Below are 56,779 nucleotides of genomic sequence, written 5' to 3' on the forward strand. Positions count from 1 at the left end.
GGGCCCGTGCCCCCCAAACCGGGTGGGCCCGGGCTGGGGTTTTGGGGGCAGGGCCCGCTTTTGCGTTCCGGAATGGCGCGCCAGGAATGCGTACAGCCGTTGCCGCAGCTCTCCTGGCCGGTTCAGCTGCTGCCAATTGATCCGGAAGACTGCCCAACCCAGCTCCTGCAATGCGTTCTCCCGGCGCCGCTCCGCGAGCAGCACATCCGCCGCCGGCTTGTAGTCCGTGTACTTGGCGACGCCGTCGAACTCGATAATCGCCCGGGCGTCGGGGTCCGCGAAATCCGCCCGGAAAATGCCCTCGCGGGTGGTGATCCCAACCTGCGGTTCGAACATGCGCAGGCCAAGAGAATGCAGCATCAGCCTGGTCCGGGTCTCCCCCGGGGACTCGGACCGGGCATCCAGAACAGCCAGCAGGTCCCAGGCGCGCCTGCCGCCGCGGACCACTGGACTGTCGTTCAGCAGCTGCCGCATGGCCTCGATGGACGCACCCTTGCGCAGCGCGTGGTCACCGATCACAGCGGCCTTTTCCAAGGGCAGGATACGTGCGCAGTCCAGCACGGTCCGCTCGGCACTGGTGGTAAGGACTTCCCGCCCGTCGGGCGTCCACAGTGAAGCCTTCTCAGCTTCCGCGAGCGGCAGCCTGTGAGTCCGGACGTCCCTTCCTGCGCTGGCCTTCGAGTTGGCATACTGGGTTGTCACGTGCACGGCGGCACCGCCTTCCCAGACAAAAAGCCCCCGCAACAATGCCGCGCTCACGTGGCTGTACCGGGACCGGCCGTGGGTGGACTCGAAATGGGCCATCAGCCGGGCCTGGTCCCGGTCCCATTCTTTGAGCGCATGCCAGTTCCCGCTCCGGACGTAGGCTCCCCGCCGCAACCGAAGTACGGCACCGCTCTTCACGGCCGCAGTCAGCACACGGTCGTCCAGCCCGGCAGCCGACAATTGGTGGGTTGACGCAACCACCTGCCCGGGCCAGCGATGGTCGACGAGGGCCTGCAAATCATGGAACTTCATTGCTTAAGGGTCGACGGCGGACACCGGTATCGGAAGCACGCGACGCCGCTATGTGGAGGGACACCGGAGCGAGCGGCCCGTGCCCGCACAACCGTTGCTGCGCGCCACCGGTTATGCGGGGCTGGGCCGGTTATGTGGTGCTGGAAGCCGCTCAGGTGGCCAGGAACGTCGTGTAGCGCCGGCCGGCCTTGGCCAGGGCTGCCTGCGCCGCCGGGCCAAGCGGCCGGGCTTCGTCGAAGAGTTCGGGTACGACGGCGGCACCCGGCCCGGTGCCCTGCAGAGCCCACGTGCCAACTACCTTCCCCGCGGCAACCACCGTCTTCTTGAAGACACCGTTCCCGCCGGGCACGATCAGGTCGGAGTGCTCCGGCGCCAGGACGAGGCTGCGGTCCGTGTAGCCCAGGACAAACTCATCAAAACCCGGCAGCAGGTGGACAGACCGGCCGCCGGGCACGCCGGAGTCCAGGAGCTCCGCCACCTCCGGGGACAGCCAGTAGCTGGTCCCCTCGAACTCCAGCTCCACCAGCTCGCACCGGACGTGCTCAAACGCCGTGCGGACCTCGGTCAGCGGCAGCTGCGTCCACCAGGCGAAGTCGCGGAGGGTGGCCGGGCCGTGGCTCCGGAAGTACCGCAGCAGGAACTCGACCAGAGCCTCCTCCCGCTCCAGGCGCCGGGAGGAGGGGATCCACTCATCAAACGCCGCGATCAGCTGCTGGTTGCCGGCCAGTGGCCCCAGCACCAGCCAGCCGTGCCGGCACAACGAACCCAGGAGATGGATCCCCCGCTGGCCCTGGGTCGGCTGGCCTCCGTCGTCGAACACCTTGAACAGTGCGGCGCGGCTGACGGGACCCTCCGCCGAGATGTGTTCCAGCGCCAGGTCGCGGGCCTTCTCCACGTCCGCCCACGTAATCTCCAGCTGCCGGTGACGGCCCGCGATGCTCCTGCTAAGCCGTTCGGCCGTGAGGTCCAGCATCCAGCGCAGATCCTCCGGAGCCACGAGGTGCAACGTCCCCCGCATGGGCCAGGACCGGACAATAGCTCCGGAACTAATGGCGGCACGCACGTGGGAAAGCCCCGCGTTGGGCACCCGGACCCCGACCGCCCACAGTGCCGCCGGCAGGTCCTGCGCCTGCATGGCGGTCATCCACCGGACCAGCTCCGGCACAGAGGTACCCTCTATCCCGGCGAGCCGCTGGGACACCAGCCGGAGCCGGCCGACCATCCTGCCGTCGCGCAGGGCACCAAATGCAGCCATGCGCCCATCCTAGGCCGGGCGTGGCCCTGCGGGGACGGCTAGAGTTCGAGGCCGATGAGCAGCGGCTCCGGGTGCAGCGAAATGCCGAAGTGGCGTTCGACGCCGGCCCGCACCTCCCGCGCGACAGCCACCATATCGGCGGCGCTGGCGGAGCCACGGTTGGTGATGGCCAGGGTGTGCTTGGTGGACAGCGACGCCCGGCCTCCGGCCACGCCGTCGTCTTCCAGGCCGAAGCCCTTCCCGAAGCCGGCCTGGTCAATCAGCCATGCGGCAGAGAGCTTCACCATCCCGTCCTGCCCGGCCGGGTAGCGCGGAGCGTTTTCCGGCAGCTTGTCCGCGACGTCGGCCGCCACTATCGGGTTGGTGAAGAAGGACCCGGTGGAGTAGGTGTCCCGGTCAGCTGCGTCCCACACCATCCCCTTGGAGGCGCGCAGGCGGAGGACTTCCCGGCGGACGTCGTTCGCGTAGGCGCGCTGGCCCACTTCCACACCCAGGGCCCGGGCCAGCTCGGCATAACGGATGGGCGCGCTCATCCGCCCCAGCGGTAACTGGAACTCGACGGTGAGGACCACGTACCGCGGCGAGCCGTTGACCGTGGTCTGCTTGAGGATGGAGTCCCGGTAGCCGAACTTCAGCTCGGAGTTGGTGAAGGTCTGCACGGCGTTGCGCTCACGGTCCCAGGTGCGGACGGCCGCGATGGTCTGGGAAACATCTGCACCGTAGGCCCCCACGTTCTGGACAGGTGTGGCACCGGTTGACCCGGGGATACCGGACAGCGCCTCGGTTCCGGACCAGGCGTGGCGAACCGCGTGCTCCACCAGCTTGTCCCAGTTGTGGCCGGCCTGCACCACAACGGCCACTCCCCCGCAGGAGTCCTCGGCGTTGACCGTGAACCCCTCAGAGGCGATCCTGATGACGGTCCCCGGGAACCCGTCGTCGGACACGAGGAGGTTGGACCCGCCGCTGACGATCAGGACCTGTTCCCCGGCGGCATCCGCCGAGCGGACCGCGTCGATGATCTCAACCTCGGTACGGGCCTCGATGTACTTGCCGGCGGGGCCTCCGACGGCGGAGGTGGTCAGGGAGGAGAGGAGCGTGGAAGTCACCTGTCCACGTTACTTGAAGATAGTGTGCGGGCGCAGTGACGCGCAGTACCTTCAGGCCAGCTTCCGGGCCACCGGGGAGAGGACAAAGCTCACCGCGAGCATCACCATTACGGCCAGCAGCGAATGCAGGATGCCCACATGCTCGGCCAGCAGCCCCAGCAGCGGCGGCCCGCACAGGAACGCGGCATAGCCGATGGTGGACACCACGGACACCCGGGCGGCAGCCATCGCGGGATCGTCGGCTGCGGCGGACATGCCCACCGGGAAGCCCAGGGATGCTCCCAGGCCCCACAGTGCGAGCCCCACGTAGGCAAGCCACGGCACCGGCGCAAAGACGAAGACGCCCAGTCCCAGCACAGCCAGTGCAGCGCACCAGCGCATCACGGGAACCCTGCCGAATCTGTCCAGCAGTACCGTCCCGGCAAAACGCCCGATAGTCATGAACGTGACGAACAGCCCGTAGCCGGCGGCACCGGCAGCATCGCTTTGCCCGTGGCCGTCGGCCAGGGCGAGGGCCACCCAGTCCCCTGCCGCGCCTTCGGCCAGGGCGAGGCCCAGCACCAGGACACCCAGGAGCAGGGTCCGGCGGTCCCGCCACGCCTGGGCGATCTTCCGCTTGTTATCCAGCGGGGCGTCACCGGAGGCGGCTGCGGGAGCTATGACCGGGATTGGCCCCGTGCTGGGATCCTCGAAGGTGTCCGGGGAGTAACTGCGCTCCCCTGCCACCGGAGTGATGTCGGCCCGGAACCAGGACGCCGCCGTCGCCACCGAAACCGCCACCACGGCCCCGGCCGCCGCGAGGTGCCAGAACACGGGCAGGGACACCGCGGCGGCGAGGGCACCCAGCCCGGCGCCTGCCACCGTCCCCAGGCTGAAAGCGCCGTGGAGCCGCGGCATGATGTGCCTGCCCACCGCGCGCTCGACTGCGGCGCCTTCAACGTTGGATGCCGTGTTCCAGCTGCCGGTGCCCAGCCCGATGATGGCCAGGCCAATGGCGGTAGCCACGGGACTGGCCAGCACAGTTGTGCCAAAACCCGCGGTCAGCAGCCCTGCACCCACCATGATGCTGCCGGTCCGGATGGTCCGCTTGGAGCCCAACCGCAGCACGATCAGCCCGGAGGCAGACACGGAGGCAAAGGACCCCAGCGTCATGCACAGCAGGATGACGCCGATGTTGCCCGGGGTGAGGTCCAGCGTGTCCCGGATAGCGGGCAGCCGGGACACCCAGGAGGCAAAGGCAAGGCCACTGGCGCCGTAGGCCACCACGACGGCGTTTCGCCACGACGAGACCTGGGCGGCAGTCGCTGCGGTCCCTGCGGGAGTGGTCAAAAGGTGCAGCTCAAGACAACTTGACGACGGCCTGGGCCTTCATCAGGACCTTTTGCCCGGCGGAGACCACGGTGAGGTCGACGCGCGCGGTGCCGGCGTCGGCGTCGAGCTTTCCGACGGTTCCGCTGACCTCGATGGTGGCCCCGGGCTGGCCGGTTCCGGTGGTGTCGGTCACCAGGACCGGCTTGGTGAAGCGGGTCTGGAAATCGACGACGGCGGCCGGGTCGCCTGCCCAGTCCGTCACCAACTGGACGGCCGAGCCCATGGTGAACATGCCGTGCGCGATGACGCCGGGCAGTTCCACGCCGGTGGCGAAGGCCTCGTTCCAGTGGATGGGGTTGAAGTCCCCGGAGGCGCCGGCGTACTTGACCAGGTCGGTGCGCGTGACCTCGATGGTGCGGCTGCCGATTTCCTGGCCGGCGCTGAGTTCGTTGAAGCTGGGGCTCATGGTTACTGTCCCTCTCCGCGGACCAGGATGGATGACGTGGTGGTGGTGACGGGTTCCCGCGAATCACCGGAACCGAGGGCGAAGATCTCCGAACGCGTGGTGATCATGGCGCCGCCGCCCATGGCACGGACGCCGTCGACATGCAGTTCCGCGACGAGGCGGTCCCCGGCGACGATGGGCCGGTGGTGGGTGAAGCGCTGGTCTGCGTGGACCACGCGGGAGAAGTCGATGCCTGCGTCCGGGTCCTCGATGAGCTGGGCGTCGGCGCGCTGGGCGATGATGATGGCGAAGGTGGGCGGTGCCACCAGATCGGGGTGGCCCAGGGCCTTGGCTGCGTCCACGTCAAAGTGCGCGGGGTGGGTCGCCTTCACGGCGCGGGCGAACTCACGGATTTTCTCGCGGCCGACGTCATACACCTCTGCGGCAGGGTAGCTACGGCCCTGCAGGTCCGGATTGATAGTCATGGATTCCAGCCTATCGCTGCCCCGCCCCTCATAAGACGCCCCCTGCGGTGATATGATGATTTCATCAATTCATCAGGTCGCTGCGTCCGGTGTGCCGGGCAGCCATCGTGCACAGGAGCGCCACTTTTGATGCTGTCTTCCGCCCAAGCCCCGCTCTACGAGATCAAAGCGAACCTATTCAAAGGCCTGGCCCACCCGGCCAGGATACGCATCCTTGAGCTGCTGGCCGCGGCGCCGCAGGAGTCTGCCCCGGTGAGTTACCTTTTGGCAGAAACCGGACTGGAGGCCTCGCACCTCTCCCAGCACCTTGCCACCTTGCGGAAGCACAGGGTGGTGACCTCCGTACGCAGCGCCAATGCGGTGACGTACCAGCTTGCCCACCCAGGGGTCTCGCAGCTGCTTGCCATTGCCCGGACCTTCCTTGTGGACAGCCTGGCCGACTCCAATGAGCAGCTGCGGCTGGCACGGCAGCTGCCGGCGGAACACCTGGCCGGCGGGTCAGCCAAGTGACTGCGAACCCGGTCACGGCCCGTGGCACGGCCACGGAGAGCATCACCCGGTTCCTGCCCTCGCGGAAGGATTACGCCGGCCTTGCCGGCACCTGGCGCACCGACCTGCTGGCAGGGATCACCGTGGGCATTGTGGCGTTGCCGCTGGCCCTCGCGTTCGGCGTCAGCTCCGGGGTGGGCGCCGAAGCGGGCCTCATCACGGCGATCGTGGCCGGGCTGGTGGCGGCTGTCATGGGCGGGTCCCCGGTACAGGTATCTGGACCCACTGGCGCCATGGTGGTGGTACTGGCCCCCGTGGTGGCGGTCCATGGCATCGGCAGCGTCGCCCTTTTGTCCCTGATGGCGGGCCTGCTGGTCTGCGCCCTCGGCTTCAGTGGCCTGGGCCGGGCCGTGGCCTTCATCCCCTGGCCCGTCGTGGAAGGCTTCACGCTGGGCATTGCCGCCATCATCTTCCTGCAGCAGGTTCCGCTGGCCACCGGCACGTCCGGCACCCCCGGGCACAACACCCTCCTTGGCGCAGTGGAGGCGGCAGCAGGGGCCGCCGCCCCGACGGTGGTGCTGACGCTCGCGCTCGTGGCGGGAGTCGCCGTCGTGATGGTCCTGGTGCAGAAGTTGTTCCGCGCCCTGCCGGCCAGCCTGCTGGCGGTACTCCTGGCGACCGCCGCTGCCGAAATGCTGCAGCTCGACGTCCCGCGGATTGGTATACTCCCGCATTCCCTTCCGGCTCCGTCCTTCCCCGCCCTCGACCCTGCTTCCCTGGGCAACCTGGCGATGCCCGCCGTGGCTGTCGCCTTCCTGGCTGCCATCGAGTCACTGCTCTCGGCGCGCGTGGCCGCGGGGATGGCCGGGCCGAACGGCCGGCCCACCGGCCCCTACAGCCCCGACCGTGAGCTGATGGGACAGGGCCTGGCTTCCATCGCGGCCGGCCTGTTCGGCGGAATGCCGGCCACAGAAGCCATTGCACGGACCGCGGTCAACGTGCGGTCCGGCGCCAGGACCCGGCTGGCCGCAGCGGTGCACGCCATCGTGCTGCTGGGCATCACTTACCTGGCGTCAGGAATGGTCAGCCGCATCCCGCTGGCGGCACTGGGCGGAGTCCTGATGGTCACGGCAGTACGGATGGTCTCGCGGCGCACCATCACCGCCATCATGCGTTCCACCCGGGCAGACGCCGCGGTCTTCGTACTGACGGCCGTCATCACGGTGGCCTTCGACCTCATCATTGCCATCCAGATAGGGCTGGCCGCGGCGGCCCTCTTCGCGCTGCGGAAATTCGCTTCGCTGAGCGGGGTCCAGCGCGAGGGGATTCCCGGTCCGCCAGTGGAAGGAGACGAACACATCGCGGTCTTCCGGCTGGATGGAGCGATGTTCTTTGGTGCCGCCGAACGCATCCTCCAGGAGATCAGCCAAGTCAAGGACGTGCAGGTGGCCATCATCAGGTTGTCCCAGCTGCGGATGCTGGACGCGACCGGCGCCCACGCCCTGGTGGAGGTCATTTCCGCCCTGGAGCTGCGCGGCATCACCGTTTTACTCAAGGGTGTGCGACCGGACCACCTTGACCTGGTGACCAACGTGGGCGTGATCCGTTCCCTGCGGCACCACAAGCACCTGTTCGACCAGCTCCCGGATGCCGTGGAACATGCCCGCAGCCACGTGCTGCGGAACGCGGCAGCTAGCGCCTGAGGTTTTTGCGGATCGCCTGGCCCCGGACCACGATGCCCACGACGTGAAGGACCAGCCCCAGCCCGATGAGGGGCAGGGAAGCCATGGCCAGCGCCTGGTTGCCGCTGGTGTTGCCCACCAGGTTCAGGATGATGCCGAAGGCGATCAGTCCCATCGCGCTGAAGACCAGGACTTTGTAGCGGGTAGGCGCGGTGGCCCAGAATTCGTTCAGCACCGTCCAAGTCTACCGAGTCCCCGGCCACCCCGGCGGGCGGCCCGGGGCCCCGGGCTCAGAACAACGCTTCCTGCACTGCCGGCACCTCTGAGGCGTACTCCCCCAGCACGACGGTCCGGGCGGCCAGCTGGGACAGGTTCACCACGAACTCGGCGTCCGTGCCGTCCAGCCGGGCCAGCGCGTTGGCCCCGCCCAGGGCTGCGATGCTGAAACCGTGTTGCCCCTGGTCCAGGGCGTGCGGATAGGCGTGGCGGGACGCGCTTCCGTACAGGGCATCAGCATGCGCGGGACGCAGCCACTGCTCCTCCACGGCCTGAAAGCCGTCGACGGCGGTGCGCGCCAGCAGGGCCCGTACGTCACCGGCGGCGCGGGAATTGACTTCGTCCACCGCGCTGGGCGGCAGCGGCCGCAGCAGCGCCTCCGCCTTCGCGGCCGAGCGCACCTGCTGGGTCAGGCCGACACCGGCTGTCACCAGATCCTCGAGGACCCTTACCACGCGGCCATCCTCCGCCCTGGCAACATACCTCGCCACCGCGGCCCCCTGCTCCGCCAAACGGTTCCACTTCCGCGGGCCGGAGGCCGTTCCCACCTTGGTGGTGCCTCCCGCGAACGTGGCCACGTAGAGCCAGTGTTCCTGCATCAGGTAGTCCCGCAGGCCGGGGGTCACCCTGCCGCCGCGGTGGAAGTCGTGCATCAGGCGGGGCTCGTCCAGTACGAAGCACCGCTCGCATTGCTTGCCCCGGAGGGCCGGGGCGGCGGAGCCGCACAGGATGTGGCGGCGGGAGCCGGCCGACTGGACCTGGACGTGGCCCAGGCAGAACCGGCCGGGTTCCACCACCTTGAAGCCGAGCCGGCTGCCAGCCCTGAGGCTGAGCTCCAGGAAGTCCCCCTCGGGTGACTGCAGGCGCAGGACCGGGCCGCCGGCGTCGTCCGCTGGGGTTGAGGCAGGCGGACCATCCCAAAAGACCCCGTGGACCAGATAGCGGGTATCGGTCACGGGGTCTCCTGAAGTGATGGGTGGCGCTACAGCGCGGGCTGCACCCCAAAGGCTACCGCGAGCTTCATGATCTTCTCGGCGCGGCCCAGGCGGGGCAGGTCGGAGCCGTCACGGATCACGCGGCCGTTGGCTTCGAAGTCGTTCATGAAGTCGGTGGCCCAGGCGACGTCCGACGGCGTGGGGCTGATGACCTCGTTGATCACCGGGGTCTGGTCGATGGCCAGGCAGAGCTTGCCGGTCATGCCCATCATCACGGTGATGCCGGTCTGCTCGCGCAGGATGGGGTGGTTGGTGCCGACGGTGGGGCCGTCGATGGGGCCGGGCAGGTTGCCGACGCGGCTGGCGACGACGAGCTTGGCGCGCGGGTAGGCCATGGCCTCGGGGGTGGCGGCCATGCCCGTGTCGCGGCGGAAGTCACCGGAGCCGAAGGCCAGGCGGAACGCGCCCTGGGCCTTGGCGATGTGGTTGGCTTCCTCGATGCCGAGCGCGGATTCCACCAGCGGGATCACGGGCGTCTTACCGTCCATGCGGTGGTAGCTCTCGGTCACCTGGTCCGCGGATTCGGTCTTGGCGAGCATGACCCCCAGCAGGCCGGGCGTGCCGCGGAGACCTGCGAGGTCATCGGCCCAGAACGGGCTGGTGGCGTCGTTGATCCGGACCCAGGCCTTGCCACCGGCGGTCAGCCAGTCGATGACGTTGTTCCGGGCCTGGTCCTTCTGCGACGGGTCCACCGCGTCTTCAATATCCAGGATGATCGAATCGGCCCGGGACACGGCCGACTGGTCGAAGAGCTCCGGCTTCATGGCATTGACCAGCAACCAGGAACGGGCGATCTCTGCAGGGATATTGCGTTCCGGCCTAACGGTTTCGGCGGCGATGGTAGACGTCATGCTTTCTACAGTATCCGGCCTGCAAGCGGCACGGCGAAGAAAACGGCCGGCTTGTGAGGATCAATACGAACTAAACGCGTTGTGACTGCGCTTCAGCCAAAAATGAAGCAGCAGGTGCCGTTCCGGCGCTTCCGGAACGGCACCTGCTGCAGCAAGGCTGGGAGGGCTAGGGGATGTTGCTGCCCCGCGCGGTCACCCACAGCTTGTACCAGTCGGCACGGGTCAGCACCCCGGCCACGCGGGCGGCATCCCCGCAGGCCCGGATCCGGTCCGGATTGACCGTGCCAATGACCGGTGCGATCCCGGCCGGATGCTTCATCAGCCATCCCAGGAGGATGGCTTCGCCGGACGAGCCGTAATGGGCGGCAAGCTGCGCCACGAGTTCCGCGGTGGCTGCCTCCGCAGAGGTGGGGTTCTCCTGCTCGGCGCCGGTGTAGACGCCCTTGGCCAGGGAGCCGTACGCCTGCAGGGTGACGTTGTTGCGCGTGCAGTACTCCAGCGTGCCGTGCGGAAAACTGTAGTCCAGGTGCTCCGGGTGGTTAACCAGGACCTGGCTTTCCAGCCACGCCCGCTTGAGCAGGCTCATCTCCAGCTGGTTGGCCACCACAGAGGTCTCCAGCCGGTCCTGCAGCACTTCGATCTGCGCCGCGGACATGTTGGACACGCCCAGTTGGCGGACCTTTCCTTCGGCCATGAGCTGTCCGACGGCGGCTGCCACCTCCGCCGGGTCCGCCAGGGGGTCCGGGCGGTGCAGCAGGAGGATGTCCACGTAGTCGGCCTGCAACCGTTTGAGGCTCCCGTTGACCCGCTCCAGGATGGCCTCCCGGCTCAGGTCGTAGTGGGTCTGCAGGCCACGCTCGTTCAAACGGATGCCGCATTTGGTCTGCAGCCGGATGCGCTCCCGCAGGCCCGGGGCGGCGGCCAGCACCTCACCGAAAACAGCCTCGGACTTGCCGCTGCGGTAAATGTCGGCGTGGTCGAACAGGGTGATGCCCGCGTCCAGGGCGGCCTGCACGGCAGCAGCGGCCTGGTCCACATGGTCAGCGCCATGCGGCTCATCAGACCAGCTGCCGCCCAGTCCCATGCATCCGTAGATGACTTCCTGCATCAGGAAGCCCCGACCGGGCACGGCACGTGCATCAGCGCAGCCATGCGGTGGTGTTGGCCGGCAGCTTGCCGTCCTCCAGCGGGGAGCTGCTGACCAGGACCGCACCGGCGGGAAGGTCGACGGCGGTGTTCCCGAAGTTGGTCACGGACTGCCACCCGTTGGGGCGCTTGAAGTGCAGGACGTCCGGGTTGCCGTTCTCCACCCATTCAAGGTCCTCGTCGGTCAGCAGTTCGCGGCGCAGTTTCAGTGCCTTGCGGTAAAGCTCCAGCGTGGAGCCCTCGGTCCCGTCCTGGGCCTCGACGGCATACTTGCTGAACCAGTCCGGCTGCGGCAGGTGCGCTCCGCCATCGCCGAAGCCGAAGGAGGTGCCTTCCACCTTCCACGGCAGCGGCACGCGGCAGCCGTCGCGGCCGATTTCGACGCCCTTGTTGCGGAAGAAGGATGGGTCCTGGCGTTCTGACTCGGGAATCTCGGCCACTTCCTGCAGGCCCAGTTCCTCACCCTGGTACAGGTACGCGGATCCGGGGACAGCCAGCATCAGCAAGGTGGCGGCGCGGGCACGGCGTTCACCCAGTTCAACGTCCAGCTGGTCCTTGGGGCCGCCAGCGAGCAGCCAGTCCTTGCCGTCCTGGCCCTTGGCACCGGCCTTTGCCTTGGCCACCTGCGGCAGGCCGTAGCGGGTGGCGTGGCGCACCACGTCGTGGTTGGAGAACACCCAGGTGGAGGAGGCGCCGGTGGCCGCCGCCTCGGCAAGGTTCCGGGTGATGATTTCCTTGTACTCGGCGGCGTCGAAGTCAGCCTGAAGGAGGTCGAAGTTGAACGCCTGGCCCAGGCCCTGGGGGCTGGCGTAGCGGGCCCGGCGGGTGGCGTGGACCCATGCTTCAGCGACGGCGGTGCGCGGCGGGTTGTACTCGTTGAACACCTCGCGCCATTCGGCGTAGATTTCGTGGACTTCGTCGCGGTCCCAGAACGGGTGCGTTCCGTCGTCGAATCCGTCCACGCCGGTGTTGGCGGCGCTCAGTTCAAGCTTGGACAGCAGCGGCTCGGTGAGGTCTTTGGTGAGGGCGTGCGCCACGTCAACGCGGAAGCCGTCCACGCCCCGGTCCGACCAGAAGCGCAGCGTCTTGAGGAAGTCATCCCGGATTTCCCGGTTGGACCAGTTCAGGTCCGGCTGCTCCTTGGCGAAGATGTGCATGTACCACTGGCCGGGGGTGCCGTCGGGTTCGGTGATGCGCTCCCAGGCCGGTCCGCCGAACACGGAGTCCCAGTCCGACGGCGGGAACTCGCCGTTGGGGCCCTTGCCGTCGCGGAAGATGTAGCGGTCGCGGGCCGGGGAGCCCTTGGCTGATGCCAGCGCTTCCTGGAACCACTTGTGGCGGTCGGACGAATGGTTGGGAACGATGTCCGCGATCAGCTTGATCCCGGCGTCGTGCAGTGCCTTGGCCATCTCGTCGAAGTCAGCCAGCGTGCCCAGCTTGGGGTCGACGTCGCGGTAGTCATCGACGTCGTAGCCGCCGTCGGCGAGCGCGGACGGGTAGAACGGGCTGAGCCACACGGCGTCGATACCCAGCGTCTTCAGGTAGGGGACCTTGGCGGTGATGCCCTTCAGGTCGCCGATGCCGTCGCCGTTGGAGTCGGCGAAGCTGCGGGGGTAGATCTGGTAAACGGAGGCCTGGCGCCACCAGTTGGGGTCGGCCAGACGGTCAGAGTCGGACAGGGTTGCCAGAGTGGCGGTGGTGGACAAGGACTGACCCTTTTCTTCAGTGCGGCTATATTTATATTGAGTCTAAATTTACTTACCCAAGTATTATCTGGTGCTTTGGACAGGAAGGTCAACAGGATGCCTGAACCGGTTCCCGCTACTCCCCAACTGTTGCGGCGCGTCAGTGCCGGCGCGGTCCTGGAGTTCATGCGCGCCTCGGGGGCTGTCACCGTCACCGAAGTCATGGCGGCGACTGGCCTGACCCGCGCCACCACCATCGCCGTCTGCGAGGACCTGGTCCGGCGGGGCTGGCTCCTGGAACTGGAAAACCAGCGGGAGTTCGGCGGGTACCGGAAGGGCCGCCCGGCCCGGCGCTTCGAGCTCAATGAGCGGGCCGGCGTGGTGCTGGGCATGGATATTGGATATTCGAAGGTCACCGTGGTGGTCTCCGATCTCCGGGGCAGGACAATGGCCCGGTCCAGCCGCCCCTTCCAGGCCGGTGAGGTCGGTTCCCGGGAGCGGATCGCCTTCATCGACGGCGTCGCCATGGAGGCACTGCGCTCCGCCGCGGCGGACCCCGGACAGGTTCTGGCCGTGTGCGCCGGTGTGGCAGCACCCGTGGACCGGCGCGGGGAGGTGGTGGCCACGCAAAAGTTCTGGGGGCTGTTCGACCTGGGACTGCCGGCGGCACTCAAAGCAGCCCGCGGATGGACCGTCCTGCTGGAAAACGACGCCAACCTTGCTGCCCTGGGTGACCGGTGGCAGGGGGCCGCCGCCGGCATCGACGACGTCGTGGTGATTTTGGCCAGTGAACGGCTGGGCTCCGGCATCGTGGAGGGCGGCCGGCTGGTGCATGGAACCCGGGGCAGCGCCGGGGAGCTCGCCTACCTGAACCTGGTGGAAGGCGTCGGCGATACGTACGGCATCGCCCACCTGGCCCGCACGTGGGCCGCCGAAGCACTGGCCACCACCGCGCCGACTGCCCTCCGGGCCTTCCAGCCCGGGCGGGTGGAGGCAGAACAGGTCTTCGCCGCCGCAGCCCAAGGGGATGCCGTGGCGTTGGAGATCCTGGACCGGCTGGCGGACAGGATGGCGCGGGTGGTGGGCACCGTGGCCACCATGCTCAACCCGGAACTGGTGGTGATCGGCGGCGGTGTGGCGGACTCCGCCCACGTGCTCCTGGCCCCGATCAGCGAGCGCCTGGCCGGGTATACCGCCACCCCCGCCCGCGTGGCGGTATCCCCGCTGGGCGATTCCATCGTGACCGTAGGCGCGGTGCGCCGCGCCCTGGACTACGTAGAAGGGAACTCCCTGGACCTGGTGCTGGCTGCGGCCGCTACTCCGGCATGACCATGGTGCGCAGGTCCAGCTGACGGAGCACCCGGTCCGCCACCTCGGGGTCCATGTCCGGCTCGTTCCGCGCCGCTACCACTTCCTGCCGCGCCGCATCCAGCGCGATGGTCTGGACCGCGATGGCCAGTTCGCGTCCCCGCTGGCGCTTTTCCGCCAGAGGTTCGTTCCGCAGGCTGCCGTCCGTCAGTTCAGCGTGCAGGCGGCGCATCCGGTCCTTGACCAGCGTTACCTTCTCCGGCGGCAGGTCCGTCATCAGGTCGTGCTGCTTCAAGGCTGCGACGGCCGCGGCCTGGGCGCGTGCGGCGAGCAGCCGGACAGCGTCACGTTCCGCCGTTCCGTCCTCGGAGGCCTTGAGGACACGCATCAGCCACGGCAGCGTCAGGCCGGGAAGGACCAACGTGGCCAGCAGCACCGCGCAGGCAATGACCAGCAGATAGTCCCGCCCCGGGAACGGCGTGCCGTCCGCCAAGGTCAGCGGCAGCGCCAGGGCCAATGCCAGGGTTGCCAGACCGCGCATGCCGCACCAGGTCAGGATGAGGACTTCCTTCAGGGACGTGGGCTGCAGGACGTTCTTCCGTTTCCGGGCACCCAGTGCCAGGACGGCCAGCCACAGGAACCGGACCGCGAACACCAGGACGCAGACCACAGCGGCCACCCCGATCATGCCGAAGATCTCCGCCCCCTCGTCGCGGATGACATGCCTGATTTCCAGCCCCACCAGGCCGAACGCCAGCCCCGTAACCAGCAACTCCACCACATCCCAGAAGGCGTTCCGGGTGACACGCTCCGCCGCGTCCTGCGGGCGTGCATGGCGCTGCATTTCAAGGGCCGTGACCACCACGGCGATAACGCCGGAAGCGTGCACCTCCTCGGCGAGGATGTAGGCGGCGAAGGGCACCACCAGGGTCACTGCGCTCCGGGCCACCATGGACGTGACCAGCCGGGTGACCAGCGCGATCAGCCAGCCCATGGCAATGCCCACCAGGACGGCAAGTGCCGCACCCATCAGGAACTGCAGGACGACGTCGGGCCCCACCTTGGTGCCGCCCACGGCGGCTGCCACGGCTGCCTGGAAGATGACGATGGCCGCGGCGTCGTTGAACAACCCCTCGCTCTGGAGGACGGTGATGAGGCGGCGCGGCATGTGCACCCGGCCGGCCACGGATTCCACGGCCACAGGGTCCGGTGGCGCCACCATGGCACCGAGGGCGATGGCTGCGGGGACCCCGATGCCGGGAATCATCAGCCATGCCGCACCGGCCACCACCGCCGTGCTGATGACTACCAGCGCCACGGCGAGCAGGATCAGCGTCCGCCACCGGACACGGAACACCGCCCACGAGCTCCGCTGGGCGGTGGCGAACAGGAGCGGCGGAAGGAAGATGGGCAGGATCAGGGCCGGTTCAATCTCCAGGTCGGGGAAGCCGGGAATGAACGTCAGCGCCGCCGCCAGGAGGAGCATCAGGACCGGGTATGGCAGCCGGAGCCTGTCCCCCAGGCCCACGGCCACCACCGTGGCCAGCAGCAGTCCAATGATGAGTGCGAGCTGGTCCATAAGCCTCTTCGCCGCCGGCTACGCGCGGGGTTCCAGTGCCGCCGCCACGGGAAGGGTGCCGTCGCGGAACTCAATGGTCCGGCCGGCAGTCTGGGGAAGGTCCAGTACTGCCGCTGCCACGATGGCCGTATTGGCACGGGAGGTGTCCCGGTCCCCTTCCGGTGAGGGGTCGACGTCGATCAGCCCGGTTCCGGGCTTGTCCGTCAGCGCGCCGGGCCCAAGGATGGTCCACGCCAGGCCGGTGCCGCGCAGGTACTCGTCCGCTGCCGCCTTGGCTTCCGCGTAGGCAAAGAAACTGTTGTCCTCCGGCACCCCGTGGTCCTTGCCGGCACCGAAGTAGGAGACCATGATGTACCGGTCCACGCCGGCCTGGGCCGCGGCATCCATGGAGCGGATGGCGGCGTCCCGGTCCACCGCGTAGGTGCGTTCGGGGTCGCCGCCGCCGGCCCCCGCCGACCAGACCACGGCGTCATGCCCGGCAAGGGCATCGGCAATGGCGGCCGTCGTCGAATTTTCCACGTCCAGGACCAACGGCGTGGCCCCGGTGCCGGCGACGTCGTCGGCGTGGTCCGGATTCCGGATGAACGAGGTGACGGAGTGGCCCTCGCCGGTGAGAAGGGCGGACAGGAGGAGGGCCACTTTGCCGTGGCCGCCGATGATGGCGATGCGTGTCATGCACCCATTCTGCCTGCACGCCGCCTTCATGCAGAGCCATTTGGCCTTGAACAGGGCCTTTATGCCCTGTTGGGGGTTTCCGGCACCCACCTAGCTTGGGGGCATGGCTGCCGGACCCCATGCGGGGTTGGATGGACCCGCATCAGAAGCAATGTTAAAGCTGGGCCGTTTCTTCACGAGGTGGGACCAGACAGAGGACGGCCGGGCGGTGTTCCGGGAAGGCGGCCGCAAGGGCGACATCTTCTACCGCGACCGCTGGAGCCACGACAAGGTGGTCCGCTCCACGCACGGGGTGAACTGCACCGGCTCCTGTTCATGGAAGGTGTACGTCAAGGACGGCATCATCACCTGGGAATCGCAGCAGACGGACTACCCGTCCGTGGGGGCCGACCGGCCGGAATACGAACCCAGAGGCTGTCCCCGCGGGGCGGCCTTTTCCTGGTACACCTACTCCCCCACCCGGGTGCGCTTTCCGTATGCGCGGGGCGTCCTGGTGGAGATGTACCGGGAGGCCAAAGACCGGCTGGGCGATCCCGTACTGGCCTTTGCGGAGATCGCTGCGGACCCGGCAAAGCGGCGCCGCTACCAACAGGCCCGCGGCAAGGGCGGCCTGGTGCGCGTGTCCTGGCAGGAAGCCATCGAGATTGCCGCCGCAGCCCACGTGAACACCATCAAAACGTACGGCCCGGACCGCTGCGCGGGCTTTTCACCCATCCCGGCCATGTCCATGGTGTCCCATGCGGTGGGTACGCGCTTCATCCAGCTGATCGGCGGGGTGATGACGTCCTTCTACGACTGGTACGCCGATCTTCCCGTCGCCAGCCCGCAGGTCTTTGGGGATCAGACCGATGTTCCCGAATCCGGAGACTGGTGGGACGCCCGCTACCTCATGATGTGGGGCTCCAACGTTCCGGTGACGCGCACGCCGGATGCGCACTGGATGACCGAGGTCCGGTACCGCGGCACCAAGGTGGTCACGGTAAGCCCGGACTATGCGGACAACACAAAATTCGCCGACGAATGGCTTCCGGCGCAGGCCGGAACGGACGCCGCCCTGGCCATGGCCATGGGCCACGTCATGCTCAAGGAATTCTTCGTGGACCGGCAGGTGCCGTTCTTCACCGACTACGTGAAGCAGTACACGGACCTTCCCTTCCTGGTCAGGCTGGAGAAAACCGACGACGGCGCCCTCACGCCGTCGAAGTTCCTCACCGCCCTTGACGTCCCCGGGGAGTCCACGGCCGAGGACGCTGCGTTCCGCACCGTCCTGTTCGACAGGGCCGCGGGGCGGGCGGCGGTGCCCAACGGATCCATGGGGTTCCGGTACTCGGGCAGCGGGGAAGGCAAGTGGAACCTGGACCTTGAGGGGATCGAACCGGCGTTGTCCCTCCGCGAGGTGTCCGGGGAGAGCGCCGAAATCCTGCTCCCCTGCTTCGAGGACGCCGGCGGCGAAGGCAGCATCCTGCGCAGGGGTGTCCCGGTCATGGAGGTGGGCGGCCACCTGGTGACCACCGTGTTCGACCTCATGCTGGCCCAGTACGGCGTGGGCAGGGAAGGCCTGCCCGGCGAGTGGGCGGCCGGCTACGACGACGCCGCCACCCCGTACACCCCGGCGTGGCAGGAGGAGATCACCAGCGTCCCGGCCCAGGCCTGCATCCGGGTGGCACGCGAGTTCGCCCGCAATGCCGAGGAGTCACAAGGCCGCTCCATGATCATCATGGGGGCAGGCATCTGCCAGTGGTTCCACGGCGACACCACGTACCGGGCGGTGCTGGCCCTGGTGATGCTCACCGGCTGTATGGGCCGCAACGGCGGGGGCTGGGCCCATTACGTGGGCCAGGAAAAGACCCGGCCCATCACCGGCTGGGTGTCCCTGGCCAACGCCCTGGACTGGTCTCGGCCGCCGCGGACCATGACCGGCACCAGCTACTGGTACATGCACACGGACCAGTGGCGGCAGGATGGGTACTCCGCCGACGCCCTCAAGTCTCCCCTCTCCACCGGCAAGCTGGACGGCATGCACACGGCGGACGCGATCGCCCAGTCCGCACGGCTCGGCTGGATGCCGTTCTACCCCCAGTTCGACCGCAACCCCCTGGACATAGCTGACGAGGCGGAGGCCGCCGTGGCCGCCGGGAACGCCGCGGACACACCCTCCTACATTGCCGAATCGCTGAAGAACCGCTCCCTCAACCCGGCAATCGAGGATGTGGATGCCCCGGCCAACTGGCCGCGGACCCTGGTGCTGTGGCGGTCCAACCTGTTCGGCTCCTCGGCCAAGGGCAACGAGTATTTCCTCCGCAACCTGCTGGGAACCCACAACAACGTCCTGGGCGGGGACAGTGCAGAGGAACTCAAGCCCCGCGACGTGGCCTGGCACCAGGAAGCGCCGGAGGGAAAGCTGGACCTCCTGGTCTCCGCCGACTTCCGGATGACGTCCACCACGCTGCTGTCCGACGTCGTGTTTCCCGCCGCCACCTGGTACGAAAAACATGACCTTTCCTCCACGGACATGCACCCGTTCGTGCACGCGTTCAGCCCCGCCATCGACCCGCCCTGGGAAACCAAGACGGACTTTGACACCTTCCACCTGCTGGCCCGGGAATTCTCCCGGCTTGCCAGGACCCACCTCGGCGTCCGCCGCGACCTCGTCAGCGTCCCGCTGCAGCACGACACCCCGGGCCAGCTCGCCCAGCCCGGCGGCCGGGTCCGCGACTGGCGGGACCCGGACATCCCTGCGGTGCCGGGGCAGAACATGCCCGTCTTTTCGGTCGTGGAACGGGACTACACGGCCATCGCGGACAAGCTCGCCGCCGTCGGACCCCTGGCCGACAAACTCGGCTTCACCGTCAAGAACGTCACCTACAAAATGGCCGAACCGTTGGCCCGGCTCAGCCACGCCAACGGCGTGATGCTGGGCGGGGCGGCGGACGGCCGGCCAGCCATGGACACCGACGCGAAGATGGCCGAAGCAATCCTGGCGTTCTCCGGCACCACCAACGGCCTGCTGTCCGTCCAGGGCTTCAAGGATCTGGAGGTCCGCACCGGCAGGAAACTGGCCGACCTGGCGGAGGGCTCCGAGGAAAAGTTCATCACCTTCGCCCAGACCCAGGCAGGTCCGGTCCCGGTGATCACATCCCCGGAGTGGTCCGGCTCGGAGACCGGCGGCCGGCGGTACGCCCCGTTCACCATCAACATCGAACGGCTCAAACCCTTCCATACCCTCACCGGCAGGATGCATTTCTTCCTGGACCACGACTGGATGACCGACATCGGCGAGGCCCTGCCCATCTACCGGCCGCCGCTGGACATGCACCGGCTGTTCGGCGAACCACGGCTCGGCTCCGACGGCGCCATGGAGGTGACGGTCAGGTACCTGACCCCCCACTCCAAGTGGTCCATCCACTCCGAATACCAGGACAACCTGCTGATGCTGTCCTTGTCCCGCGGCGGGCCGACGGTCTGGATGAGCCCAGCCGACGCGGATGCCATCAAGGTCCGGGACAACGACTGGGTGGAGTGCACCAACGTCAACGGGGTACTGGTGGCACGGGCGATTGTCAGCCACCGCATGCCGGCCGGGGTGGTCTACGTCCACCACGCCCAGGAGCGCACCATCGACGTACCGAAATCGGAAGCGACCGGCCGGCGCGGCGGCATCCACAATTCCGTGACCCGGCTGCTGGTGAAACCCTCGCACCTGGCCGGCGGCTACGCGCAGCTGGCCTACGCGTTCAACTACCTCGGCCCCACCGGAAACCAGCGCGACATGGTGGCCACCGTGCGCCGCCGCTCCCAGGAGGTGCAGTACTGATGCGTGTAATGGCCCAAATGGGCATGGTGATGAACCTGGACAAGTGCATCGGGTGCCACACGTGCTCCGTGACCTGCAAGCAGGCCTGGACCAACCGTGCCGGCACCGAATACGTTTGGTTCAACAACGTGGAAACCCGGCCCGGGCAGGGTTACCCCCGCCGCTACGAGGACCAGGACCGCTGGTACGGCGGCTGGTCCCTGAACCGGCGCGGCAGGCTGGTCCTCAAAGCCGGCGGCAGGGTGAAGAAGCTGTTCGGCATCTTCGCCAGCCCAGTCCAGCCCGAGCTCAAGGACTACTACGAGCCGTGGACCTACGACTACAAGACCCTGGTGGACGCACCCCTGGGCGACGACTTCCCCGTTGCCCGGCCCAAGTCGCTCATTACCGGGGAGGACACCAAGATCACCTGGTCCGCCAACTGGGACGACAACCTGGGCGGCTCGCAGGACCACGGGCACCTGGACCCGATCGTGGAAAAGGTCCGGCGGGAGTCCGAGGACAAGATCAAGTTCGCCTACGAGCAGACCTTCATGTTCTACCTGCCCCGGATCTGCGAGCACTGCCTGAATCCGTCCTGCATGGCGTCCTGCCCGTCCGGCGCGATCTACAAGCGGGTGGAGGACGGGATCGTGCTGGTGGACCAGGACCGGTGCCGCGGCTGGCGGCAGTGCGTCACCGGCTGCCCCTACAAGAAGATCTACTTCAACCACAAGACCGGCAAAGCCGAGAAGTGCACGTTCTGCTACCCCCGGGTGGAGGTTGGCCTGCCGACCGTCTGCTCCGAGACGTGCGTGGGCCGGCTGCGCTACCTGGGATTGTTTTTGTACGACGCCGATGCCGTCACCGCGGCAGCGTCCGTCACCGACCCGCAGGACCTCTACGACGCCCAGATGGACGTGCTGCTGGACCCCCACGATCGCCGCGTCCAGGCCGACGCCCGCGCGCAGGGCATCCCGGAGGACTGGCTTGACGCGGCACGCCGCTCCCCCGTCTACGCCCTGGCCAAGGTCTACAAAGTGGCCCTGCCGCTGCACCCGGAGTACCGCACGATGCCGATGGTCTGGTACGTGCCGCCGCTTTCCCCCGTGGTGGACCTGCTGCGCGACCAGGGCCACGACGGCGAGGACACGGGCAACCTGTTCGGCGCCATCGATGCCCTGCGGATTCCCGTGGAGTACCTCGCCGAGCTCTTCACCGCCGGGGACACGGAACGGGTCACCGCCGTCCTGCGGAAGCTCGCGGCCATGCGCTCCTTCATGCGCGGCATCAGCATGGGCGGGGATCCGGACGAGTCCATCCCGGAGTCCGTGGGCATGGACGGGCAAAGCATGTACGACATGTACCGGCTGATGGCCATCGCCAAATACAGCGAACGATATGTCATCCCCACAGCCCACCTGGAGCAGGCGCACGACCTGGAGGAGCTGGGCTGTTCGCTGGACTTCGACGGCGGACCGGGCATGCAGGATTCGGCACCGTTTGGCGAGGCGAGCGGCAGGCCCGTTCCGGTGGCCGTGGATACGTTCAACGCCCTGCGGGACCGGCAGAGCTCGGACACCATCGCGGCCGGAACAGACCTGCGCGGGAGGGTGAACCTGCTGAACTGGGATGGCCGCGGCGCCCCGCCCGGACTGTTCCCGGACAAGCCCTACCCGGACAGGGGCCCGGAGCCGGACACCCTGGCTGCCGCCGAGGATGGGTCATGAAGCGGCCAGCCTTGGACCGGCCAACCGTGAACCGCCGCGACCAGGTGGTCTACCTTGCCGCGGCCTGGTGCCTGTCCTATCCGGATGGGGAACTGGTGGAGCGGGTCCCTTTGGTCCGGGCGGCGCTGTCCGAATTTCCCGGCGCCCTGCCGGAGTTCGCGCCGGTGCTGGACCTCCTGGAAGCCACCCCGCCCATGGAACTGCAGGCCCAGTACGTCCGCGAATTCGACCTGGGCAGGCGGCACGCCCTGCACTTGAGCTACTGGACGGACGGGGACACCCGCCGCCGCGGCGAGGTGCTGGGATTCTTCAAGGAGGCCTACCGGCGCAGCGGCGCGCTGGTGGACCTGGACGGGGAACTGCCCGATTACTTGCCCATGGTGCTGGAATTCGCCGCCCGGGTCGATGGGGACGCCGGGCGGGAACTGCTGCAACGCTACCGGGCCAGCCTCGAAATGCTCAGGCTCGGGCTGTTGCGTGACAACCTGCCGCACGGCCGGATCCTGGCGGCCATCTGCGCCACGCTGCCGGGAAAGTCACCCCAGGACGAGCAGGAAGTGATGCGCATGGCCGGATACGGACCACCCACCGAAAGCGTGGGGCTCGATCCCTATGACCCGCGGCTGCTGCCCGTCAGGAGGGGCTGACCATGCGGGCACTCGGGGCGGCGCTGGAGACGGGGCCGGGGGCCGCCGTCGTGGTTAACAGCTGGGACACCGTCCTGTGGGGCGTCCTGCCGTACGTTATGGCGGTGGTGCTGGTAGGCGGCCTGGTGTGGCGCTACCGGTACGACCAGTTCGGCTGGACCACCAGGTCCTCCCAGCTGTATGAATCCCGGCTTCTGCGGATCGCGTCCCCGCTGTTCCACTTCGGGCTGCTGGCCGTCATCGCCGGGCACTTCTTCGGCCTGGTGATTCCCATGGCCTGGACCCAGGCGGTGGGCATGAGCCAGGAGTTCTACCACTTCAATGCCCTGCTGGTGGGCGGTATTGCCGGGGTCGCGACGCTGGGCGGGATCGCCCTCCTGATCTACCGCCGGCGCACCACCGGGCCCGTCTTCATGGCCACCACCAAAAATGACAAGACCATGTACGTGGTGCTGACCGCTGCCATCGTGTTCGGCCTGTGGACCACGCTGGCCAGCGTTTTCGAGGGCGAACACGGGCACAACTACCGGGAAACCGTGGCGCCGTGGTTCCGGTCGCTGTTTATCTTCCAGCCGGACATCGCGGCGATGGCGGCCGCGCCGTTCTCTTTCCACCTGCACACCCTGGTGGGGATGGCGCTCTTCGTCATCTGGCCGTTCACGCGGCTGGTGCATGCCTTTACCGCGCCCCTGCACTACCTGTTCCGCCCCTACATCGTCTACCGGTCGCGGGACAGGGAGACCAAGGGCAGGGGCTGGTCCGCCGTGGGCACGCCGGACAGGGACACCCGCAACCGCTGACCGGCGGTGCGTTTGAATGACGTGGTGAGGAGCGAGCAGTGGCCGGAACAACCTCAACGCCAGTCACCGGCAGGGCACTGAACCTGGCGCTGGCCACGGCGGCGTCCGTGGCAGGGTTCTGGGCGTGGAACTCGGTGGCCACGCTGGGCGCCTTCTACACCCAGGACCTGTCCCTGACGCCCGCAACCACCGGGATCCTGGTGGCCATGCCGGTGTTCGTCGGATCGCTGGGACGGATCGTGGTGGGCACGCTCACGGACAAGTACGGCGGCAGGCCGATGTTCACCTTTGTCCTGCTGGCCGCCATCCCTCCCATCCTCCTGGTCTCCGTGGGAGGCCTCATCAGTTCCTTTGCCCTGGTGCTGGGGGCCGGGCTGCTGCTCGGCGTGGCCGGGACGGTGTTCGCCGTCGGGATCCCGTTCGTCAGCGCCTGGTACGAACCCGCACGGAGGGGCTTCGCCACCGGTGTCTTTGGCGCAGGCATGGGCGGGACGGCGCTGGCGGCTTTCCTGAATCCCCGGCTGGTGGCCGGGATCGGATACTTCCCCACGCACCTGCTGATCTCCGGGGTCCTGGCCGTGATGGCGGGGCTGGTCTGGTTCCTCATGAAGGAATCACCGGGCTGGGCCCCCAACCATGCGCCGGTGCTGCCCAAGCTCCTGGACGCGGCCAGGACGGCCGTGACGTGGAAGATGTGCTTCCTGTACGCGGTGGTCTTCGGCGGCTTCGTCTCGTTCGCCACCTACCTGCCCACCTATCTGCGGGACGTGTACAGCTTCGACCCCGCCGGCGCCGGGGCCCGGACGGCCGGGTTTGCCCTGGCCGCCGTCCTTGCACGGCCCGTGGGCGGGGTGCTGGCGGACAAGCTTGGTCCCAAGCCCGTGGTGCTCGTGGCCCTTGGCGCCGTCGCCGTCCTGGGCTGGGTGGTGAACCTGCGGCCCGACGGCGAGGTTCCCGCGGGTGCCACGTTCGTTGCCATGGCTGCCGCGCTGGGGCTGGGAACGGGCGGGGTGTTCGCGTGGGTGGGTGTGCTGTCCCCGGCAGGAAAGGTGGGCAGCATCAGCGGCATCGTCAGTGCCGCGGGCGGCCTGGGCGGCTACTTTCCCCCGCTGGTGATGGGCGCCACTTACGACGCCGTGACGCGCAGCTATTCGATCGGGCTGCTCCTGCTGGTGGGCACGGCCCTGGTGGCCCTGGTGTTCACCCTCTTCGCGGTCCAGCCACGGGCCGGGACGGCAGCGGTTCAGCGGGCACGGTAGCGCAGGTACACCACCCCGTTGCCGAACCGGCGCTCTTCGAGCAACTCCAGCCGTGCCTGCAGCCCGTCCGGCAGGAAGCGCAGGCCGCCGCCAACGGCCACCGGGTTGACGAACAGCCGGCACTCGTCCACCAGCCCGGCTTTGAGGGCGTGCGCCGCGAGGGTGGGGCCGCCGATGCTGATGTCCCGGCCGCTGTCCTCTTTCAGGTCCCGCACGGTTTCCGGGAGGAACTGCCGCTCGAGGCGGGTCTTCGAGGTACTGGGGGTGTCCAGCGTAGTGGAGTAGACCACCTTGTCCGCCCCCTGCCAGATGCGCGCGTAGTCCTGGATGACCGGCGGCTCATCCTGGGTATCCATGGTTTCCCAGACCGACATCACCTCATAGATCCGGCGGCCCAGGAGGTACGTGCCGACGTCCCGTTCCATGTCATTGATGAAGGCGTGGACTTCCTCATCCGGTGCGGACCAGTTGAAGTTGCCGTCCTTGTCTGCCGTGTAACCGTCAATGGACATGATTGCGGAGTAGATCAGCTGCGCCATGGGCCCATTCTGCCGGTCGAATCCTGCGCGGAACAGGCCCCGCCGGAGGTTTGCGGCCAGTAGGCGCCCGGGCCGGGTCAGAGCAGGTTCGCTGCCAGGGTCCTGGCGATGAACGTGCCGTAGCGTTCGGCGGACCATCCCCGCTTGACCACCAGGGTCTCGTAGAGTTCGGCGGCGGTGGAGGTGAACATGACGTCGGCAGCCTCGGCCGTGGTGAGTCCGGGCTTGAGGAGTCCCCTGCCCACCAGCTGCCGGGCATTGTGCAGCATCCGGCGGTAGCGGGCATCGTCCACGTCACGCAGCAGTGCCGCCATGGAAGCGTCCCCGCTGGCCGCCGCGTCCCTGATGAGGAGGTAGACCGGGGCGCCGATGGGACTGATCTCCGTGGCGAACCGGCCGAACCGCTCCATTAGCCGTACCGGATCCGTTTCCGTCGTCTGGGCCAGATCAGACCTCTGCTCCGCCGGCGGACCGCCGGCACCGAGGAGGCTCTCCTCGTAGATGGCGCGGACCAGCCCCGCCTTGCTGCCGAAGTTCTTGTAGACCGACTCTCCCGAGACTCCGGCAGCCCGCGCAATCTCCGCAATGGTCGTCGCGCCAAATCCCTGTGCAAGGAACAGCTCCCTGGCGTGCGAACGGACGCTGTGCAGCGACTCCGCGGCGAGCTGCCGGCGCCGCCGCGCGTCATAACTGCGCTGTGCGGGGCGTTTGCCGGAGGCATTGACTGGGCTCTGCATGCGGTCTTAAACTCCAATCAATACAGTTCACTGTATTGAATTCAATCTAACAGGTCACAGCCTCGCGGGGCGAGGCACCAAGGAGTCTTTCAATGGGCACGCCAAACGGCGTGGACCGCCTCCCCGACGGCCCTGTTCGCCGAATGTTTTCCGCGGCACAGCGGCGCGACCTCGATGCCATGGTGGCTGAGTTCGCCGACGACTACGTCAATATCACCCCCAACCACCCCGCCCGCAGCTTCACCGGAAGCGCGCAGGTGCGGAAGAACTGGTCCGCACTGTTCGCAGGGATCCCGGACATGACCGTGACAGTGCTGGACTCGGCAACCGGCACCGGCGGGAACGTATGGGTCGAATGGGGATCGCAGGGCACCCGCCTGGACGGCGGCACTGTCGAGCAGGCCGGCGTCGCCATCTTCAGCCTCCGCAACGACCGGATCGCGGCCGTGAGGTTCTACCTGGAGCCCGTCGAAAGGGACCCGGCGGACGTGAATGCCGCGGTCCAGGCCGTCACCGGAGCAGGAATGGAAGGAACACGGCCATGATCCTCCTGGTCGGCGCCACGGGTGACCTGGGCGGCCGGGTGGCCCGGCTGCTGCGTGGATCAGGGCAGGATGTCCGCTGCCTGGTCCGGCGCACCACCGACGATTCACAGCTCCGTGCGATCGGCGCGGAAGTTGTGCGCGGAGACCTCACTGAACCTGCCACGCTGCCTCCCGCGTGCCAGGGCGTCGAAACGGTGATTGCCACGGCGACGGCGATAAGCCGACGGTTGCAGGGCAGCAGCCAGGCCAGTCTGCGCGACGTTGACGAGGTGGGCATGGGCCACCTCATCGACGCTGCGGAGGCCGCCGGCGTCCGCCGCTTCGTCTATCTGTCCTTCACGGGCATCGAAACCGCTGTCGAGACACCACTGCGGCACGCCAAGCACGCAATGGAAAGGCGCCTGTCGGTTTCTGCCATGCAAACGGTCATCGTGCGGTCCGACGCCTTCCAGGAAATCCACTTCTCCCCCATCAGCCGCTTCGACATGGCGGCCGGCAAAGTGTCGGTTATAGGGCACGGCAACACCAAGGCGCGGTGGGTGGCGACGGATGACGTGGCGGCGCTCCTGTGCGCTCTGGCGGTGGAGCCGGATCCGCCCCGGTTGGTCGAGTTTGGCGGCCCCGAACCTGTGTCGAAGAACGAGGCCGCTGCCCTCGCCGGGAAACTGATGCACCACAAGATGAAAGTGCAGCACATGCCGCGCCCCGTCGCCCGGCTCGCGGTGAAGGCGCTCTCGCATCGCAGGGATGGCCTGGCCTCCGCGCTGGGAGCGGGCCTGACCTCCGACCTGAACGTGGCCACCTGGGATGACGCGCCCCTCCGCCAGCGTGGGATCAAGCCGAAGTCCGTCAGCGACTTCCTCAAGGAGCAGGCGCAGGCATTGTCCGGCCGCTGACCCCTCGCTCACGGCCGGCGCGACACCAGGGATTGCTGGCCCAGCGTCCAAAGGTTGGAGACCGTCCAGTAAACCAGGACGCCGATGGGGAAAAAGATCCCGCCCACGCCAAAGATCAACGGCAGGACATACAGGAGGATCCGCTGCTGGCGCATCAGCGGGCTGTCAGGGTCCTGCCCGGCCATGGTCCGTGCCGCCACAAGTTTCTGGGTAAGGAACTGGCAGGCAATCATCACCAGGATCATGGCGACGGCGGGCACCGCCACCGCAGTGGGGTCACCACCACCGTGCAGCAGCGAGGCGGACAGCGGAGCTCCAAAAATGCTGGAGGAATCGAACTGGACCACCTGCTCGCTGCCCAGCGCGCCAATGCCCTGGTCCTGCCGCACGGCGCTGGAGATTCCGGACAGCACCTGGAAGAGGGCCAGGAAGAACGGCGCCTGGATCAGCAGCGGCAGGCATGCCGAGAACGGGTTGGTGCCATGCTTCCTGTACAGGGCCATCTGTTCCTGGGCCATGGCCTGCCGCGACGCCTGGTCCGTCCTGCCCTTGTACCTGTCCTGGAGCTCCTTCAGGTCCGGCTGCAGGAGCCGCATCCGGCGCTGGGCCCGGACCTGGGCCAGGAATACTGGAACCAGCGCGGCGCGGATCACCAGCACCAGCCCGATGATGGACAGCGTCCATGTCCAGCCGTCCCCCGGCGGCATTCCCGCCGCGCTGAGGCCGTCGTGGAAAGCCACCATGATGACGGACACGAGCCATCGGAACGGCTCCATCACCGCCGCCGGAAAGTCCACCGAATCCCCCATCCGCAGTTGCTGCCAAGCTACTGCGGATCCTGGAAACAGGAAAGCCCCCGGGATCTTTCGATCCAGGGGGCTTAGCCTGTAGCGGTGGGGAGGCTCGATCTCCCGACCTCACGATTATGAGTCGTGCGCTCTAACCAACTGAGCTACACCGCCACGAATGAGAAAAACCTGCGTCAAGCCGGTCAAACCGCCTTGACGCAGGCCCTCATTCAGAGCCCCCCACCGGAATCGATCCGGTGACCTCGTTCTTACCAAGAACGCGCTCTACCACTGAGCTAGGGGGGCAACGAGTAAATACTCTACCGGAAGATTTACGCACCAACAAATCGGCGTCCAGCCCCTCCCCGGACTGGGAATTGCACCCGCCGCCGGCACCGCGCACGCCGCATTTTCCGCGGAATTCCGCGGCTGAACGGGCATGGACAGCGGAGCGGCCGACGCCGGGAAGCGCCTTTTTAAGGCACGTTACTTACATGCCGGGGCTGGAATGTGTCCAGCCCCACATTCGACTTCCGCTTAAATGCCGATGGGCCGGCTCGAAAGCCGGCCCATCGCCGTCGTCAATCTCTCAACGCGCGGGAGTGTTTACCACTTGCCCTTGCGGTTGAAGTCGCGGTGGCCGCTGTCGCCGCCGCTGCGGGGCTTGCGGGAGCCGTCGCCGTGGCTGGCGAAGCGGGAGTCACCGCGGTCGCTGAAGGAACGCTCCGAACGGTCGCTGTACGAACGGCCGCCACGGTCAGCGGAGGTCCGCTCGCCGTCGTTTTTGCGGAATTCCTTCTTGAACCCACCGTTGCCCTTGAAGTTGCCACCGCGGTCACCGCCGCGGTTTCCCTGGTAGGCGCCGCGGTCGCCGGAGGGCTTGCGGCCGTTGTCCAGCTCGAGGTGGATCAGCTCGCCGCCGATCCGGGTGCGGGACAGGGCGCGCAGCTGGTCCTGGCTCAGGTCCGCTGGCAGTTCCACCAGGGAGTGGTCCGAGCGGATGTCGATGCCGCCGATCTGCGAAGAGGAGATGCCGCCCTCATTGGCGATGGCGCCCACGATCGAGCCGGGCATGACCCGCTGGCGGCGTCCCACGGCGATGCGGTAGGTGGCGTTGCCTTCGGTCAGCGTCCGGGTCGGGCCACGGGAGCCGAAGCCGTCCTTGGACCGCTCACGCTTCTGGAACTCGGGAGCGGCAGGCAGTTCCTTCACCAGGAGCGGCTGGCCGCCCTGCGCCATGACCGCCAGGGCTGCGGCAATCTCGGCAGCGGGAACGTTGTGCTCTTCTTCGTAGGAAGCGATGAGGTCACGGAAGGCGGCAACATCCTCGGACGCAAGGGTCTCCGTGATGCGCTCGGCGAACTTGCCCAGGCGCAGCGTGTTGACGGTCTCGGCGGTGGGCAGGTGCATCTGCTCCACCGGCTGGCGCGTGGCCTTCTCGATGGAACGCAGCAGGTACTTCTCGCGCGGCGTCATGAAAAGGATGGCTTCACCGGAACGGCCGGCACGGCCCGTACGGCCGATGCGGTGCACGTACGACTCAGTGTCGTGCGGGATGTCGTAGTTGATGACGTGGCTGATGCGCTCCACGTCGAGCCCGCGGGCTGCGACGTCGGTGGCCACCAGGATGTCGATCCGGCCTTCCTTCAGCGCGTCGACGGTGCGCTCGCGCTGCTGCTGCGGGATGTCGCCGTTGATGGCGGCAGCCTGGAAGCCGCGGGCGCGCAGCTTGTCAGCCAGGTCCTCGGTGGCCATCTTGGTGCGGACGAAGGCGATGACGCCGTCGAACTCTTCCACCTCGAGGATGCGGGTCATGGCGTCCAGCTTGTGCGGGCCCATGACCTGCAGGTAGCGCTGGCGGGTGTTGGCGCCGGTGGTGGTCTTGGACTTGACCTGCACCTCGGCCGGGTTGTTCAGGTACTGCTTGGACATGCGGCGGATCTGGCCGGGCATGGTGGCGGAGAACAGGGCAACCTGGCGGCCCTCGGGGGTCTGCTGGAAGATCTGTTCCACGTCATCGGCGAAGCCCATGCGCAGCATCTCGTCAGCCTCGTCCAGCACCAGGTACTGGAGTTCGGACAGGTCAAGGGAACCCTTGGCGATGTGGTCGATCACGCGGCCGGGGGTACCGACGACCACCTGGGCGCCGCGGCGCAGGCCGGCGAGCTGGGGGCCGTAGGCGGAGCCGCCGTAGACGGGCAGGACGGTGAAGTCGTCGATGTGCTTGGCGTAGGAGGTGAAGGCCTCGGCAACCTGGAGGGCCAGCTCGCGGGTGGGGGCCAGGACCAGCGCCTGGGTCTTGCGGGAGGGGCCGTTGAGGTCGTGGAGTTCGGCCAGGCGGGACAGTGCCGGCACTGCGAATGCTGCCGTCTTGCCGGTACCGGTCTGCGCCAGGCCCACCACGTCGCGGCCTTCAAGCAGCAGCGGGATGGTGGCCGCCTGGATGGGGGACGGCTTTTCGTACCCGACATCCTGCAGGGCGGCAAGGACGCGGGCGTCGATGCCGAGGTCAACGAACTTGACGGTGTTTTCGTCATCATCCGCGGCCTTGGCAGCGGGAGCAACGTCGGCCGTTGCGGCAGCTTCGGTGGCAGCGGGCTCGGCTGCGGGCGCAGCGGCCTCAGTGAATTCGACGGTAGCGGTTTCAGCGGTTGCCGCTGCGGTGGTTTCGTTCTGATTTTCGGGCATAGAGAGATATTCCTCATCCATAGGGGGCCAGGCGGCACTACCCGAGGTGAGCGGAGCCGCAGTACACGTGCCGATGATGCCGGGCAAACGTTGACCGGCCGGTCACAGAAGTCCGGCGCTTTCGCAATCCCGTGGCAGGACTTCGCGCTGCATCTCTTGGCTGCTATCCCAGCAGTCTGTACAGCGTTTTCTTTAGCCGGCTCTCCCTATGAAAATGCCCGCATCGCTTGCGCGGGCCCCAACACTTGCCAGTCCTGCCTCAAGAATTGGGCAGGAAAAAGGGATTTCCGGAGTGGGGGATGTTTCAAGTGTAGGGCACGGATGCCGGAGACCGGAAATTGAACGGCCGACGACGGCGGTGAGCTTGCGCACACCGCCCCGCGCCCCGCAGCCGTGCGGCGGGGCGGTCCTACCGTCCCAGCCGCCGCAGCAGTACCTCGAACTTGGTGTGGTACTCATCCTGGAGCCGGATCTCGCCGTCGGCCTCTGCTCCGCGGAGGGCCGCAATGATCCCCGCATCCGGCTCACTGAACCACTGGCCTATGGTGACGCCGTGGCTCGGGACGAACGTCCGTTCAATGGTGTCCCCGGCCTGGATGCTGCCGGTGCGGACCACCCGCAGGTAAGTCCCCACCCGCCCCTCGTCGGTGAACCGCTTCACCCACTGGGTTTCCTTCATCCGCCGCTGGAACGTGGCGCAGGGGGTGCGCGGCGACGTGACTTCGAGTTCGACGCCGGAGCCCACCGTCCAGCGCTCCCCGATCACCGCGTGGGTGGCCTCGATTCCGGAAACCCGCAGGTTCTCACCGAAGATGCCCGGCGGCAGCTCCCGCCCCAAAGCGCCGGACCAGAAGTCTGCGTCGGCCTGGGAATAGGCGTAGACGGCCTGGTCCTCCCCGCCGTGGTGTGCCCTGTTGGCCTGGATGTCCCCGCGCAGGCCCAGCTTGTGCACTTTGACCGGACCATCGGCCGGGCGCTTGTCGATGGCCGTGACACCCACGCTGCCCTGGTCTCCCAGGAGCTTGTGGACGCGGCAGACGGCAAGCACTGAACCTGGTTCCATGGCATCAGTCTAGGGTTTCCGCGGGACGCGCCTGCAAGTCCCCGCAATGGGCACTTCTCCCCGTTGCCGCAGTGCGTTCCTGCTGTCAGGCGGCACCGGCAGGGACTACGCTGATTCGAGACTTGCATTGGGGGTGCAGTGCTGTGCCCACATCTCGCGTGACGAATTTGAGGGGGACGCCGTGGACTCGAACCAGAAAGACCCAAAAGAGGATCCGGAGACCGGGCCGGCACCCGACGGCAGCACTGGCGCCGGCAGCACCGCCAAGCCACCGCCCTGGCAGGTCCCCAAGCCGGACCTGCGTCCCGAGCTCCTCAATGAACCGGTCACCTCCGTCGATCCGTTTGCACGCGAGCGGGAGAAGCAGCTCAACCAGGCCGCGGCCCGCAAGAAGCGCTCCCAGCGACGCACCGTGGTGGTGGGCCTCGGCGTGACCGCGCTCCTGGCCGGCACCATCACGGCGGTGGTGGCCAGCAATGAGGATGACCCTGAGTACGCACAGGTCTGTTTCAACGACGAAACCGGCGAGCGCGTGGCGGACAGCAGCTGTGACAGTTCCGCCGGGCGGAGCGGCGGCATCTACGCCTGGTACTTCTATTCCCGCGGGGCGAGCGTTCCGCCCATCGGCCAGAACAGGTCCACCGCGCCAAACTACACGCGCAGCGTCCCCACTGGCGCCAAGGCGTCCGCGGGTTACAGCAGCAAGGGCGGCACGGTCAGCCGCGGCGGGTTCGGTTCAAGCGCCAAGAGCGGTTCAAGCGGCGGCGGCGGCAAGGTCTCGGGAGGCTGACGGATGAAACGGTTGTTGTCTGAGCCCCGGCCGGGCTGGAAGCAGAAGATCGAAGAGCAGGGCCTCGTCTTTTCCACCACCACCATGGATGACGGGCGCAGGATCGAGTACTGGAACGAATCGGCGTACTACGAGTTCACCATGGACGAGGTGGAAACCCTCGAGCTCGCCGCCGAGGACATGCACCGGGTGTGCCTGGAAGCGGCGAAGTTCCTGGCCACGGGCGCCATGGGCAGCATCGGCATCGGACCCCAGGCCCTGGAGCTCGCCGCGGAATCCCTGCAGGCCGCCGACGTGGACGTGTATGGCCGGTTCGACTTTATCTATGACGGCCAGGGCGGCCCCGCCAAGATGCTCGAATACAACGCGGACACCCCCACCGGGCTCATCGAGGCCGCTGTGGCCCAATGGTTCTGGCTGCAGGACGTCCACCCGGAAAAGGACCAGTGGAACGGCATTCACGAGGCCCTGATCCGGCAGTGGAAGAAGTTCCAGTACCGCACGGGCATGAGCACGTTGCACGTTGCCCATTCGGAGGTTGAGGAATCCGGGGAGGACTGGATGACCGCCGCCTACATGCGTGACGTCGCCAGCCAGGCCGGATGGACCACCATCGGCATCAACATGTCCGATATCGGGTGGGATCCCAACCTGAACCGCTTCGTGGACCTGGACAACTTCATGATCAGCACCATCTTCAAGCTCTACCCCTGGGAGCTGATGATGAAGGAGGAGTTCGGCCCCCGCCTCCTGGAGCGGGCCCACAACCCGCGCTGGGTGGAACCGGCCTGGAAAATGCTGCTCTCCAACAAGGCACTGCTCGCCGCACTGTGGCACCTCTACCCCGACCACCCCAACCTGCTGCCGGCGTACCTCACGGACCCGGGTCCGTTGAAGGAATGGGTGGCCAAGCCCCTGCATGGCCGCGAAGGCGACAACATCCGCATCCACGCGGACGGCCTCAAGCTGGAGCAGCCAGGCGGGTACGGCCGGGAGGGCTGGTGCTACCAGCAGTACCACCCGCTCCCGGACTTCGACGGCAACCGTCCGGTCCTGGGCCTGTGGGTGGTGGACGGCGAGTCCGTGGGCTGCGGCATCCGCGAATCGGACGGGCCGGTCACGGACTATTTCTGCCGCTTTGTGCCCAACACCATTGACGCGCCGGCCCCGCTTTCGGCGGTGGCCGGCTCCACCAAGGCAGGAATCACCTTATGAGCACGGACACTTCGACGGCGGGAAGCCAGGGCGGCGGGGCCGGCACCCCGGTGCCGGCCAAGGGTCTGCGGGCCGGGATCCTGGACCTGGGCGACTCCGTGATGCTGGGGCTCGCATCCACCGCCCCGGTGTACTCGCTGGCTGCCACCCTGGGCCTGATTGTTGCCGTCAACGGCAACTACACTCCCCTGATCCTGCTGCTGGGCTTCATCCCGGTCCTCTTCATCGCCTACGCCTTCCGCGAGCTCAACAGCGCCATTCCTGACTGCGGAACCACGTTCACCTGGTCCCGGCAGGCCTTCGGTCCGTGGGCCGGCTGGCTGGGCGGCTGGGGTGTGGCGCTGGCCGGGATCGTGGTCCTGGCCAACCTGGCGCAGGTGGCGGGCCAGTACCTCTGGCTGCTGGTGGGTGACGGGTCACTGGCACAAAACAAGCTGCTGGTCACCGGAACCGGCCTGCTGTTCATCGTGCTGATGACCCTGGTGAACTACCGCGGGATCCGGCTGGGCGAGCACGTCCAGCGCGTCCTCACGTATGTCCAGTACATTGCGCTGGGCATCTTTGCGCTGGCCATCGTCATGCGGATCGTGGGCGGGGCGCCCGAGGGCCAGGCTTTCGACTTCGACTGGTTCAACCCGGTGGGTGCTTTTGCCGACCCCGGCGCCGTGGTGCACGGCGCCCTCCTTGCCCTGTTCATCTACTGGGGCTGGGACACCTGCCTGGCGGTCAACGAGGAAACCGAGGACCCGTCCACGACGCCCGGCCGGGGCGCGGTCATCTCCGCTTTCGTGCTGGTGGCCATCTATGTTTCGGTGGCGCTGCTGGTGATGATGTACGCCACCGTGGGGTCCGAGGGCATCGGCCTGGGCAACGAGGCAAACCAGGACGACGTGTTCCTGGCCATGAAGGATGTGGTGCTGGGGCCGTGGGGCTGGCTGATCGTCGTCGCGGTCCTCGCCTCCGTCCTGTCCTCCACGCAGACCACCATCCTCCCGACCGCCCGCGGCACCCTGTCCATGGGCGTCCACGGCGCCCTGCCGGCGAAGTTCGGCGAGGTGCACCCGCGCAACCAGACCCCGGGTTTCTCCACCAAGGTGATGGGTGCCGCCGCGGCCGCCTATTACGTGGCCATGAGCTTCCTCAGTGAAAACCTGCTGGCGGACTCCATCAGCGCCATCAGCCTGTTCATCGCGTTCTACTACGCCCTGACCGGCTTCGCCTGCTTCTGGTACTTCCGCGGAACGCTCCGGGACTCGGCCCGCAACCTCTGGTTCCGCGGCATCCTCCCGCTCACGGGCGCGCTGCTGCTGACCGCGGCGTTCTTCATCTCGGCCGTCCAGATGTGGGACCCGGCCTACGGCGACACCCAGATCTTCGGCATCGGCGGTGCCTTCGTGAGCGGTGTGGTGCTGCTGGCGCTCGGCGTGGTGCTCGCCGCCCTCTGCCGGTTCCTGCCCGCCACCCGCGGCTACTTCCTGGTAAAGAAATGACAGGTAAAAAATGACTGCTGAAGAGATGCGCGGTGAAGAGCGTGAAGCCGTGCCCGCGGGCCCCTCCGACGTCCTGGACCTCGACTCCCTGCTGTCCGCGGAGGAACTGGAGCTCCGGCAGAAGGTCCGCGACTTCACCCACCAGCGGATCAAACCGGACATCGCCCGCTGGTACGAGGACGCCGTCTTTCCCCTTGAACTGGCGACGGAACTGGGTGAGCTGGGCGTCCTCGGGATGCACCTGGAGGGCTACGGCTGCCCGGGGCGGTCCGCCGTCGAGTACGGCCTCGCGGCGATGGAACTGGAAGCCGGGGATTCAGGCATCCGCACCTTCGTGTCCGTCCAGGGTTCGCTGGCCATGACCGCCATCCACACCTGGGGCTCCGAGGAGCAGAAGCAGGAGTGGCTGCCCCGGATGGCCGCCGGCGAGGTCATCGGGTGCTTCGCCCTGACCGAGCCCACGGCCGGATCAGACCCCGCCTCCATGGCCACCTCCGCGGTCCGGGACGGCAGCGGGGACGACGCCGGCTGGGTGCTCAACGGCACCAAGCGCTGGATCGGGCTGGCCTCCGTGGCCGGCGTCATGGTGGTGTGGGCCATGACGGACGACGGCGTGCACGGTTTCCTGGTGCCGGCCGGCACCCCCGGCGTGACGGCCACGCCCATCCGGCAGAAGCTGTCCATGCGCGCCTCCATCCAGTGCGACGTGGTGTTCGACGACGTCCGGCTGGGTCCCGAGGCCCTGCTCCCGGCAGCGCGGGGGCTCCGCGGCCCGTTCACCTGCCTGAACGAGGCCCGGTATGGCATCGCGTGGGGTGCCATGGGTGCGGCCCGGGACTCCTATGAGGCTGCGCTGGCGTACTCGCAGGAGCGGCTGCAATTCGGCAAACCGCTGGCCGGCTACCAGCTCACGCAGGAAAAGCTGGTGAACATGCTGGTGGAGATCCAGAAGGGCACCCTGCTGGCCCTGCACCTGGGCCGGCTCAAGGACGCGGGGACTATCCGGCCCGAACAGATCTCGCTGGGCAAGCTGAACAACGTGCGCGAGGCCATCAGGATCGCCCGCGAGGCCCGGACCATCCTGGGCGGCAACGGCATTACCACCGACTACTCACCGCTGCGGCACGCCGCAAACCTGGAATCAGTGCGGACCTACGAGGGTACCGACGAGGTGCACACCCTGGTCCTGGGCCGGCACATCACGGGGCTTGGTGCCTTCCACTGAGCGCGGGTTGGCGGCGGGTTGCGGCGCAGCGCTCAGGCGGAGAAGCCGCCGTCGGACTTGATCAGCTGACCGGAGACCCATCGTCCGGCCGGTGAGAGCAGGAAGGCCACGGTCCCGGCAACGTCCGCCGGGGTGCCCAGGCGGCCACCCGGCTGCTGCGCCGTGAGCTCTTCGCGCACCTCCGGGGTCATCCAGCCCGTGTCCACCGGGCCCGGGTTGAGGACGTTCGCGGAGATGCCCTGTGGTCCCAGCTCGCGCGCGGCGGCAATCACGATTCTGTCCAGGGCACCCTTGGAGGCGCCGTAGGGAAGGTTGAACGCTGTGTGGTCACTGGTCAGCGCAACGATCGCGCCGCCGTCGTCTGTGGCCTGGCGGGCGAAGGCGGCTATCAGCTGCCAGCTGGCGCGGGTGTTGACGGCAAAGTGCCGGTCGAAGGATTCAATGGTGGTGTCCAGCACGCCGGAATCCACCGACTCGGCATGGCTGAGCACCAGGCCCTGGAGAGGACCGGCAAGCTGCACGGCTTCGGCGACCAGCCGGTCCGGGACTCCGGGATCCTGCAGGTCGGCCGGGAGGGCGTGGACCCTGGCGCCGATGGCCTCCAGCTCCGCGGTGAGGCGGACCAGGCCGTCAGGCTCGCTCCCCCATGGCATGTGGGCGTCGTAGTCGGCCCAGTAGGACAGGACCAGGTCCCAGCCGTCGGCGGCAAGCTGGCGGGCGATGCCTGCGCCGATGCCGGCCATCCGTCCCACGCCGGTGACCAGGGCAACAGGACGGGAAGGGGCGGGTGTGAGGGGTTCCATCCGACCAGCCTAGCGGCGCCGCGTTTCAGGCTGCTGCGGGCTCCGCTTCCCGCCGGCTGTGGTGCCGGCGGATGGTTGCGCTGATGACCGCGGCGATGGTGCACATCGCGGCAGCACCGAACCAGGCGTAGGTGTAGTGCCCGGTGGCGTCACGGAGGGCCCCGGCGGCGATGGCGGCTCCGGCGGCGCCCAGCTGGTGCGCTGCAAAGACCCATCCGAAGACCACGCTGCCGTCAGCTCCGAACGTTTCGCGGCAGATGGCTGCCGTGGGTGGAACGGTGGCCACCCAGTCCAGGCCGTAGATCACCACGAACACGATCATGCTGGGCTGCACTTCGGCGTTCAGCAGCAGCGGAAGCACCAGCAGGCCGATCCCGCGGAACTGGTAGTAGACGGCCAGCAGGATGCGGGGGTTGAACCGGTCCGTCAGCCAGCCCGAGGCGATGGTCCCGATGATGTCGAAGATCCCGACGACGGCCAGCAGTCCCGCGGCGGTGGTTTCAGGCATGCCGTGGTCGTGCGCGGAGGGGATGAAGTGGGTGCCGATCAGCCCGTTGGTGGTGGCGCCGCAGATGGCGAACCCCGCCGCGAGGGCCCAGAAGGTCCTGACCTTGCTGGCCCGGCGGAGGACCTGGAGGGCGCGCACAGCGGCATTGGCGCGCGGCGCCTCCTCCGTTGCAGGCGCCCTGCCGGGTGCCGGACTTGCTTCCGGCTCGGCGCCGTAGGGCAGCACCCCGACGTCGGCCGGCGAGTTCTTGAGGAACTTCAGCACCAGCGGGACCACGGCGAGGGCGCCCGCCGCAATGAGGAGGGAGGCCTGGCGCCAGCCGGGAGCCTGCGCGAGCATGGCGATAAAGGGAAGGAAGACCAGCTGGCCGGCAGCGCTGCCGGCCGTGAGGATGCCGATCACCAGTCCGCGGCTCTTCGTGAACCAGGTGTTGGCGATGGTCGCCGCGAACACCAGCGCCATGGAGCCCGTCCCCAGCCCGATCAGCAGCCCCCACGTCAGCAGGATCTGCCAGGACTGGTTCACCAGCACCGTCAGCGCGCTCCCCATTCCGATCAGGACCAGAGCCGTTGCCGTCACGGCCCGGATGCCGAACCGTTCCATCAGGGCTGCGGCGAACGGGGCGGTCAGGCCGAAGAGGACCAGGTTGATGCTGACTGCCGCCGACAGGACCGTGGTGGACCAGCCGAACTCCTGCTTGAGCGGGACCATGAGGACGCCGGGGGCAGCCCGGAAACCGGCGGCCCCCACCAGCGCCAGGAAGGCGACGGCGGCGACGACCCAGGCGGGGTGGAAGCGGCGCCCCCGTCCGCGCGGGGTCTGCAGCGTCGACGTGTCCGCCGTTTCCCCGGGCAGGGCGCTCACGCGGCCGTTCCTTTCCCGGAGGCGGTGGACAGCCGGATGGGCTCCTCGGAACGGGCGCGGCTGTGCCAGCTGGTGTTCGCCGCGGTCAGCCGCTCCCCGCATTCGGTGCAGGTGTCCGCCGAACTGGTGGCTTTTCCGCAGCCGGAATGGATGACGTGGAGATGCGCCTGATCCGACGGTGCCGGCAAATGCTTCTCCGCCCAGATGGTCACCGCGTTCAGGACGGGCAGTACGTCTTCACCTTTGGGTGTGAGGACGTACTCCTGGCGGGTGCGCCCTCCGTCGTCGTACGCCTTTTTCTCCAGCAGTCCGGACTCAACCAGGCCTGCCAGCCGCTTGGTGAGGACCGAGTCCGCCACCTCCAGCCGGCTCTTCATGGCGTCGAAGCGCCCGTTGCCGAAGAAGACCTCCCGCAGGACCAGGATGGACCAGGGGTCACCCAGGATGTCCAGGCCGCGGGCCATGCTGCAGTTGCGTTGGGACCAGTCGGATCGAAGAGGCATACCGGAACACTAGTTAACTTTCTTCAAGAAAGCCAGAGGTTCGCCTCCCGTTACGGGATATTCGAGAAGGCCTGGTCCAGGTCCGCGATCAGGTCTTCCTTGTCCTCGATGCCGCAGGACAGGCGCAGCAGGTTTACCGGGACGGCCAGCTCCGTGCCCTTGACGGACGCGTGCGTCATCTCCGACGGGTAGTTCATGAGCGATTCGATCCCGCCCAGGGACTCCGCCAGCGTGAACACGGACGTTGACTCGGCCACCTTGCGGGCAGCGGCTTCACCGCCCTTGAACTGCACGGACACCATGCCGCCGAACTTCCGCATCTGGGATTTGGCCAGCTCATGGCCGGGGTGGCCTGGCAGGCCCGGGTAGAGGACGGCCTCCACCTCCGGGCGCTCCAGCAGCCACTCGGCCACGGCCTGGCCGTTCTCGCTGTGCCGGTCCATCCGGACGCCGAGCGTCTTGAGTCCGCGGGTGGTCAGGAAGGCGTCCATGGGGCCGGACACGGCTCCCACCGCGAACTGGACGAAGCCGATCTTCTCGGCCAGTTCCTCGTCCTTGACCACGACGGCGCCACCCACCACGTCGGAGTGGCCGCCAATGTACTTCGTGGTGGAATGGACCACCACGTCGGCACCCAGGGCGAGCGGGTTCTGCAGGTAGGGCGACGCGAAGGTGTTGTCGACCACCAGGAGGGCCCCGGCGTCGTGCGCTATGTCGGCGAGCGCCACGATGTCGGTGATCTTCATCAGCGGGTTGGACGGCGTCTCCACCCATACGAACCGGGTCTTGTGCGCAGCCACCGCACGGCGGACCCTGTCCAGGTTGGCCATGTCCACCGGGGTGTTGCCGATCCCCCAGTCGCCCAGGACACGGCTGATGAGCCGGTAGGTGCCGCCGTAGGCGTCGTTGCCCAACACAATGTGGTCCCCGGGGCGGGTCAGCGCGCGGATCAGGGCGTCCTCCGCGGCGAGCCCGGAGCTGAAACTGTAGGCGTGCGTGCCCAGCTCCAGTGCCGCGAGCTGTTCCTGGAGCGCGTCCCGTGTCGGGTTGCCGCCGCGCCCGTACTCATAGCCGCTGCGCAGGCCGCCGATGCCGTCCTGCGCGTAGGTGGAGCTGAAGTGCAGCGGCGGGACCACTGCTCCCGTGCGGGGCTCGAAGGCCTGGCCGGCGTGGACGGCGCGGGTGTTGAAACCCTGGTTTTCAGAGGCAGTCATGATGCTCCTTTTGGGTGACGCAGATCAGTTGCTGAGGTAGGCCAGCAGGTCGTGCCGGGTGAGGATGCCCACCGGCGCGCCCACGAACGTGACCATCAGGGTGTCCGTGTCAGAGAGCAGTTCCCTGGCAGCGGAGATGGTTTCCAGTGAGCCGATCACGGGCAGCTTGGGGCCCATGTGTTCGGAGATCTTGTCCGTCAGCTTCGCTTCGCCGCGGAACAGTTTGGCGGTCAGGGTGCGCTCGTCCACGGCGCCCAGCACCTCGCCCATGACCACCGGCGGTTCCTGTGAGAGGACCGGGATGTGGCTGACGCCGAACTCGTTCATGATGTTGATGACGTCGCGGACCGACTCGTTGGGGTGGATGTGAACCAGGTCGGGCAGCTCGCCGTTCTTGGATTTGATGACCTCCCCCACGGAGGTTTCCTCGCCGCCGGAGAGGAATCCGTAGGAGCGCATCCACTGGTCGTTGAAGATTTTGGCCAGGTAGCCGCGGCCGGAGTCGGGCAGGATGACCACGACGACGGCGCTCTCCGGCAGGTCCCTGGCCGCCTTGAGCGCGGCTGCTACGGCCATGCCGGAGGAACCGCCCACCAGCAGGCCCTCCTCCCGCGCCAGGCGCCGGGTCATGGCAAAGGAGTCAGCATCGGAGACGGCAATGACGTCGTCCGGGATGGTCTTGTCATAGTTGGCCGGCCACATGTCCTCCCCGACGCCCTCCACGAAGTACGGGCGCCCGGTGCCGCCTGAGTAGACCGAACCTTCGGGGTCCGCGCCGATGATCCGGACCACACCGCCGTCGGACTCCGGCCTGTCAGCCGAAACCTCCTTGAGGTACCGGCCGGTGCCGGTGATGGTGCCGCCCGTGCCGGCGCCGATGACGCAGTGGGTGACCTTGCCGTCGGTGTCCCGCCAGATCTCCGGCCCAGTGGTCTTGTAGTGGCTGCCGGGCGCGGCAGGGTTGGAGAACTGGTCCGGCTTGAAGGCGCCCGGGGTCTCGCGGGTAATCCGGTCCGAGACCCCGTAGTAGCTCTGGGGGCTGTCCGGCGGAACGGAGGTGGGCGTGACCACCACTTCCGCACCGTAGGCCTGGAGCACGGCACGCTTGTCCTCGCCCACCTTGTCCGGGACCACGAAGACGCACTTGTAGCCCTTCTGCTGCGCCACCAGGGCAAGGCCCACCCCGGTGTTCCCTGAGGTCGGCTCCACGATGGTGCCGCCGGGCTTCAGTTTGCCCTCGCGTTCGGCGTCCTCGATCATCTGCGCCGCGATCCGGTCCTTGATGGACCCCCCGGGGTTCAGGTACTCCAGTTTGACCAGGACGGTGGCCTTGATGCCCTCAGTCACGTGGTTGAGTTTGATGAGCGGGGTATTGCCGATGAGGTCCAGGATGGACTGGGCGTACTTCATAGGTACAAAGCTACCGCTTCCTGCGAGCCGATCCCTGCCGCGGGTGCGAGGATAGGCCGGTGAAGCAGTTCGCATGGCTGAGAGCCACCCGCAGCTACCTGCTGCCCGGCGCAACCCTGGCAGCAGGCGTGGCCACCCTGGCATCCGGTGTGCTGCCCTTTCCCGCGCTCGGGGACCTGGCGTCCCGGACCATTCCCATCCTGGCCTTCGTGCTGGCCATGTCCCTGGTCACCGAGCTCGTGGACGAAGCAGGGCTGTTCCGGGTGGTGACGGACCGCTTGGCCGCACTGGGCCGGGGCCGCGTATTCCTCCTGTGGCTCCTGGTGGTGGCAGTGGCAACGGTGTCCACGGTGTTCCTGTCCCTGGATACGACGGCGGTGCTGGTGACACCGGTGGTGGTCCTGTTGGCCGTCCATGCCCGGATCCCGCCGTTGCCTTTCGCGCTGACCAGCATCTGGCTGGCCAATACCGCGTCCCTGCTGCTGCCGGTGTCCAACCTGACCAACCTCCTGGCGCAGGACCGGCTGGGCCTGAGCCCCTTGCGCTTCGCCGGGCTGGTTTGGGCTCCGGCCCTGGTTGGCCTGCTGGTCCCCCTTGGCCTGCTGTGGCTGGCGTTCCGGCGGGACCTGCGCGGAACGTACGGACCGCAACCGGCCCATCCCATCCGCGACCGGACCCTGCTTAAAGCCGCAGGGATCACGCTGGTGGTCCTGTTGCCTGCACTGGTGTCCGGACTTCCGGTCCAGTACCCGGCGCTCGCCGCCGCCGCCGTCCTGGTGGCGGTCTTCCTCCGGCGCCGGCCCTCCGCCCTGCGGTGGTCCATGGTCCCGTGGCGGCCGCTGATGCTGACGGTGGGGCTGTTCATGCTGCTGGAAGCCCTGCACGCGCACGGCCTCACGTCCCTGCTGGCGGGTGTGGCCGGAACCGGGGAGAGCCTGCCCGCACTCCTGCAGCTGGCCGGGCTGGGCGCCGGTGCGGCCAACGCTGCCAACAACCTCCCCGCCTACCTGGCGCTGGAACCGGTGGCGGGTTCACCCGCCCGGCTCGCAGCGCTCCTGATCGGCGTGAACCTTGGCCCGTTGGTGACTCCCTGGGCCTCGCTGGCCACGTTGCTCTGGCACGAGCGGCTGCGGGTGCTGAACGTTCCCATCCGGTGGGGCGGGTTCGCAGCGGCGGGACTGCTGGCGGTGGCGCTGACCGTGCCGCTTGCCGTGCTGGCACTGTGGGCCGTGTCCGGAATGCCCTGAGCCGGCACCACGTCAGCTGCCCGGGTCAGCTGTCGCGGGTCAGCTGCCTGGAGCCTGGCCGCTCTCCGCGGCGGGGAGGTTCTCCCAGAGGCCCATCACATTGCCCTCAGGATCCTTGAAGTAGGCCGTGTAGCCCATCCCGGGAATCTCATTTTTGGGCATGACCACGGAGCCGCCCAGCTCCTCCACGCTCTTGAGCGTGGCGTTGATATCCGGAACGTCCACGGTGATGACCGGACCGGTGATCTGCCCCTCCCTGGCCATCATTCCCCCGTTGATGGCGCCCGCAGCCGCCGGCTGGCCGTCGTCGTCCATGTCCGTGGTGATGACCATGCTGTAGTCCATCCCCGGCACCGGTTCGATCCGCCAGCCCAACGCCTCCTGGTAGAACTTCCTGGCCCGCTTCTGGTCGTCCGCGGGGATCTCGAAATGCACTACTCCGCCCATGGTTGCCCTCCGTGTTCCTGTGCTTATCTGTTGGTTGGGTGCCTTGCGCCGGTGTCCGGGCGCCACACGCGGTGATCCTAATCCGGGGCCGCAATGCGCAGAAGGGCCGATGGTCCCGCCGCTGTCAGTGGTCCGTGGGACGATTGAAGGCATGACGATCGCAGAGGCACCTCCCCGGCTGGCAGCCGCGGCGGACGTGTCGCTGCGCTGGTATCCGGAGGCCCCCTACAGCCTTTCCCGGACCCTTGGCCCGCTCCTGCGCGGCAACAGCGATCCTTCCTTCTGCGTGCACGGGGACGTTGTCTGGAATGCTTTTACGACGCCGGACGGTCCGGCCACCATGCGGCTCGCCCCCGCGGGTGGCGGCGATGTGGGTGCGCCGTTGGTGGATATCCAGGCGTGGGGGCCCGGCGCCGCAGCCGCCGTGCAGGCGGCGCCCCGCCTGTTGGGGGCCGACGACGACTGGCAGGGTTTCGATGAACCGGCTTTCCATGCCACGCTGCCGCGCATGGTGCGGGAGGCGCGGCGCCGCAGCCTGGCGGTCCGGCTGCCTTCAAGCGGCCGCATGGTGGACCAGCTGGTGCCGATCATCCTGGAGCAGAAGGTGACGGTGATCGAGGCGCGGCGCGCCTACCGCTACCTGGTGCAGCGTTACGGGACTCCGGCGCCCCCGGCCGGGACGTCCACCCCGCGCGGTTTGCTCGTGGCACCGACGGCAACCCAGTGGCTGCAGGTTCCCAGCTGGGAGTGGCACAAGGCCGGGGTGGGACCCCAGCGCTCCGCCACCGTCATGCGCGCCCTGCGCTCCGCCGCCGCGCTTGAACGCCTCGCGGCGCTGCCGGCGCTGGAGGCAGCGGAGAAGATGCAGGCCATCCCGGGGATTGGGGTGTGGACCGCGGCCGAGGTGGTGCAGCGCACCCACGGCTGCCCGGACTCGATCTCGGTGGGCGACTACCACCTCGCGGCCTACGTGGGGGCCGCATTGACCGGACGGCGGACCGACGACGCCGGGATGCTCCGCCTTTTGGAGCCCTGGCGGGGGCACCGCCAGCGCGTGGTCCGGATGATCCAGGCCACCGGCTTCCGCAAGCCCACCTTTGGCCCGCGGATGACCATCCAGGACCACCGGGGGCACTGACCTGCACGGCACTTCCGGCCGCCTGGAAACGCTTGATCTCCGTGCCAGAGGGTACGGAGCCGGTATAGGGCGCTCCGCAGGGTGCCACACCCGTCCGGTTGGACGGCACCAGGCTGGCAGGCAACGTCGACCGAAAGGATCCCATGAGCTCCGAAACAGGCAGCACCAACCCAAACTCCGAGGCTGTGCCCGGAACGTCCCAGGATCCCGCCGTCCTGGATCCGGACGCCCAGGATCCGGACGCAGAGGAGAAGCTTAGGCTGCAGCTGGCCATCTTCGACGTGTCGCGCGACGCCGGAGGCAGGGGCTTGGAGGAGATCCGGGACATGCTGCTGTCAGCCTTTGCCGCCCGGGGCGTTGCGGCACCGCCTGCAACTTGGGTGGAGTCCGTGGCGTCCTCGGCGTTTTACGGTGAGCCCTACATCATCGACTACCCCACGGCCATCGCAGCCGACGATCTGGAACCGGCCCCGAACCCGGAGGTCCGCGAGCGGCTCGCCGCCCGGCGCGAGCTGCGCGAAGTGCAGCTCCCACCCGGAATCTTTCCCTCCCAAGAGGAGTGGAATATCCCTGCCAACGAGGTCACCACCGCGGACCAGGGACGCGGCGGGCGAGGTGCCTTCCAAGCCCTGACGGCACCTGGAGGCCCCTCCCGGCAGCTCCTGGCGGCGGTAGGGCTGGCAGGAGTCGTCCTGGCTGCCCTTGCGATTATCCAGTTATCACGCCGCACCTCCCGGGTCTCCCGGGAGGGCTAGGGGCAGTTCTCCCCATCCCGCCTTTGTCCGCCGCCGCATAAGCTGTTGGAGGCTGGGACTGATTTGGGGGAACAATGGCAGGCATTTATGGGGCGGACGTCGCCCAACTTCGCGCCCTGGGAAAGGCCCTGGCCTCTTCCTCAGCCCGCTTGGCATCCACCAGAACGGCGCTGTCGAGAGACGTGCGCGACCCGGGCCGGTGGAAAGGGGCCGACGCCGAAAGGTTCCGGAACGAGTGGGACGGCACCCACAGCCTCCTGCTGGGCAAAGTCGTCGAGGCGCTTGCGGAGGCCGGGAAAGCGGCCGGACGGCACGCGGATGAGCAGGAACTCGCCAGCGGCGCCGGTGGCACGGCAAGCCGGACCAGCGCTGCTGGACGCCCCGTTGGCAAGGGCGGCGGGGATTCGACAGCCGAGTATCTGACCGGCGGGGAGCATTCTGTTGCGCGCCACCCCGACCGCGGCGAAGCGAACCTGGCCGCGCCGGAACTGGACAGGCTCCGGGGCCTGGTCAGGGACGCTGCGTCGGGTAGCAACTTTTTCGTAGGCAACGACACAGACGTAAACGAACTCCGTGACGCCTTGGCCGGGCTCAAACCCGCCCAGCTGAACCAGTTGCTGGAGTCGTTAACCGACGATGAGATCCGCAGCCTCGGCAGCGGCGCCGCAACGGACGGCAAGGGCCTGTTCAACGGCGAGGGGACCACCCCCTTCGAACGGCAGCAACTACTGGACCAGCTCTTGTCCAAGGCGTCAGCGAAGCAAGTGGACCGGCTGGTGGACCCGATCCCGTGGGCCCAGCCGGATGGGACAGCAATGGGAGACGCTGCCAGGCCTGGCGGTCCAGACCCCAGCGGCCCCGACCAGTGGGTGGAGCCCAAGTGGCCAGTAATCGGGCAACGCCCGAGCACTGACGACATCAAACAGGGCCAGTACGGGGACTGCGTGGTTCTGGCAGCCGCCGGGGCCATGATCAATGCGGATCCCGGCTGGGCCCGCGAGCACGTGACAGACAACGGCAACGGAACCGTTTCTGTCCTGCTGTTCGACAAGAACGGGCAAGAGCAGTGGGTGACCGTCACCTCCGACCTGCCGGCGAACAGCAAGGGCACACAGATGGGCGCCAAGGCGGGTTTCGGCGGCAACTGGCCGGCCTACGTGGAGAAAGCACTGGCACAGGTGTACACCGAAGACGACAACAATGATGGCACTAAGGAAGGCACGCCCCCGGATCAGGCATACCCGCCGGGTAACTACCGCGCCATCGAAGGCAACTGGGGACCGGATGCATTCCAGTACCTGGCGGGACCAAACATAGCGCGCACATCTGCTGCCGATGAGGTGTGGGAGGCGGTCAGACAGGGGCGCCCCGCTTTGGTGACCACCCTCGCCGATCTGCCCCAAGGTGCCCCAGAGGGCTATCACACCAGCCACGCCTACTTCGTTACCGGTTTGGATGCGGAAGGAAATATTCTCCTGCGGAACCCCTGGGGTTCGCAGTACCCGGTCCTGACCGTGACGCCACAGGACTTCAAAGACAAGTACCAAGACGCATCGGTGGTGCGCTGATGGGACTTCTGCACCGGTTTCACCGTCTGGGAGCTGTCGCCCTCCTGACTCTGGGCACAGGAGCGTGCTCGCCCAGTCCATCCACAGATCCCACGCCCGTTTCCACTGAGGAGCCCACAATGACTGACAGCTGCACTGGATCAGGCGCCTACCGTATCGTCCCTTCAATTCCCGGGTCATGGCCGCTGCTTCCCGATTCCAGCAAGGGCGGCAAGTTCACGCCGACTGTGGGGCTGGTTGGCACGAAGGCCTCTGCCTCCCCTGCAACGGCCGACATCTCACTGGCTGCCGACGCCCCGGATCCCACTCCGGTCTACTTCCATGACCTCAAGCTCGGCTCCGAAGCAGTGATGAACGGCTACACGATCAGGATCACCTCGATCTGCGACGGCGAAGTCCGCTTCGACCTGGTGCAGCAGCCCGATGGACAATCCTGAGGCCGGTCGGCTCATGGCGCGAACTTCGGAGGCGTGGGGCTGGCTCCTTGTCCTGGCAGCCCTGTCCTCGGCCCTGACCCTCGCTGGCTGTGCCCAGCCCGAAACAACGGTTGATTCGAAGCCGCAGGCAGTAGCCACGAAAGGCCAAGGGCGCGCTTCCAGCCCAAGCTGCACCAGCACTGGAAACTACAAGGTGGTCCCATCAGCAAACGGCTCATTCCCGCTGCTTCCAGCAACCTCCGCAGCGGAGCCACCCCTGGTCCGGCTTTCCAGCACGCACCTCAAGAGTGACCCGGTGACCGCGGACTTGTCGGTTGCCCTCTTTTCCGGTGGCAGCCCCGCGTCAAAAGAGTTCCGCGGGCTCGCTATCGGCCAGCAGGCATCCTTTGACGGCTACACGGTCCGGGTCACATCCATCTGCGAGGGCGAAGTGCTGTTCGACCTCGTGCAGCAGCCCGGATAGTCAGAGGCCCAGCCGGGCCACGGCCTCCTCGCGCATCTGGACCTTGCGGATCTTCCCCGAGACCGTCATGGGGAAGCTCTCCCGAACTTCCACATAGCGGGGAATCTTGTAGTGGGCCAGCCGCCCGCGGCAGAACTCTGCCAGGGAGTCGGCATCGAGCGGCCCGGCACCCGGCTTGAGGATGATGCAGGCCATGAGTTCCTCGCCGTACCGCTGGTCCGGGACCCCGATGACCTGGACATCCTGGATGGCGGGATGCGTGTAGAGGAATTCCTCGATTTCGCGGGGGTAGATGTTTTCGCCGCCACGGATCACCATGTCCTTGATGCGGCCTTCCACCACCACGTAGCCGTCCTCGTCCATGAGGGCCAGGTCGCCGGTGTGCATCCACCCGTCGGCGTCGATCGCCTCGGCCGTCTTGTCCGGCTGGTTCCAGTACCCGGCCATCACGGCATAGCCGCGGGTGCAGAGTTCGCCGATCTGTCCGCGTTCCAGTTCCTCCCCGGTGGCCGGGTCCACAATCCGGCTTTCCAGCTGGGGCATGGTCCGGCCCACGGTCTCGGTGCGCTGCTGCAGGGTGTCGCCCTTGCGGGTCATGGTGGACACCGGCGAGGTTTCAGTCATGCCGTAGCAGATAGCCACATCCACCATGTTCATTTCCGAAATGACCCGGTTCATCACCTCGATGGGGCACAGCGAACCTGCCATGACACCGGTGCGGAGCGTGGACAGATCGTAGGAACCGAAGTCGGGCAGCGCCAGCTCGGCGATGAACATGGTGGGCACCCCGTACAGGGACGTCCCCTCAAAGTCCTGGGCGGCCTCAAGTGCGGCGGCGGGCGAGAAGCCCCGGCCCGGGATGATGGTGGCGGCGCCGTGGCTGAGGGCGTTGAGGTTGCCGATCACCATGCCGAAGCAGTGGTAGAAGGGCACCGGGATGACCACGCGGTCGTGCTCCGTGTAGCCCAGCAGCTCGCCGATCGCAAAACCGTTGTTCAGGATGTTGTGGTGCGTCAGCGTGGCGCCCTTGGGGAACCCCGTGGTGCCGGAGGTGTACTGGAGATTGATGGGATCGTACGGGCTGAGTTCAGCCATGCGCGCCACCAGGTGCGAGTGCGCGACGGCGTCGGCGCGCTTGAGCAGCTCGGCGTACGTAAGTTCGGCGTCGCTTTGGGGGCTGCCGGCGTTCAGCGCGTCCAGGCCATGGTCCGGCAGGAAGACGAGTTCCCGCAGGTCCGGGCAGGTAAGGAGGGCCTGGCGTCCCATGGCGACGTAGTCGCTGTTGGCGTCCGACGGCGCCGTGACCAGCATGCGCATGCCGTTCTGCTTGACCACGAACTCCAGTTCGTGGCTGCGGTACGCGGGGTTGACGTTGACCAGGATGGCACCCATCTTGGCGGTGGCATACTGCAGCAGCGTCCACTCGGCGCAATTGGGGCTCCAGATGCCCACCCTCTCCCCCTTGGCGACGCCCAGGGCGAGGAGCGCGCGGGCCAGCCGGTCGACGTCGTCGTTCATCTTGGTGTAGCTCCAGCGGCGGGCGTCAGCGCCCGCCACGGGTGCGGCCTCGATGAGGGCGTCGTGGAGTGGAAACTGCGCGGCGACGCGCTCAAAGTTCGCGCCGATGGTTTCCTCCAGGAGCGGGACGTCAGTGTCCCCGGCTGTATAAGCACGCATGATGGCACGCTACCAACAGGATCCCGGCAGGAGAAGAACGACAGGCTGGGAAACAGGGGCAACAGAACCGGACGGCCCGGTGGCGCCCGGTATTGTGAAATCCATGAGCGCACCCATTGACCTGATAGCAACGTTCATCCCCAACGACGGCGAGTTCCACCGCGTGAAGCTGGCCCTGGAAATCGCCATCGACGAGGTGGTGAAGGAGCCAGGCTGCATCCAGTACGAACTGACCGAAGCCACCGAGGAGAAGCTGGTCCTGACCGAGCAGTGGGCGTCCGAGGAGGACCTGGACAGGCACTCCAAGGGCATCGCCGTGCAGGACCTGAACGAATCGCTGAGCGCGCTGCTGGCCGAACCGGTCAAGGTCGAACGCGTCTAGCGCACCCGTTAACCGCAGAATGCGGGACCTCCCACCGGAGGTCCCGCATTCTGTATTTAACGAGTCTTAGAAGTCGGGGATCTGCGTGCCGTCCTGGGGACCGGTCTGGCCGGCAGGCTTGCCGGCCGCGGCTGCTGCTTCTTCCCGCTGCTTGGCCACATGGGCGTGGACCTCATCCATGTCCAGCGCCTTCACGGCGTCCACTACCTGTTCCAGCTGCTGGGCGTTCAAAGCGCCGGGCTGTGAGAACACCAGCACCTTTTCGCGGAAGGCCATCAGCGTGGGGATGGAAGAAATGCCTGCCTCCGCTGCGAGCTGCTGCTCAGCTTCGGTGTCCACCTTGGTGAAGAGGACGTCGGGGTGCTTCTCGGAGACGGCGGAGTACGTGGGGCCGAACTGCTTGCACGGGCCGCACCATTCCGCCCAGAAATCGACCAGGACAATGTCGTTGCCTTCGATCGTCGATGCGAACTGTTCACCTGTGATGTCAAGGGTAGCCATGTGTCCACGGTACGCGTCCACCCCGGGCCTGTCGCGGTTGTTCGCTCCCCGCGTCATTGGGAAACAAGCACCTATGCGCTGCCTCATCTATCCTGAAGCTACGACTGCCCTGCTCTTCAGGGCTCTTCATGGCTGTACAGCACGGGGAGCGCTTGAAGGGCGGCGCGTGAAACACCGGATAATGGCAGCGAAGGTTTGAATTATGAACGCGAGCCGGCCCCAACTAATCTTCCTGCTGGTTCTACTGGTTGCCGGCATAGGGGCAATGGTTATCGTGGACCGGGTACGGCAGGACCCCAATCTTTGTACCGCCGCGGGAAGCAGCGCACCCCACGTTGAGCGGCTTAGCGCTTCCGATGCCGGAAACGCGATGGCAATCCAGAGCGCCATCGACAGGGCAGCGGCAAGAGGCGGAGGGACAGTTCAACTTTCCGAGGGCCACTTCGACATTGACCGACCCCTGGTGTTGAAAAGCAATGTCGCCCTCAAAGGATCGGGCCCGAACACCCTTCTCAAGGCCTCGTCCCGGTTCCTTAAGTCCACGGGGCCACTCGGGGGCCACCCCCTGATCACTACCAATGGCGCGGAGAACGTGACCATAGCGAAACTGAGCGCGGACCAGAGCGGGGATGTCCTTGACGGAAATGTCTCCGGACGTTTGAAGGAGTATCTGATTGACGTGCGCCATTCCCATAGCGCCCTCGTGGAGGAAGTGGCCACCAAGAACCCCTTCACCTATTCCATAGCTGTAGTGGCAAGCAGCAACTTCTGCGTTAGGAACAACTCGACCGTGGTCTCATCGAGTGGCCAGTACGACCAGTTGGACGGCATCCACGTAACGGATTCGCATGGTGGCCTGGTGGTCGGCAACCACGTTGACCAGCGCCAAGGAAAAGACGGCGACGACGGACTCGCGGCGCAAACTATCGGCTCCCCGGTCTACGACATAGAGTACCGGGAAAATGACGTACGGGGAGGTTCTCACGGAGCGGGCATGCAACTGGCGGTCTCTGGACAGGAAATCTATAACATCAGCATCGAGGACAACCGGTTCTGGGGTTCTCCCTCCGGCATCAGAACCGGATTCTACGATGGCGGCAGCCAGTTGGTGCACGATGTCACCGTCAAGGGCAACCTCTTTGTCGATCTGGACGGCCTGTCCACCAGTTTCTCGGGCAAGCTTGAAAACGTCCAGGTGGTGGACAACCGCTTCTGTCGAAGCGGCGACTTCAAGGTGGCCGATGGCCCCGGGAACCACGTCGCGGGAAATCAGTCTTCCTGCCCGGGCTGAAGGCGGGACGGTGGTCTCCCAACATCACAGACCAGTTTTGTCCGGGGAGGACCACGTCCCTACTCCGGACCGCGATCCCGCAGCGAGCGTTGCTGTGTTCACAAACCATACGGTAGTGGTCCCATTGGTCAAGCCCGACAATGAGAAAACCGGCGTGGCATTTGTTTCCAGCCACGGCAACATACGGGGTTCCATGTACCCGTAGCCCTGGCTCGTAGGAAGGGACTGGGTCAAAATGTAATTTGCCCCGTTCTCGAGCATCAATGTCGCGGAGGGCCAAACGCCAAAACGGTGGTCATCTTGAAAGGCCAACTCGGCAGTGCTGTTGGAGACGCTGACTTTGGCCTCTGCCGGCAGGTTTTCCTGAGCCCAGCGCCTTGCCTGCTCAAAGCCGTTGTCAATGGACGTTTCCAACCGTGCTCCCAGAAGCCCGGTGAGCAGCAGCAGGAACACACCACCGATGGCCATAAACTTGCGGAATCTTGGTCGCCGCTCGTGCACTTCGGCACTTAGCACTGAGATAGCCAGTACGCCGTCGATCATTACACCGTAGCCGTACTGCTCCTCGAATGTTCCGAATACCGCGCTGTATATGCCGTAGGTTCCCAAGGTGAGGCTGACCAAGCCGATAAGTCTGCGCTCTGCCCGGGGACTGAAACATAAAAGAACGGCGGCAACGGGGCAAAGTCCGAGCAAGATATAACTGGAACCAAAATGGCCGGCGTTGTCGATCACGCGGGAAACAAGGCTGGGTGAACCCTCGGTCGAGAAGCCCGTGGTCTTTTCCAGGCCAATGAGCCGGCCAAGGCCAGCCGTCTTGGCTTGTAGCCAGTCCGGGAACATACCGACCGCGACGACAATCGACATATAGATCACATAAGGGATGACCATGGCTGAAAGGACTCTTGCGGAGTCGTGCAAGCGCAGCGTGTGCCGCCACATCATGGCGCCCACAAGGGGAACCGCCGTGCACAACGCAAAAAAGTCCTTGGTTAGGACCCCGTACCCCATCAAGGCACCGCCAAGGAAGAGAAAAGTCGGGCGCCTGTCTGTCGAGCAGCGCCGCTGTATTTGGGAGACGACGATGAGCAGGCCGCCGAGGACTGCTGTCATGGCAAGCGTCTCCAGGAACACATGGCTGTTGCTGCGCAGGACGAAAGGTTCGAATGACAATAGACCGGCGGTCACCCACGCCGCCGCTCTATTACCCACCCGCCGGACAATGAGGAAGGCGAGTCCAACTGTCACAGCGCCCAGGACTGCGTTGAGCCAACGCAATTGCAGAACGAGATCCAGGTTGTTTCCGCTTACCCCGAAGAGGCGAATTATTACCCCTTCAACCCAGAAGAACCCCGGAGGGTGCAGGAAAAACGGGCCGTCCGGCAGCGCCGGCAGAATGTTGCCCGCGCTAACCGACTGGCCCAAAAGAGCGTATAGGGCCTCGTCAACCCATACCTCGAAACTCGTGGTAAGGCCTACCGATCGGACGCCGAAGGCAACGGCGACACAGCTCGTAAACCCAACCAGCGTCCTCATCGGTGCTGGAAGGGCAACGTGCCTCCGGCCTCGCCTCCGGATGCTCTGGTGCTCCCAATACTGCCTGATAGTCCCGGTAAGGGCATGAGCGGCGCTCTGCATGGTCCGACTAAGGGACGCAGTGGGACCCTCCTTTAGTTGTGTCAGAACCAAAAGCCCCGACGAGACAACAACGAGCAGCCAAATGACAGGTTGCACGGACGCCACCAGAAGGACCCCGTAAAGGCTTGCCGCCATTAGCAATCCTCGGGCGGCCAAGCGGCCGGAGCGGGGAGGGAGGACTGGGTAGGAGATTATGAAGAGGGCGGCAGCGGCCAGTGAGGATCCTGCTGCGCAACCAACGGCCAAGCCCGTGACTCCCCGCGCTACCCATCCCCCAAGCAGGCTGCCGGGTATCAGGACAGTGACGAGGATCAGCCCCAGCTGGCACCTACGGTATGCCCTGCGACCCAACAGGATGGTGACGAGGAGGGTGATGCTGGCGTACCCGAGACCTGCCAGTGCGAGCCACGGCAAAATCAAAATGGAGTCGTGATACTTCTGCGGGAGGACGAATGCGACCAAGGCATAGGGCGACGCTGCAATTGTGGCGCAGGCAAATAGTGCCATTCGGCCAAAGGAATACAGCGACGCCAATAGGACAACGTTGACGTCTATCCCGGACCGCCGAAGCAGAGGGAACATGACGATCCCAGTTCCTGCTGCAATATAGACAGGTGCTTTAGCTATGGAAGCCAGGGCCTGGAAGCCCGCAGTGGCCGGGGATCCAGGATCAAGGAATGCTGCGACCACTACGTCCGCGCCCACCAACACTGAGACGACGCATAGGGCACCAGCTATATCCGCAGTCTCGGCCCACCGCCACTTTTGGGCCAGAACGCGCGGTCGCCATCTGAGATCCTGCAGGAATGCCTTCGGGGTGGTGAATAGCGCCAGTCCACCCATTGCGAAGCCCAGGACAGCACCGGTAGCACCCCACGAAAAGGCCACAACCAGCAGTGAGAAAAGAAACCGGATAACAATCTCGCCCACGGACTTCAGGGTGTAACGCATGAAGCGAAGTTCGCCTTGAAACCACCCCGATGGTGCTGCCCCCAGGAATAGGACGAAAGATGACAGTGCCACAATCGCAGCAGTAGAAGCCGAGCCCAACCCTGCTACGACGAAACCGCTCACGAGGGCAGCAACAAGGCCTGCCATAACCGAAATGAGTACAGCGAACGCCAGTGCATCCCGCCGCTCCTCGGAGCCGGGCGGGAAGCTCGTCACGGCGTGCGAAAGAGGCAACGGCACCAGTGCCGACGTAACAATTCCTACCATGCCTAACAGCATCTGGGCGGCTGCGAACTTACTGAAGTCCCCTGGTGAAAGAGCGTGGGTCATGAGAAGCGTGCAGGTGTAGCTAAGAACCCCTACCAGTGCGGCCGAGGCAGATAGCAGAATTCCGTGTCCTGCAATGGTGCGGTGCGCCCGGGGCACTTTAACTTTTCCGTCGGGCGGGGTGCCAGCTTGGAGCTCAGCAGGCGGACGGGTCATCACGCGGTTCCCCCTTGTGAGGTTGCACCCACAGGAATGGCATGCCTGTGGGCACTCGGGTGTCCCCGGTCCCGTGCTTCCGTCAAGGTTATCGGGGTTCACATGGGCCAGCACGAGTAGCCAGTACTTACTTCCGGATTCCTTAATTACCTAGGTTTGCGGCGCATGGCCCGGGAGTACCCTACTGAATAACGGAGTACAACGCGGAATCACACGACAAGCAACTTCCGCAGCAGCCATCAGCATCCCTTTTTACCTCAGTCCGGGTCTCGTCTTATTCAGAGGCCCTGAAGGAGATCCTGTATGAACTTCTTCGCTTCGGATGTATTCCTTACCGCACTCGCCAGCGATTTTTATCGGGCCACAGATTTTCGATTCAGGACTTACACGATCAGCGGGTACAGCGTCCGCCTAGCGGAGATCAACGGCAAAAAACCCTTGGTTGAAGGTCCCTTCTACGACTATGTGAAGCCTCTCCCTTCACACCAGGGTGGGGATGGGCACGTTCGCTTCATTCCCAGAGTGGTCACCTCTACGGTGGTCCTGGACGACCGAAACCCGGACATGGCCTGGGCGCCGACCGGCCAGGAACCAGCGCCGCTGGTGGCCTGGGCCCGGTTCCCGACCTGGGTAGAATACGAGTCTTTTCTTCGTGGCCGAAGCAAAGACATGTTGAAGGTGATGCGCAAACGAAGGGCCAAGCTTGCCAGGGAGCACGCCGCTGCCACGTATACGTTCGACGACCGCAATCGCGGCGCGCTTGAGCTGCTGTGCGACTGGAAGAGGAAGCAATACCAAGGCGGGAATGAGGCCCTCGAAAACCCCCGGGCAGTGGCCATGCTTCGGCACCTATTCGAGGATGGGATCCTTTTGCTATCTACTTTGCAAGTCAATGACCGATATGTCGCGATCCACGCCGGCTTCATTTGGGACAACGAATATCTGGCCCTCATTCCGGCGTTCGACCCCGCCTTCGCGCAGTACGGTGTCGGCAAGCAACTGTTGCTTTATATGCTCCAGGACAGCCACCAACGAGGCCATAGATCGTTTGACTTCCTTCAGGGCGCCGAGTCGTACAAGTTCGACTTTGCCACCCACCTTCAGATCATTGAACCGCTGGGATCGCCGCCCCTTGCCTACCGGGTCAAAAGGCATGCAGAGACTGCCACAAAGGCTGCCTTGTCGCGGATCTCGCCTCGACTGTTCTACGGCGTGAAGCGGACCATCCTGGCTACAAGGCGGCTGAGGCACTTAATGGACTAGCCAAATCGGCTCAGCCCGTGAGTACCCTCAGGCGTCGGCCTCCCAGAGATGCGGGGCCGGTGTGCCGCTGCCGGGCAAGGCGCTGGAAGCACGCCATTCGTGGATCCAATCGGGGAGCACCAGGTCCGCCGGCGGGGCGCCGAACTCTGCAACGATGTCCTCCTGGCTGACCGGGCCCGTCCTGGTGACCAGCCGGGTGGCGATGTAGGCACGCGCGTAGATTTCGCCGTCGGACACCATGCGCTGCTCGAAGAAGATCGCCTTGGTGTCCAGCCCGATGATGCGGGTCTCGATGGCGTACTCCTGCCGCAGCTGCAGCGATTTGCGGAAGGAGATGGTCTCCGCGGACAACACCGGGCTCCAGCCGCGGCGGCGCATCCGCTTCCAGACGCCGCTGCGCACCATCAGGTCGAACCGGCCCAGGTCCATCAGGGACAGATACATGCCGTTGTTGACGTGCATGGCGATGTCGATGTCCGTGGGCAGGACGCGCAGGGGCAGGGACGACGGATCCCACACCGCCAACGGCGGACGGCGGCGGGAGCGGAAGAGCATAAGGAGTGTTCTCAGGAGCAGGTGCATGCCTCAATGTTACCCGCCAGTAACATCTTACGGGAAGGCGCTCCACATCCGGCACCGTAGGATTTCCTGCATGACGCAGCAACGCTACCGGGCCCTGGCGGAGTGGCCTCTGATGGCTACCGCATTGGTGTTCCTGGCCGCGTA

At 66.7% G+C, this 56,779-nt stretch carries 52 protein-coding genes and 2 tRNA genes (1 of these 54 running past the window's edge); 24 read left to right on the forward strand and 30 right to left on the reverse strand.

What is annotated here, in order from left to right; all coding sequences use genetic code 11:
• The 6 genes from ACWRN3_RS07790 to ACWRN3_RS07815 all read right to left on the reverse strand — a co-directional run.
• Positions 1-1,017 (reverse strand): hypothetical protein (locus tag ACWRN3_RS07790; protein ID WP_476740278.1); only part of this gene is annotated, 1,017 nt, incomplete at its 3' end.
• Between the two features lie 151 nt (positions 1,018-1,168).
• Positions 1,169-2,272: a winged helix DNA-binding domain-containing protein gene (locus ACWRN3_RS07795; protein WP_476740279.1), complete on the reverse strand. Its 1,104-nt coding sequence runs from the start codon at positions 2,270-2,272 to the stop codon at positions 1,169-1,171.
• Positions 2,273-2,310: 38 nt separating this feature from the next.
• A complete protein-coding gene (locus ACWRN3_RS07800) occupies positions 2,311-3,378 on the reverse strand; it encodes a UDP-N-acetylmuramate dehydrogenase (RefSeq protein ID WP_476740280.1) in 1,068 nt (355 codons plus the stop codon).
• A 51-nt stretch (positions 3,379-3,429) separates the two neighbouring features.
• Positions 3,430-4,707 (reverse strand): MFS transporter, encoded by a 1,278-nt coding sequence (locus ACWRN3_RS07805; protein WP_476740281.1) that lies wholly within the window; start codon positions 4,705-4,707, stop codon positions 3,430-3,432.
• A gap of 10 nt (positions 4,708-4,717) precedes the next feature.
• Positions 4,718-5,155 (reverse strand): MaoC family dehydratase, encoded by a 438-nt coding sequence (locus ACWRN3_RS07810; protein WP_476740282.1) that lies wholly within the window; start codon positions 5,153-5,155, stop codon positions 4,718-4,720.
• 2 nt (positions 5,156-5,157) lie between these two features.
• Positions 5,158-5,619: an FAS1-like dehydratase domain-containing protein gene (locus ACWRN3_RS07815; RefSeq protein ID WP_255172885.1), complete on the reverse strand. Its 462-nt coding sequence runs from the start codon at positions 5,617-5,619 to the stop codon at positions 5,158-5,160.
• Between the two features lie 129 nt (positions 5,620-5,748).
• On the opposite strand from ACWRN3_RS07815, the gene ACWRN3_RS07820 reads away from it, so the two are divergent.
• Both ACWRN3_RS07820 and ACWRN3_RS07825 read left to right on the forward strand, forming a co-directional pair.
• On the forward strand, positions 5,749-6,129 hold the full coding sequence (locus tag ACWRN3_RS07820) for an ArsR/SmtB family transcription factor (RefSeq protein WP_324642681.1): 381 nt from the start codon (positions 5,749-5,751) through the stop codon (positions 6,127-6,129).
• Entirely contained in the window at positions 6,126-7,811 is a 1,686-nt protein-coding gene (locus ACWRN3_RS07825) for a SulP family inorganic anion transporter (RefSeq protein WP_476740283.1), read from the forward strand. The genes ACWRN3_RS07820 and ACWRN3_RS07825 overlap by 4 nt, the downstream gene beginning before the upstream one ends.
• Here the strand turns inward: ACWRN3_RS07825 and ACWRN3_RS07830 are convergent.
• The 5 genes from ACWRN3_RS07830 to ACWRN3_RS07850 all read right to left on the reverse strand — a co-directional run bounded on the left by ACWRN3_RS07830 (position 7,801) and on the right by ACWRN3_RS07850 (position 12,764).
• Complete coding sequence (locus ACWRN3_RS07830; protein ID WP_476740284.1) at positions 7,801-8,025, reverse strand: DUF3188 domain-containing protein; 225 nt, start codon at positions 8,023-8,025, stop codon at positions 7,801-7,803. The two genes, ACWRN3_RS07825 and ACWRN3_RS07830, sit on opposite strands and share 11 nt — an antisense overlap.
• 55 nt (positions 8,026-8,080) lie before the next feature.
• The gene (locus tag ACWRN3_RS07835) at positions 8,081-9,022 is read right to left on the reverse strand and encodes a DUF2797 domain-containing protein (RefSeq protein ID WP_476740285.1); all 942 of its coding nucleotides are present in this window, start codon (positions 9,020-9,022) and stop codon (positions 8,081-8,083) included.
• Between the two features lie 26 nt (positions 9,023-9,048).
• Positions 9,049-9,912, reverse strand: a complete 864-nt coding sequence (locus ACWRN3_RS07840; protein ID WP_141942759.1) for an HpcH/HpaI aldolase/citrate lyase family protein — start codon at positions 9,910-9,912, stop codon at positions 9,049-9,051.
• A gap of 166 nt (positions 9,913-10,078) precedes the next feature.
• Entirely contained in the window at positions 10,079-11,020 is a 942-nt protein-coding gene (locus ACWRN3_RS07845) for an aldo/keto reductase (RefSeq protein ID WP_476740286.1), read from the reverse strand.
• Positions 11,021-11,051: 31 nt separating this feature from the next.
• Entirely contained in the window at positions 11,052-12,764 is a 1,713-nt protein-coding gene (locus tag ACWRN3_RS07850) for a glycoside hydrolase family 13 protein (RefSeq protein WP_476740287.1), read from the reverse strand.
• 96 nt (positions 12,765-12,860) lie between these two features.
• On the opposite strand from ACWRN3_RS07850, the gene ACWRN3_RS07855 reads away from it, so the two are divergent.
• On the forward strand, positions 12,861-14,072 hold the full coding sequence (locus tag ACWRN3_RS07855; RefSeq protein ID WP_476740288.1) for an ROK family protein: 1,212 nt from the start codon (positions 12,861-12,863) through the stop codon (positions 14,070-14,072).
• Here the strand turns inward: ACWRN3_RS07855 and ACWRN3_RS07860 are convergent.
• Positions 14,059-15,630, reverse strand: coding sequence for a Na+/H+ antiporter (locus ACWRN3_RS07860; protein WP_476740289.1), 1,572 nt, complete (start codon positions 15,628-15,630; stop codon positions 14,059-14,061). The two genes, ACWRN3_RS07855 and ACWRN3_RS07860, sit on opposite strands and share 14 nt — an antisense overlap.
• A gap of 18 nt (positions 15,631-15,648) precedes the next feature.
• Positions 15,649-16,305 (reverse strand): SDR family oxidoreductase, encoded by a 657-nt coding sequence (locus ACWRN3_RS07865; RefSeq protein ID WP_476740290.1) that lies wholly within the window; start codon positions 16,303-16,305, stop codon positions 15,649-15,651.
• 103 nt (positions 16,306-16,408) lie between these two features.
• On the opposite strand from ACWRN3_RS07865, the gene ACWRN3_RS07870 reads away from it, so the two are divergent.
• From ACWRN3_RS07870 to ACWRN3_RS07890, 5 genes are read left to right on the forward strand one after another with little or no spacing between them, the layout of a single operon-like run.
• Positions 16,409-20,119, forward strand: coding sequence for a nitrate reductase subunit alpha (locus tag ACWRN3_RS07870; protein ID WP_476740291.1), 3,711 nt, complete (start codon positions 16,409-16,411; stop codon positions 20,117-20,119).
• Positions 20,119-21,828: a nitrate reductase subunit beta gene (gene narH / locus ACWRN3_RS07875; RefSeq protein ID WP_476740292.1), complete on the forward strand. Its 1,710-nt coding sequence runs from the start codon at positions 20,119-20,121 to the stop codon at positions 21,826-21,828. Before ACWRN3_RS07870 ends, narH begins: the two co-directional genes overlap by 1 nt.
• Positions 21,829-21,854: 26 nt before the next feature.
• On the forward strand, positions 21,855-22,475 hold the full coding sequence (gene narJ / locus ACWRN3_RS07880) for a nitrate reductase molybdenum cofactor assembly chaperone (RefSeq protein WP_420716275.1): 621 nt from the start codon (positions 21,855-21,857) through the stop codon (positions 22,473-22,475).
• A 2-nt stretch (positions 22,476-22,477) separates the two neighbouring features.
• Positions 22,478-23,275, forward strand: coding sequence for a respiratory nitrate reductase subunit gamma (gene narI, locus ACWRN3_RS07885; protein ID WP_324642687.1), 798 nt, complete (start codon positions 22,478-22,480; stop codon positions 23,273-23,275).
• Positions 23,276-23,313: 38 nt separating this feature from the next.
• Positions 23,314-24,534 carry an MFS transporter gene (locus ACWRN3_RS07890; RefSeq protein ID WP_324642688.1) on the forward strand — a complete coding sequence of 407 codons (1,221 nt, stop codon included), beginning with the start codon at positions 23,314-23,316 and terminating at the stop codon, positions 24,532-24,534.
• Here ACWRN3_RS07890 and ACWRN3_RS07895 read toward each other — a convergent pair.
• Both ACWRN3_RS07895 and ACWRN3_RS07900 read right to left on the reverse strand, forming a co-directional pair.
• A complete protein-coding gene (locus ACWRN3_RS07895) occupies positions 24,519-25,073 on the reverse strand; it encodes a dihydrofolate reductase family protein (protein WP_324642689.1) in 555 nt (184 codons plus the stop codon). The genes ACWRN3_RS07890 and ACWRN3_RS07895 overlap by 16 nt on opposite strands.
• Before the next feature lie 77 nt (positions 25,074-25,150).
• Positions 25,151-25,810 (reverse strand): TetR/AcrR family transcriptional regulator, encoded by a 660-nt coding sequence (locus tag ACWRN3_RS07900; RefSeq protein WP_324642690.1) that lies wholly within the window; start codon positions 25,808-25,810, stop codon positions 25,151-25,153.
• A 92-nt stretch (positions 25,811-25,902) separates the two neighbouring features.
• Between ACWRN3_RS07900 and ACWRN3_RS07905 the strand changes: the two genes are divergently transcribed.
• Together ACWRN3_RS07905 and ACWRN3_RS07910 are read left to right on the forward strand one after the other, a co-directional pair.
• A complete protein-coding gene (locus ACWRN3_RS07905) occupies positions 25,903-26,355 on the forward strand; it encodes a nuclear transport factor 2 family protein (RefSeq protein ID WP_324642691.1) in 453 nt (150 codons plus the stop codon).
• Positions 26,352-27,251 carry an SDR family oxidoreductase gene (locus ACWRN3_RS07910; RefSeq protein ID WP_324642692.1) on the forward strand — a complete coding sequence of 300 codons (900 nt, stop codon included), beginning with the start codon at positions 26,352-26,354 and terminating at the stop codon, positions 27,249-27,251. Before ACWRN3_RS07905 ends, ACWRN3_RS07910 begins: the two co-directional genes overlap by 4 nt.
• 8 nt (positions 27,252-27,259) lie before the next feature.
• On the opposite strand, the gene yidC is transcribed toward ACWRN3_RS07910, so the two are convergent.
• The 5 genes from yidC to ACWRN3_RS07935 all read right to left on the reverse strand — a co-directional run bounded on the left by yidC (position 27,260) and on the right by ACWRN3_RS07935 (position 31,790).
• On the reverse strand, positions 27,260-28,060 hold the full coding sequence (gene yidC, locus ACWRN3_RS07915; RefSeq protein ID WP_324642693.1) for a membrane protein insertase YidC: 801 nt from the start codon (positions 28,058-28,060) through the stop codon (positions 27,260-27,262).
• A gap of 79 nt (positions 28,061-28,139) precedes the next feature.
• Positions 28,140-28,213: transfer RNA gene (locus ACWRN3_RS07920), tRNA-Met, on the reverse strand.
• 60 nt (positions 28,214-28,273) lie between these two features.
• Positions 28,274-28,345: transfer RNA gene (locus ACWRN3_RS07925), tRNA-Thr, on the reverse strand.
• A gap of 300 nt (positions 28,346-28,645) precedes the next feature.
• A complete protein-coding gene (locus ACWRN3_RS07930) occupies positions 28,646-30,727 on the reverse strand; it encodes a DEAD/DEAH box helicase (RefSeq protein WP_476740293.1) in 2,082 nt (693 codons plus the stop codon).
• Between the two features lie 409 nt (positions 30,728-31,136).
• On the reverse strand, positions 31,137-31,790 hold the full coding sequence (locus ACWRN3_RS07935) for an MOSC domain-containing protein (RefSeq protein ID WP_476740294.1): 654 nt from the start codon (positions 31,788-31,790) through the stop codon (positions 31,137-31,139).
• 181 nt (positions 31,791-31,971) lie between these two features.
• Here ACWRN3_RS07935 and ACWRN3_RS07940 point away from each other — a divergent pair, with 181 nt between their 5' ends.
• Genes ACWRN3_RS07940 through ACWRN3_RS07955 form a run of 4 tightly spaced genes read left to right on the forward strand, consistent with a single transcriptional unit; the run spans position 31,972 to position 36,510 of the window.
• Positions 31,972-32,580, forward strand: coding sequence for a Tat pathway signal protein (locus ACWRN3_RS07940; RefSeq protein ID WP_324642697.1), 609 nt, complete (start codon positions 31,972-31,974; stop codon positions 32,578-32,580).
• Between the two features lie 3 nt (positions 32,581-32,583).
• Entirely contained in the window at positions 32,584-33,795 is a 1,212-nt protein-coding gene (locus tag ACWRN3_RS07945) for a glutathionylspermidine synthase family protein (protein WP_476740295.1), read from the forward strand.
• On the forward strand, positions 33,792-35,285 hold the full coding sequence (locus ACWRN3_RS07950) for an APC family permease (RefSeq protein WP_324642699.1): 1,494 nt from the start codon (positions 33,792-33,794) through the stop codon (positions 35,283-35,285). The genes ACWRN3_RS07945 and ACWRN3_RS07950 overlap by 4 nt, the downstream gene beginning before the upstream one ends.
• 10 nt (positions 35,286-35,295) lie before the next feature.
• Entirely contained in the window at positions 35,296-36,510 is a 1,215-nt protein-coding gene (locus ACWRN3_RS07955; protein WP_476740296.1) for an acyl-CoA dehydrogenase family protein, read from the forward strand.
• A gap of 32 nt (positions 36,511-36,542) precedes the next feature.
• On the opposite strand, the gene ACWRN3_RS07960 is transcribed toward ACWRN3_RS07955, so the two are convergent.
• Genes ACWRN3_RS07960 through ACWRN3_RS07980 form a run of 5 tightly spaced genes read right to left on the reverse strand, consistent with a single transcriptional unit; the run spans position 36,543 to position 41,812 of the window.
• Positions 36,543-37,313 carry an SDR family oxidoreductase gene (locus ACWRN3_RS07960; protein ID WP_476740297.1) on the reverse strand — a complete coding sequence of 257 codons (771 nt, stop codon included), beginning with the start codon at positions 37,311-37,313 and terminating at the stop codon, positions 36,543-36,545.
• 25 nt (positions 37,314-37,338) lie between these two features.
• On the reverse strand, positions 37,339-38,685 hold the full coding sequence (locus tag ACWRN3_RS07965; protein ID WP_476740298.1) for an MFS transporter: 1,347 nt from the start codon (positions 38,683-38,685) through the stop codon (positions 37,339-37,341).
• A complete protein-coding gene (locus ACWRN3_RS07970) occupies positions 38,682-39,188 on the reverse strand; it encodes a winged helix-turn-helix transcriptional regulator (RefSeq protein ID WP_255172910.1) in 507 nt (168 codons plus the stop codon). Before ACWRN3_RS07970 ends, ACWRN3_RS07965 begins: the two co-directional genes overlap by 4 nt.
• A gap of 50 nt (positions 39,189-39,238) precedes the next feature.
• Entirely contained in the window at positions 39,239-40,402 is a 1,164-nt protein-coding gene (locus ACWRN3_RS07975) for a cystathionine gamma-synthase (protein WP_255172911.1), read from the reverse strand.
• A 24-nt stretch (positions 40,403-40,426) separates the two neighbouring features.
• Entirely contained in the window at positions 40,427-41,812 is a 1,386-nt protein-coding gene (locus ACWRN3_RS07980; RefSeq protein ID WP_324642702.1) for a cystathionine beta-synthase, read from the reverse strand.
• A gap of 59 nt (positions 41,813-41,871) precedes the next feature.
• On the opposite strand from ACWRN3_RS07980, the gene ACWRN3_RS07985 reads away from it, so the two are divergent.
• Positions 41,872-43,059 (forward strand): SLC13 family permease, encoded by a 1,188-nt coding sequence (locus ACWRN3_RS07985; RefSeq protein WP_476740299.1) that lies wholly within the window; start codon positions 41,872-41,874, stop codon positions 43,057-43,059.
• 39 nt (positions 43,060-43,098) lie between these two features.
• Here ACWRN3_RS07985 and ACWRN3_RS07990 read toward each other — a convergent pair whose 3' ends face one another.
• Positions 43,099-43,506, reverse strand: a complete 408-nt coding sequence (locus ACWRN3_RS07990; protein ID WP_255172913.1) for a VOC family protein — start codon at positions 43,504-43,506, stop codon at positions 43,099-43,101.
• Between the two features lie 151 nt (positions 43,507-43,657).
• On the opposite strand from ACWRN3_RS07990, the gene ACWRN3_RS07995 reads away from it, so the two are divergent.
• The 5 genes from ACWRN3_RS07995 to ACWRN3_RS08015 all read left to right on the forward strand — a co-directional run bounded on the left by ACWRN3_RS07995 (position 43,658) and on the right by ACWRN3_RS08015 (position 47,867).
• On the forward strand, positions 43,658-44,644 hold the full coding sequence (locus tag ACWRN3_RS07995; protein WP_255172914.1) for a DNA-3-methyladenine glycosylase family protein: 987 nt from the start codon (positions 43,658-43,660) through the stop codon (positions 44,642-44,644).
• 143 nt (positions 44,645-44,787) lie between these two features.
• Entirely contained in the window at positions 44,788-45,399 is a 612-nt protein-coding gene (locus tag ACWRN3_RS08000) for a hypothetical protein (protein WP_476740300.1), read from the forward strand.
• Between the two features lie 74 nt (positions 45,400-45,473).
• Positions 45,474-46,967: a C2 family cysteine protease gene (locus ACWRN3_RS08005; RefSeq protein ID WP_476740301.1), complete on the forward strand. Its 1,494-nt coding sequence runs from the start codon at positions 45,474-45,476 to the stop codon at positions 46,965-46,967.
• 119 nt (positions 46,968-47,086) lie between these two features.
• Positions 47,087-47,404 carry a hypothetical protein gene (locus tag ACWRN3_RS08010; protein WP_476740302.1) on the forward strand — a complete coding sequence of 106 codons (318 nt, stop codon included), beginning with the start codon at positions 47,087-47,089 and terminating at the stop codon, positions 47,402-47,404.
• Between the two features lie 13 nt (positions 47,405-47,417).
• Positions 47,418-47,867 carry a hypothetical protein gene (locus tag ACWRN3_RS08015; protein WP_476740303.1) on the forward strand — a complete coding sequence of 150 codons (450 nt, stop codon included), beginning with the start codon at positions 47,418-47,420 and terminating at the stop codon, positions 47,865-47,867.
• On the opposite strand, the gene ACWRN3_RS08020 is transcribed toward ACWRN3_RS08015, so the two are convergent.
• Entirely contained in the window at positions 47,868-49,544 is a 1,677-nt protein-coding gene (locus tag ACWRN3_RS08020) for an AMP-binding protein (RefSeq protein WP_476740304.1), read from the reverse strand.
• A gap of 103 nt (positions 49,545-49,647) precedes the next feature.
• On the opposite strand from ACWRN3_RS08020, the gene ACWRN3_RS08025 reads away from it, so the two are divergent.
• The gene (locus ACWRN3_RS08025) at positions 49,648-49,926 is read left to right on the forward strand and encodes a putative quinol monooxygenase (protein ID WP_159631253.1); all 279 of its coding nucleotides are present in this window, start codon (positions 49,648-49,650) and stop codon (positions 49,924-49,926) included.
• A 66-nt stretch (positions 49,927-49,992) separates the two neighbouring features.
• Here ACWRN3_RS08025 and ACWRN3_RS08030 read toward each other — a convergent pair whose 3' ends face one another.
• Positions 49,993-50,427 carry a thioredoxin family protein gene (locus tag ACWRN3_RS08030; RefSeq protein WP_324642709.1) on the reverse strand — a complete coding sequence of 145 codons (435 nt, stop codon included), beginning with the start codon at positions 50,425-50,427 and terminating at the stop codon, positions 49,993-49,995.
• Positions 50,428-50,629: 202 nt separating this feature from the next.
• Between ACWRN3_RS08030 and ACWRN3_RS08035 the strand changes: the two genes are divergently transcribed.
• On the forward strand, positions 50,630-51,718 hold the full coding sequence (locus ACWRN3_RS08035; protein ID WP_476740305.1) for a glycosyl hydrolase family 28-related protein: 1,089 nt from the start codon (positions 50,630-50,632) through the stop codon (positions 51,716-51,718).
• Positions 51,719-51,742: 24 nt separating this feature from the next.
• Here the strand turns inward: ACWRN3_RS08035 and ACWRN3_RS08040 are convergent, their stop codons facing one another.
• A complete protein-coding gene (locus ACWRN3_RS08040) occupies positions 51,743-54,790 on the reverse strand; it encodes a glycosyltransferase family 39 protein (RefSeq protein WP_476740345.1) in 3,048 nt (1,015 codons plus the stop codon).
• A 303-nt stretch (positions 54,791-55,093) separates the two neighbouring features.
• On the opposite strand from ACWRN3_RS08040, the gene ACWRN3_RS08045 reads away from it, so the two are divergent.
• Positions 55,094-56,053 (forward strand): GNAT family N-acetyltransferase, encoded by a 960-nt coding sequence (locus tag ACWRN3_RS08045; RefSeq protein ID WP_476740306.1) that lies wholly within the window; start codon positions 55,094-55,096, stop codon positions 56,051-56,053.
• A gap of 27 nt (positions 56,054-56,080) precedes the next feature.
• Here the strand turns inward: ACWRN3_RS08045 and ACWRN3_RS08050 are convergent, their stop codons facing one another.
• Positions 56,081-56,635 (reverse strand): acyl-CoA thioesterase, encoded by a 555-nt coding sequence (locus ACWRN3_RS08050; protein ID WP_476740307.1) that lies wholly within the window; start codon positions 56,633-56,635, stop codon positions 56,081-56,083.
• A 70-nt stretch (positions 56,636-56,705) separates the two neighbouring features.
• Here ACWRN3_RS08050 and ACWRN3_RS08055 point away from each other — a divergent pair, with 70 nt between their 5' ends.
• A protein-coding gene (locus tag ACWRN3_RS08055) for a potassium channel family protein (RefSeq protein WP_476740308.1) crosses the window boundary here: on the forward strand, positions 56,706-56,779 show its 5' end (the start). Its footprint extends 661 nt past the window's final position; only the first 74 of its 735 coding nucleotides appear in the window; the start codon lies at positions 56,706-56,708; its stop codon lies beyond the right edge, outside the window.

It is taken from the genome of Pseudarthrobacter sp. rb (genome assembly GCF_056389225.1).

Coding starts and splice junctions, on each gene's coding strand:
- ACWRN3_RS07795 (WP_476740279.1), bottom strand. CDS start 2,272: ATGGCTGCATTTGGTGCCCTGCGCGACGGCAGGATGGTCGGCCGGCTC.
- ACWRN3_RS07810 (WP_476740282.1), bottom strand. CDS start 5,155: ATGAGCCCCAGCTTCAACGAACTCAGCGCCGGCCAGGAAATCGGCAGC.
- ACWRN3_RS07815 (WP_255172885.1), bottom strand. CDS start 5,619: ATGACTATCAATCCGGACCTGCAGGGCCGTAGCTACCCTGCCGCAGAG.
- ACWRN3_RS07820 (WP_324642681.1), top strand. CDS start 5,749: ATGCTGTCTTCCGCCCAAGCCCCGCTCTACGAGATCAAAGCGAACCTA.
- ACWRN3_RS07840 (WP_141942759.1), bottom strand. CDS start 9,912: ATGACGTCTACCATCGCCGCCGAAACCGTTAGGCCGGAACGCAATATC.
- ACWRN3_RS07845 (WP_476740286.1), bottom strand. CDS start 11,020: ATGCAGGAAGTCATCTACGGATGCATGGGACTGGGCGGCAGCTGGTCT.
- ACWRN3_RS07855 (WP_476740288.1), top strand. CDS start 12,861: ATGCCTGAACCGGTTCCCGCTACTCCCCAACTGTTGCGGCGCGTCAGT.
- ACWRN3_RS07860 (WP_476740289.1), bottom strand. CDS start 15,630: ATGGACCAGCTCGCACTCATCATTGGACTGCTGCTGGCCACGGTGGTG.
- ACWRN3_RS07865 (WP_476740290.1), bottom strand. CDS start 16,305: ATGACACGCATCGCCATCATCGGCGGCCACGGCAAAGTGGCCCTCCTC.
- ACWRN3_RS07870 (WP_476740291.1), top strand. CDS start 16,409: ATGGCTGCCGGACCCCATGCGGGGTTGGATGGACCCGCATCAGAAGCA.
- narH (WP_476740292.1), top strand. CDS start 20,119: ATGCGTGTAATGGCCCAAATGGGCATGGTGATGAACCTGGACAAGTGC.
- narI (WP_324642687.1), top strand. CDS start 22,478: ATGCGGGCACTCGGGGCGGCGCTGGAGACGGGGCCGGGGGCCGCCGTC.
- ACWRN3_RS07895 (WP_324642689.1), bottom strand. CDS start 25,073: ATGGCGCAGCTGATCTACTCCGCAATCATGTCCATTGACGGTTACACG.
- ACWRN3_RS07900 (WP_324642690.1), bottom strand. CDS start 25,810: ATGCAGAGCCCAGTCAATGCCTCCGGCAAACGCCCCGCACAGCGCAGT.
- ACWRN3_RS07905 (WP_324642691.1), top strand. CDS start 25,903: ATGGGCACGCCAAACGGCGTGGACCGCCTCCCCGACGGCCCTGTTCGC.
- ACWRN3_RS07910 (WP_324642692.1), top strand. CDS start 26,352: ATGATCCTCCTGGTCGGCGCCACGGGTGACCTGGGCGGCCGGGTGGCC.
- yidC (WP_324642693.1), bottom strand. CDS start 28,060: ATGGGGGATTCGGTGGACTTTCCGGCGGCGGTGATGGAGCCGTTCCGA.
- ACWRN3_RS07930 (WP_476740293.1), bottom strand. CDS start 30,727: ATGCCCGAAAATCAGAACGAAACCACCGCAGCGGCAACCGCTGAAACC.
- ACWRN3_RS07935 (WP_476740294.1), bottom strand. CDS start 31,790: ATGGAACCAGGTTCAGTGCTTGCCGTCTGCCGCGTCCACAAGCTCCTG.
- ACWRN3_RS07945 (WP_476740295.1), top strand. CDS start 32,584: ATGAAACGGTTGTTGTCTGAGCCCCGGCCGGGCTGGAAGCAGAAGATC.
- ACWRN3_RS07950 (WP_324642699.1), top strand. CDS start 33,792: ATGAGCACGGACACTTCGACGGCGGGAAGCCAGGGCGGCGGGGCCGGC.
- ACWRN3_RS07955 (WP_476740296.1), top strand. CDS start 35,296: ATGACTGCTGAAGAGATGCGCGGTGAAGAGCGTGAAGCCGTGCCCGCG.
- ACWRN3_RS07960 (WP_476740297.1), bottom strand. CDS start 37,313: ATGGAACCCCTCACACCCGCCCCTTCCCGTCCTGTTGCCCTGGTCACC.
- ACWRN3_RS07970 (WP_255172910.1), bottom strand. CDS start 39,188: ATGCCTCTTCGATCCGACTGGTCCCAACGCAACTGCAGCATGGCCCGC.
- ACWRN3_RS07975 (WP_255172911.1), bottom strand. CDS start 40,402: ATGACTGCCTCTGAAAACCAGGGTTTCAACACCCGCGCCGTCCACGCC.
- ACWRN3_RS07980 (WP_324642702.1), bottom strand. CDS start 41,812: ATGAAGTACGCCCAGTCCATCCTGGACCTCATCGGCAATACCCCGCTC.
- ACWRN3_RS07990 (WP_255172913.1), bottom strand. CDS start 43,506: ATGGGCGGAGTAGTGCATTTCGAGATCCCCGCGGACGACCAGAAGCGG.
- ACWRN3_RS07995 (WP_255172914.1), top strand. CDS start 43,658: ATGACGATCGCAGAGGCACCTCCCCGGCTGGCAGCCGCGGCGGACGTG.
- ACWRN3_RS08000 (WP_476740300.1), top strand. CDS start 44,788: ATGAGCTCCGAAACAGGCAGCACCAACCCAAACTCCGAGGCTGTGCCC.
- ACWRN3_RS08005 (WP_476740301.1), top strand. CDS start 45,474: ATGGCAGGCATTTATGGGGCGGACGTCGCCCAACTTCGCGCCCTGGGA.
- ACWRN3_RS08010 (WP_476740302.1), top strand. CDS start 47,087: ATGACTGACAGCTGCACTGGATCAGGCGCCTACCGTATCGTCCCTTCA.
- ACWRN3_RS08015 (WP_476740303.1), top strand. CDS start 47,418: ATGGCGCGAACTTCGGAGGCGTGGGGCTGGCTCCTTGTCCTGGCAGCC.
- ACWRN3_RS08020 (WP_476740304.1), bottom strand. CDS start 49,544: ATGCGTGCTTATACAGCCGGGGACACTGACGTCCCGCTCCTGGAGGAA.
- ACWRN3_RS08025 (WP_159631253.1), top strand. CDS start 49,648: ATGAGCGCACCCATTGACCTGATAGCAACGTTCATCCCCAACGACGGC.
- ACWRN3_RS08030 (WP_324642709.1), bottom strand. CDS start 50,427: ATGGCTACCCTTGACATCACAGGTGAACAGTTCGCATCGACGATCGAA.
- ACWRN3_RS08035 (WP_476740305.1), top strand. CDS start 50,630: ATGAACGCGAGCCGGCCCCAACTAATCTTCCTGCTGGTTCTACTGGTT.
- ACWRN3_RS08040 (WP_476740345.1), bottom strand. CDS start 54,790: ATGACCCGTCCGCCTGCTGAGCTCCAAGCTGGCACCCCGCCCGACGGA.
- ACWRN3_RS08045 (WP_476740306.1), top strand. CDS start 55,094: ATGAACTTCTTCGCTTCGGATGTATTCCTTACCGCACTCGCCAGCGAT.
- ACWRN3_RS08050 (WP_476740307.1), bottom strand. CDS start 56,635: ATGCACCTGCTCCTGAGAACACTCCTTATGCTCTTCCGCTCCCGCCGC.